This is a genomic window from Microbacterium sp. bgisy203 (genome assembly GCF_057706945.1).
Map to the genome: position 1 here is coordinate 1 of NZ_JBYIPF010000011.1, position 57,237 is coordinate 57,237.

Here is a 57,237-nt window from a genome sequence, read left to right on the forward strand (position 1 = left end):
CCAGCCGATCCGAGACTCGTCCAGGTGTCAACGTGGGTATCCGGCTGGGTGAGCGCGAAGGCGAAGGTCGGCGTCCCATAGGAGTATCCGACCCCATTTACCTGAGCGTCAGGGCGAGCCGCGTCGACTCGGCGGAGCGCAGACGCAAGACTCTCGCCGCCCGCTCGCGCGAGGTCGTTTGCGAAGACCTCCGGGCTACCGACCGCAGGAGCCTTGTACCCGACCCATGCCACGACCGCATGCTCACGGGTCGGATCGGCATTCTCTTGTGCTTGTTGGAGGTAATTCGAGGACCGTGCCCATCTCGGCAGTTCAGCGCTTGAAGAGCCCATGCCAGGCACCGCCCAGGTGACGTTATCGGCAGCATCCAGATCACCGATCGCCACCGCGGCGAGCGGAGGCCGATCGTCCGTCACGAGACCAGGAATCGCGACTCGCCGCCGCGAGGCCGTCCACGTTGAGGACTGAGGAGAGACCGCTCATACATGGGGTGGCGCACGATCCGCGCATGTATCCTAGTCGACGTACTCCTCGCCGATGATCTGGCTAAGGTCGCCCGGGACGCAGAGTGACGTGCCCGCGATCTGGTAGGTCCCTGGTCCGGTGGAGAAGCTGATGCCGTGCAGGTCGCCGCCGGTGGCGTATACGACTGGGTCTGGAGTCTGGTCGATGCGTACCGTCATGCCGAGTCCTTCCCAGTACTCGGCAACCGTCTGCGCGTTGGTGAGATGGTCGGCATCGGGTATCGGAGAGCTCTGTCGATAGCTCCAATCCACCTCGTCAGATTCACACGGGCCGACAGACGGCTCGCTCGACGATTTCCACCCGTCGTTTCCAAGGAGCGCGGCGGTGTCTTCGGTGATCCGTACGAGCGCGTCACGCGCTTCATCGGGTGTCATCTGCTCTCCCTGTGATGCGCAGCCCGTGAGTGCTACTGCCGCCACCACACCGAAGAAGAGGGCGAGTGTGGATTCCGCGTTAGTGCGCACGTTCTCTTCTCTCGATGTACTCACGATTTGGGGATCCCGGATAGTCGTCGGGACCGGGCGTGAGCTCATCCAGCTGGCCCGTGTCGCCAACGCGTCACGGCGTTGTCGGGTTGTCTCCGCTCACTCTGAGCCTTAGTCGACGTACTCTTCGTTGATGATCTTGTCCGCGTCACCGGGAACGCATATCGATGTGCCGGCGATGTTGTAGGTGTTCGGTCCTGCCCCGAAGCTTATGGCGGCAACGGGGCCACCCGAACCGAACACGACCGGGGATTTCTCGGTGTTGACCTGAACGGTGAGGCCCAGGCTCTCCCAGTAGTCCGCGACGATCTTTACGTCATCGAGTGGGACCGAGTCCGGCACGGGCGCGTACTCGGTGTAACCCCAATTCACCCCGTCTCGACACGATCCAACGGATGCGCCACCACGGCGCTTCCAGCCGGAAACGCCGAGCTGTGTCGCCGTGTCTTGAGTGATCTGAATCAGCGACGCACGTGCCTCGTCAGGCGTCATCTTCTCCTCCTGCGTGCAACCCGTCAGTGTGATCATGGCAAGGAACGCCGCCAGGAGGCTGAGGGATCTCTCGGGTCTCGCCACCTTGCAACACCGCCAGACGCATCTGTTCGAATTCGGTCGGCTCGTGTGTGATCGTCGCTGTGACGCGGCGGCATGCGGCGAGCGAAGCTTCTCCCCGGGGTTGCTTATCGCCATTGGTCTACGTCTCCCGAGACGCATCGTGTGGTCCCGGTCACGTCGTAGAGGCCGGGTCCCGTCGCAAGACTCAGCAAGCTGACCGGGCCTCTCGTTGCGTAAACCGAAGGCGGGGTCGGTGACGCCCGTAGGCGCCCGGCGCGGTCTGGAAACTGATGGCCATTACGGGACCGCATGAACCGAACCCGACCGAGGACTTCTCCGTGTTGATCCGAACAGTAATGCCGCGGCTTTCCCGATGATTCAGCCATGTCGGCGAGCATAACCAGAAGCGCATGCGTTGCGCGTCCGCCGAAAGGGGGACAACGAGCGGCATGACTCCGATGGGCGTACGCCTTCGACAGGACTGTGGGCGATCGCGGACGTAAGGATGCTCGGCGCCGTCGAATTTTCTCCGGCGAGGGAAAGGGCGGATGCCGCGGCACGCGCGTACTCTCGGTGCCGTGGAAGAGCCGAACCCCTGGAGTGAGCCGGAGCCCATCACCGAGGCCATCTGCATCCTCGGCTACGACTGAACCCTGCCCACCGCGATCCACGCGCACCTTGTCCGCGTGACCCCGCGGCGGAGGAGGCTCCGAGTAGGCTGAACCCTCGTGTCCTCTGCTGCGTCGCCCCGCTCCTCAGGAGGCAGCTCGGAAGGCAGTTCCGGAGGCGGTGCGGGTGGCGCCTCCGTCCCCGCGTGGGCGGCCCTCAGCGGTGCAGTGCTCGTTGGCATCCTCACCGCCCTGCAGGCGCGGATCAACGGGCAGCTCGGCCTGCGCCTGGGCGACGGTTTCGTCGCGGCCGCGATCTCGTTCGGATCGGGCCTCGTCGTCCTCGTCGTACTGACGATCCTGCTGCCCTCGGGACGGAGTGGATACCGCGCTCTCTTACGCGGCGTGCGAACGGGCACGATCCCGTTCTGGATGCTGTTGGGCGGCGCTGCCGGCGCGCTGACCGTCGCGACCCAAGGCCTCGCCGTCGCGGTCATCGGGGTCTCGCTCTTCACGGTCGGCGTCGTCGCGGGACAGACCTTGTCCGCCCTCCTCCTCGATCGCGTCGGGTTCGGCCCCGCCGGCGTGGTCGCGGTCACCATGCCGCGCGTCGTCGGGGGAGCGCTCGCGCTCGTCGCCGTCGCGATCTCGCTGCAGGGCGGCATCCTCGAGCGCGTGCCGTGGTGGATGCTCGTCCTCCCTGTCCTCGCCGGCATCGGCATCGCCTGGCAGCAGGCGACCAACGGGCGGCTCCGCCAGCGTGTGGGCACGCCGCTGACGGCGACCTTCGTGAACTTTCTCGGTGGGACGCTGATCCTCGTGACGGTCGCCGTGGTCCACGTCGCGATCGTCGGTCCGCCGAACGCGCTCCCCACCGAGGTCTGGCTGTACCTCGGCGGTGTGATCGGGGTGACCTACATTTTCTTGTCGGCCGCGCTGGTCGTGCACACTGGCGTGCTGCTGCTCGGACTCGGCGCGGTCGCGGGGCAGCTCGCGACGGCGTTCCTGCTCGACCTGTTCTGGCCTGCGGACGCGGGTCCCGGGTGGCAGACGGAACTGCTCATGGTGCTGGTGGCGGGTGCCGGTGTCGTCGTCGCGGCCGCGCCGTGGAAGAGGCGCAGTCAGCGCTGAGGTGGTGTCAGCCCTCGTCCTGCGCCTGCGCGGTCTGCGCATCGGCCTTCGCCCGCGCCTTCAGAGCCTTTGCGGCGGCCTTCGAAGCCTTCCGCGCGGCCTTCTTCGCCTTGCGTTCCGCCTTATCGGCCTTCGCAGCCCAGTCGGTCGGCTTCTTGTCGCCCTTCGCGCTCTTCTTCTTCTGTTTCTTGGCCGACGTCGCGGCCGGCTTCTGGCGCCAGTGGGCGAATTCATCCGGGGATGCCGTGATGCCCGGCATCCTGCTCACGTGCGACGGCGCGTCGACGGCCTTGCGGCGCGACGGGCGGTCGCGTTCGGGCTTTCCGCCCACGTAGAGCCAGCCGAGGAGCTCCTCGTTCGCGGCGAGTCCGTGGGCGCGCGCGACCGGCTCGGTGCGGGTGTAATGGCCGGTGCGCCAGATGACGCCCCATCCGGCCTCGTCGAGCAGCAGGCTGAGCGTGTGCGCGACACCCGAGGCGACCGCCTCCTGCTCCCAGCGCGGCACCTTCTCGCTGGGTTTGTAGCTCGCGACGATCGCGACCAGCAGCGGCGCGCGCAGCGGCTTCGTCGAGGGTTTGTCGTCGCCCTGCGCCTCGGCGATCGCGGCGCCGAGCACGCGCCGGTCATCGCCGCGCAGCTCGATGATGCGCCACGGGCGCAGCGACGAGTGATCGGCCACGCGTCCGGCGTCCGAGACCAGCGTCAGCAGCTCGGCGCGGGTCGGCGCGGCGTCGGTCACCTTCGACCACGACCGCCGCGCCCTCACCGCATCGAGCGCGGGGTGCGAGGCGTCGGCGCTCACGACTCGGGCGTGAACGACAGGGACAGTGAATTCATGCAGTAGCGGTCGCCGGTGGGCGTGCCGAAGCCGTCGGGGAAGACGTGCCCGAGGTGCGAGCCGCAGTTCGCGCAGCGCACCTCCGTGCGCACCATCCCGTGGCTGCGGTCCTCGATGAGCTCGACGGCCTCGGGGCGCACCGACTCGTAGAAGCTCGGCCACCCGCAGTGCGAGTCGAACTTCGTGCCGCTCGTGAAGAGCTCGGCGCCGCACGCCGCGCACGTGTAGAAGCCGGCACGACTCTCGTCGAGCAGTTCGCCCGTCCACGCCCGCTCGGTTCCCGCCTGCCGCAACACCGCGTACTGCTCGGGGCTGAGCTCCTGTCGCCACTGCTCGTCGGTCTTGTTCACCTGGTACGTCACGTCGCGTCCTCCCGTTCGCGGAAACTCTTCGCTCTATTCAACCGGAACGGGGGCGTCGGTGTTCCGGGTTCCTCATCACGCACCCGCGAGAATGGACGCATGGATACCGAAGCCCGCGCGGTCGCCGAACGTTTCGACCGCTTCGCGCGGGAGGAGGCTCCGGGACGCTCGGAGGTCTACGCCGCCTGGGCGCGTCTCGTCGCGGACGATCCGGAACTTCAGGCCGTGTTCGCGCGGATCCCCGCCCGTCACCGCCAGCCGCCGCTCGTGTTCGCGGTGACGCGTCTGCTCGGCCTGGGATCGGACGATGATGGGGCAGCGCAGGATGCCGCGCACTGGCGCGACGGGGTCCTCGCGCGAGCCGACACGGTCGTCGCCGAGTGCGCGCAGCGTTCGCTGCAGACCAACGAGCCGCAGCGCTGCGCCGCGCTCCTGCCGGCGCTGAGCCGCATCTCGGGCCCGATCGCGCTCCTCGAGATCGGCGCGAGCGCCGGCCTGTGTCTGTACCCCGACCGTTACTCGTACCGCTACCGCGCCCCCGGCGGTGTGGTGGCGCTCGATCCGCCCGACGGCGTGTCCGAGGTCGTCCTCGAATGCGCGGTGCGCGGTGACCGGATGCCGGAGGTCGCCCTTCCCGAGATCGTGTGGCGGGCGGGCATCGACCTCGCCCCACTCGACCCGCGCTCGCGGGACACCGACGCGTGGCTGACGGGGCTCGTCTGGCCGGGGGAGGAGGGCCGTGAGGAGCGCGTGCGCGCGGCGCTCGGCATCGCGGCATCCGACCCGCCCTTGCTCGTGGCAGGCGACGGCGCCGACCTCCTCGCGGACCTCGCCGCCCAGGCGCCGGCGGGGGCGACCCTGGTCGTGCAGACGCAGGGGGTCCTCGCGCACATCCCGTGGGCGGGCCGACACGCGCTGATCGACGCGGCGCGGCGCGCCGGGCGCTGGATCACGCTCGACGCGCCGACCCTCCACGAGGGGTGGTTCACCCCGGTCGATGTCGACGGGTGGCCGGGAGGGTTCGCCCTCGGCCTCGACGGTGAGGTGCTCGCCGCAGCCGACCCGCTCGGCGCGTGGATCGCCGTGCGTTGAAATGCGCGGCGTCGAGTGGCGGTCCCCGGCATCCCTCTCTTCCGCGCCTAGCCTGGACGCGTGCCTCTTTCCGACCGTGACCGTGCGCTCCTCGACTTCGAGGCGCGTTGGAACGGCCACGGCGCGGCCAAGGAGGAGGCGATCACGCGCGAGCTCGACCTCACCGTCCCGCGGTACTACCAGCTGCTGCAGAGGGCCGTCGATCAGCCGGATGCCGCCGCCTACGATGCCCTGCTCGTGCACCGCCTCCGCCGCCTGCACGACGCGAACGTACGCGCTCGCGCCGCGCGCGGCGCGGTTCGCACAGGAGCGGCCGGGTAGCATTCTCTGGTGCCCACCTCCTCGGTTCATCGGACCCCCCCGACGAAGGACCGCTTCGACGACCTGCCCGCCGACGACGGACGCGTCGGCGCGCACCGCGCCGAGAACCCGCGCATCCGCGGCGGCGTCGTGCTGCTGTGGTCGGCGATCGCGACGATGGTGATCGTGGGCGCCGGCATCTTCGGAAGCATGGTGAGCACGGGGAGCATCACGTTCTTCCCGACGCCCGAGCCGACCGTGCCCGCCGCCCAGCCGACGGCCGAGCCGGTGCTCGATACGACCTACAAGGTGACGGTCCTCAACGCGACAGGCCAGCGCGGTCTCGCCGGGCAGATGCGTGACACCCTGGTCGCCGCGGGGTGGAGCGCCGACGACGTGAACGCCGGTGAGGCATCCGAAGAGTTCGACACGACGACGGTCTTCTACACCTCGCCCGACGATGAAGGCCCCGCGCGCGGACTCGCGGAGGCCATCGGCGGTGCTCCGGTCGAGCTCAGCGAGGCGTACCAAGGCGTCTGGGGCGACGACTCGCCGCAGCTGGTCGTCGTCATCGGCGCCGATCGCGCGACCTCCGGATAGCCCGGCGAATGCACGGTGTTTCGCGCGTGTGAACTCTTCGATGCGCGCGTGTCAAAAGTCGTCGGAACGGGGATTTCGCCTCTTCCGCGCTGGTTAGCATGGCGACGTCCCACCGCAACATCAGGAGATTCGCATGGCAGGAACGACGCAGGGCACCGTCAAGTGGTTCAACGCCGAGAAGGGCTTCGGGTTCATCACCGTCGCCGACGGCCAGGACGTCTTCGTGCACTACTCCAACATCGACATGCCCGGCTTCCGGGTGCTGGAAGAGGGGCAGACGGTCGAGTTCACGGTCGGCGCCGGCCAGAAGGGCCCGCAGGCCGAATCGGTTCACGTCGTCGCGTGAGGTCGGCCTGATCGGCGACGATCGCCCCTGAGAGCTCGCCCTCCCGCCGCGCTCGTCGCGCGGCTTGCACTCGCCATGCCCGAGTGCCAGAATGAGTTAGCACTCCGTCATGCTGAGTGCTAAAGACTCATCCTCACGTCCGGGAGGGACGACACACTTATGTCAAAGATCATCGCTTTCGACGAGGAGGCCCGCCGCGGCCTCGAGCGCGGCCTGAACATCCTGGCCGACGCCGTCAAGGTGACCCTCGGCCCCCGCGGCCGCAACGTCGTGCTCGAGAAGAAGTGGGGCGCCCCCACGATCACGAACGACGGTGTCTCCATCGCCAAGGAGATCGAGCTCGAGGAGCCCTTCGAGAAGATCGGCGCCGAGCTCGTCAAGGAGGTCGCCAAGAAGACCGACGACGTCGCCGGTGACGGCACCACGACGGCCACCGTCCTCGCCCAGGCGCTCGTTCGCGAGGGTCTGCGCAACGTCGCGGCCGGCTCCGACCCCATCTCGCTGAAGAAGGGCATCGAGAAGGCCGTCAAGGCCATCTCCGACGAGCTCCTCTCCTCGGCCAAGGAGGTCGAGTCGAAGGAGGAGATCGCCGCCACGGCATCCATCTCCGCCGCCGACACCGAGATCGGCGAGCTCATCGCCGAGGCGATCGACAAGGTCGGCAAGGAGGGCGTGGTCACCGTCGAGGAGTCCAACACCTTCGGCACCGAGCTCGAGCTCACCGAGGGCATGCGCTTCGACAAGGGCTACCTGAACCCCTACTTCGTGACGGACCCGGAGCGCCAGGAGGCCGTCTTCGAGGACCCGTACATCCTCATCGCGAACCAGAAGATCTCGAACATCAAGGACCTTCTGCCGATCGTCGACAAGGTGATCCAGGACGGCAAGGAGCTCGTCATCATCGCCGAGGACGTCGAGGGCGAGGCTCTCGCGACCCTCGTGCTGAACAAGATCCGCGGCATCTTCAAGTCGGTCGCCGTCAAGGCTCCCGGCTTCGGCGACCGTCGCAAGGCTCAGCTCCAGGACATCGCCATCCTCACCGGCGGCCAGGTCATCACCGAAGAGGTCGGCCTCAAGCTCGAGAACGCGACGCTCGACCTCCTCGGCCGTGCGCGCAAGGTCATCGTCACCAAGGACGAGACCACGATCGTCGAGGGTGCGGGCGACCACGCGCAGATCGAGGGTCGCGTGACCCAGATCAAGCGCGAGATCGAGAACACCGACAGCGACTACGACCGCGAGAAGCTCCAGGAGCGTCTCGCCAAGCTCGCCGGCGGCGTCGCCGTCATCAAGGCGGGCGCGGCCACCGAGGTCGAGCTGAAGGAGCGTAAGCACCGCATCGAGGACGCCGTCCGCAACGCCAAGGCGGCCGTCGAGGAGGGCATCGTCCCCGGTGGTGGCGTCGCGCTCATCCAGGCCGGCAAGGCCGTCTTCGGCACGCTCGACCTGTCGGGCGACGAGGCGACCGGTGCGAACATCGTCAAGGTCGCCATCGAGGCTCCGCTCAAGCAGATCGCCCTCAACGCCGGTCTCGAGCCGGGCGTCGTGGCCAACAAGGTCGCCGAGCTCCCCGCGGGCCAGGGCCTGAACGCGGCCACGGGCGAGTACGTCGACATGTTCCAGGCGGGCATCATCGACCCGGCGAAGGTCACCCGTTCGGCGCTGCAGAACGCCGCGTCGATCGCGGGCCTGTTCCTCACCACCGAGGCCGTCGTCGCCGACAAGCCCGAGAAGGCCCCGCTGCCGGCCGGCGACCCGACCGGTGGCATGGACTTCTGACGCGAGTCGGAACCACGGATCGGTGTGATCCACGCAGAAAGGGCCCCTCTTCGGAGGGGCCCTTTCCCGTACCCGGGGAACAGGGGACATCGTGGAGACAGGTGATCTCGCGGAGACAGGACGCGAACGTGCTCAGGCATCCTGTGCTGGTGAGATCTCCTGTCTCCGTGACGTGGATGAGGTCGGCGGGATCAGCGGAACAGCCCGGCGGCGGTCGCCTCCGTCTGCAGGTACTGGTTGCCCGCGTTCGAGAGGGCGAGGCCGATCTCGCCGAGCGCCGACTCGAGGTCGCGCTGGGTCAGGCGCCACCGGTCGACGACCGACTGGAAGGCGATGGCGGCCGAGCCGGTCCACGAGCTCTGCAGCTGCGTGAGCTGACCGAGCATCGCGGCGGTCTCGCTCTGCAGCCGATCGGCCGTGTTGCGGATGGCACCGGTGGCGGTGAGGACGGCGTCGGAATCGACGGAGAACTGGGCCATGAGGGGCTCCTTTCGTTCGGATGCCGCCACGCTAGGCGCCGCGGACGGGCGGCGGGCGCCCGCACGCGCGATCGGTGGACAACTCCGCGAAACACCCGCCTGTGGAGGAGTCGATGACCGGATCAGAGCTCGTCGGGTCGCAGGCGCCGCAGCGGCTGCGTCTCGATGAGGAGGTGCTCTCGGGCATCTCGCCGGAGCGCCAGGGGGAACGCGACGCGGAACGTGGCGCCGCCGCCCGGGGTCTCGGTCACCTCGATCGAGCCGTGCAGCGCTTCGACGACCGACGCGACGATGGACAGACCCAACCCCGACCCACCCGTCTCGCGCGTCCGTGACGTATCGGCGCGCCAGAACCGCTGGAAGATCTTGTCGCGGATCTGCTCCGGGATGCCGTCGCCGTGGTCGATCACGGAGATCCAGCCCATCTCGGCGGCTTCGTCGACGCCTGTGGCGAGCTCGATCGGCGACCCGGCGGGCGTGTAGCGGCGGGCGTTGCCGAGGAGGTTCGCGACGACCTGGCGGATGCGGTTCTCATCTCCTAGCACGATCGGCTCGGGCTGCGGCGGGCCCGTCGGCGCCTTCGACCCTTGCGGCGGAGCGGCGACCTCGACCACCGCGGTCGTCGGCGCCGCATCGGGGCGGGGCCGACGACGGAGCAGGCGTGTCGCCCCGGCGAACCCACCGCGACGCACGGCCGCCGTGGTCGGAACCTCCGTGTCGCCGGCGTCGAGCGGCCGCGGCTCCGGCGCGGTGCTCTCGAGCGCCGTCACGGTGCGTTCGGGGTCGGTGGCTCGGGCATCCAGCGCGGCGTCGCGCGCGATCGGACGGAGGTCGACGTCGATGACGACGATGTCACGGCGCTCATCGAGGCGAGCGAGGGCGAGGAGGTCCTCGACGAGACCGCCCATGCGCACGGCCTCCTTCTCGATCCGCTCCATCGACTGCGCGGTCTGCTCCGGGCCTGCGATCGCACCCATGCGGTAGAGCTCCGCGTACCCGCGGACGGTCACGAGAGGGGTGCGCAGCTCGTGGCTCGCGTCGCCGATGAACCGGCGCATCTGTTGGACGGTCGCATCACGCTGCGCGAGGGCCTGGTCGATGCGGTCGAGCATGATGTTGATCGCCGTCTTCAGGCGCCCCACCTCGGTGCGCGGCGACATGTCCGTCATGCGCTGGCTGAAGTCGCCCGCGGCGATCGACATCGCGGTGTCTTCGACCTGGCCGAGGCTTCGGAAGGCGAGGGTGACGAGCCATCGGGTCGCGAGCGCGCCGCCGAGGATCGTGAGGAGGGCGAGCACCGTGTAGATGCCGACGAACGTCGCGACCGTCTGATTCACGGGCGTGAGCGGCAGAGCGAGCAGCTGCACGTTGGAGGTGCGCGTCCCGGGGATGTCGAGGATGTCGACGGCGGCGTGGAAGGTCGTCTTGCCGTCGGCGGAGTGCAGCTCGAAGATGTCGGTTCCCTGCATGATCGTCTTCTCGAGCGGGTAGGCGTCGGGGAAGACGGGCGCATCGCCCGCCGCCGAGCCGCCCGTCTGCAGCAGCGTGCCGTCGGCGGCGTAGACGGCGATCGAGAACGACGTGAGCGGCGGCGTCGAGGGGCGCGAGAACTGCGCGACGCCGTCGACGACCTCGACGGTGAGCAGGCTCGACGCCTGGTTCAAGGTCACGGCCTGCGCGATCGACACGTCGCGGTCGGTGATCTGCGCGTTCCGCAGGAACACAGCGCTGCCGATGCCGACCGCGACGAGACCGGCCGCGAGGACGGCGACCGTGACCCCGGTGACCTTCGCGCGCAGGCTGACCGATCGCCACCAGGCGGTGACGCGATCGCCTTTCTTGGCGTGTGCGGCGAGGACCGCGGCCACGGCGGACCTCCGTTCCGGAAGGGATCAGGCCGTCTTGCCGGCTTTCAGCATGTACCCGAAGCCGCGCTTGGTCTGGATGAGCGGCTCGGACGAGTACGGGTCGATCTTGCGGCGCAGGTACGAGATGTAGCTCTCCACGATGCCGGCGTCGCCATTGAAGTCGTACTCCCACACGTGGTCGAGGATCTGCGCCTTCGACAGCACCCGGTTCGGGTTCAGCATGAGGTAGCGCAGGAGTTTGAACTCGGTGGGGGAGAGGTCGATCGACACGTCGCCGACGGTGACGTCGTGCGTGTCCTGATCCATCGTCAGCTCGCCCGCCTTGATGGTCGACTCCTCGTCGGCCTGCATCGTGCGGCGGAGGATCGCCTGCAGGCGGGCCACGATCTCGTCGAGCGAGAAGGGCTTCGTGACGTAGTCGTCGCCGCCGGCGTTCAGGCCCTCGATCTTGTCCTCGGTCTCGTCCTTCGCGGTGAGGAAGAGGATCGGGGCGGTGTACCCGGCGCCGCGGAGGCGCTTGGTCACGCTGAACCCGTTCATGTCGGGGAGCATGACGTCCAGGATGATGAGGTCGGGCTCTTCCTCGAGGACGGCGGAGATCGTCTGGGCGCCGTTCGCGACGGCGCGCACCTGGTACCCCGCGAAACGGAGGCTCGTGACCAGCAGGTCACGGATGTTCGGTTCGTCGTCGACGACGAGGATGCGCGGTGCGGTCATATCCCCATACTGGCACCGGTTTCCTTCCATCCGCTGGATATCGGTGCAGGCCGTCGTGGCTGCGATCGGCGAAGATGGATGCCATGATGCCCCCCGCCTCCGCCCCGCCGTCCCCCGCTCCGGCGCCCCGCCCCGCCGACACGCTCCCCGCGGACGCCGTCGTGGGCGGGCTCGCATTCCACCGGCTGCTGTTCGCCCGGCAGCGCCGCGGGTGGTGGACACCGCTCGCCGTCGCGGGTATCGGTGTCGTGCTCTACGGCATCCTCATGGTCGTCACCGTCATCGTGATCATCGCCGTCGCCTCGTCCGACCCGACCGTGCTCGATCGCCTGCTCGCGCTCTCGGAGAACCCGACGATCGACGTCCGCGACCCGTTCGTGCTCGCGCTGACACTCGGCACGATCGTGATGATGCTGCCTTGCTACGTGATCGCCTCGCGCATCGTCAACGGCAAGCGCCTGGGCCTCATCTCGTCGGCGGCGGGTCGCCTGCGCTGGGGGTGGATGATGCGGTGCGTGCTCGTCGCGCTCGCGCTCTATGGGGTGTTCGTGGCGATCTCGTTCCTCCTCCCTTCGGAAAGCGGTGCGGATGCCGCCGTTTCCGCCCCTCCGACATCGGTGTGGGTGACCTCGCTCGTGCTGATCCTCGTGCTCGTGCCGGTGCAGTCGGCGACGGAGGAGTACGTGTTCCGCGGGTACCTCATGCAGTCGATCGGGCGGTGGCTGCGGCATCCCGCGTGGGCGATCCTGCTGCCGGTGCCGCTGTTCGTCCTCGGGCACCTGTACGACGTGCTCGGCCAGATCAACGTGGGGGTCTTCGCGATCGCTGCGGGATGGCTGTCGTGGCGCACCGGCGGGCTCGAAGCGGCGATCGCGTTGCACGTCGTGAACAACCTGACCGGTTTCCTCGTCTCCCTCGTCGCAGGCACCGACCCCGCGGCGAGCGAGACGGGTCTGTTCAGCTTCGTGACCTCGCTGCTGCTGATGGGAGGGTTCGTCGCGATCGTCGAGTGGATGATCCGACGGAAGCCCCTGCCGCGGACGCTCGTGCTGACGCCTCCGGCGCCTCCGGCACCGCCCGTCGGTGCGGTCTGGACCCCACCGGTCTGGCCCGAGCCCGACCCCGCGACGCGCGCGTAGCCGCACCTGCGATTCAGGCGGCTGCGATCCCCTCAGCGTCGAGGATCGTGTAGCTGTAGCCCTGCTCGGCGAGGAAGCGCTGACGGTTCTGTGCGAAGTCCTGATCCACCGTGTCGCGCGCGATGAGCGTGTAGAAGCTCGCGGTGTGCCCGCTCTTCTTGGGGCGCAGGAGTCGCCCGAGACGCTGCGCCTCCTCCTGCCGCGACCCGAACGAGCCGGACACCTGGATCGCGACGGAGGCTTCGGGGAGGTCGATCGAGAAGTTCGCGACCTTCGAGACGACGAGGACGGGGATGCGCCCCTCGCGGAACGCGCCGTACAGCTCCTCGCGCTCATCGACGGGGGTCGCGCCGGTGATCTGCGGGGCGTCCAGCGCCTCGGAGAGCACGTCGATCTGGTCGAGGTACTGGCCGATCACGAGGATCTGCTCACCCGTGTGCCGAGCCACGAGGTCTTTCACGACGCCGATCTTCGCGTGCGCCGTCGCGGCGAGCCGGTAGCGGTCGTCGTCGGCGGCGGCCGCGTACTCCATGCGGTCGCCTTCGGGAAGGTCGACCCGCACCTCGTAGCAGACGGCGGGGGAGATGAAGCCCTGCGCCTCGATCTCCTTCCAGGGCGCGTCGAAGCGCTTGGGGCCGATGAGGCTGAAGACATCGCCCTCGCGTCCGTCTTCGCGCACGAGCGTGGCGGTGAGGCCGAGGCGGCGGCGCGCCTGGAGGTCGGCAGTGAGCTTGAAGACGGGGGCGGGGAGGAGGTGCACCTCGTCGTAGACGATGAGACCCCAGTCGAGCGCGTCGAGGAGGGCGAGGTGGGCGTACTCGGCCTTCCGCTTCGCCGTGAGGATCTGGTAGGTCGCGATCGTGACCGGCTTGACCTCTTTGACCTGTCCGGAGTACTCGCCGATCTCCTCGGGGGTGAGGGACGTGCGCTTGAGGAGCTCGTCGCGCCACTGCCGCGCGCTCACGGTGTTCGTCACGAGGATCAGCGTCGTCGTCTTCGTGTCGGCCATCGCGGCCGCTCCCACGAGCGTCTTCCCGGCGCCGCAGGGGAGCACGACGACGCCCGACCCGCCCTCGCTGAAGATGTCCACGGCCTTCCGCTGGTACGGGCGGAGGGTCCAGCCGTCCTCGGCGAGGTCGATCTCGTGGGGTGTGCCGGGCGTGTAGCCCGCGTGGTCCTCGGCGGGCCAGCCGACCTTCAGGAGCTCCTGCTTGATGTGGCCGCGCGCCCAGGCATCCACCGTGAACACCCCGGGTGCGGGATGGCCGGTCAGCAGCGGCTGGATGCGCTTGTTCTTCGCGACCTCGGCGAGGACTGCGGTGTCGGTTGCGCGCAGGACGAGCGTGCCCTCGTCGTCGCGCTCGATGACGAGGCGCCCGTAGCGGTTCACGGTCTCGCGGATGTCGAGAGAGACGGATGCCGGAACGGGAAAGCGCGACCAGCGGTCGAGGGTCTCGAGCATGTCGTCGGCGGTATGTCCCGCCGCCCGGGCGTTCCAGAGCCCCAGACGCGTGATGCGGTACGTGTGGATGTGCTCGGGGGCGCGCTCGAGTTCGGCGAAGATCGCGAGCTCGTGTCGGGCGCTCTCGGCGTCGGGGTGCGCGACTTCGAGCAGCACGGTCCGGTCGCTTTGCACGATGAGGGGTCCGTCAGCCATAGCGTTCGATTCTACCGGCGGTCGGGCGGCGCGGGCGCGGCGCGCCGGGACCGCGAGCGCGCGAGACCGCGCGGATCGCGGGAAAGCGCGGGGGAGAGTTCGGGACGCTCAGGCCCGCGCGACGCGCGTGATCGACGACACCGGAAGCGTCCGCTCGACGTCGACGTTCCGGTCCAGTCCGCGCAGGCGCCCACCGCCGAGACCCGTCGCCTCGATCGTGAACTCCCGCTCGGTGCCGTCGGGCAGGCGCACCGCGACGACGAGGGTCGCGCGGGCGCGTACGGCCTGCTCGAGCTCCCGGCCGAGCCACGCGGCATCCGCATCGCCCGACTGCGCGGCGCGCAGGCGTGCGAGCAGATCGGCGTACACGTCGATGGGGTCGGGCGCGGGTTCGGGAGGCGTGCCGAGGCGGTGCCGGTCGAGCGTGCGGTGCTCGCCGTCGGCGTCGACCGCGATGACGGGGTAGCGAGCGTCGGCGATCATCCAGAACGCGGTGTCGGGGCTCGAGCGGGTGATCAGCGCCTCTCCGTCGGGGATGAGGCCGAGCGGCCGGAGCGCCTGGTCGACGGCGATCGTCCGCAGGAGCGCGGGGTCATCGCTCGTGACCCGGGTGCGCGCCTCCCCGTCCGGCCCGACGCGCAGCGCGCCGTGCCGACTCGCCGAGCGGTCGATCTCGTACGCGAGCGGCTGCGGCAGCCCCGTGAGGGAGAGTTCGGTCAGGAACGCGCGGAGCGACTCGGCGCTCTCGCCGGCGGTGAGCGCGTCGGCAAGCGTCTCAGCGGTGAATCGATACGAGGATGCCTGGGCGCGCGACTCGCGCCGCGCCATCGACCGCAGGCGCACGTCGAGGTGAGGTGCGAGCGATCCCGGCGCGATCGCGGTGAGGTCGTTCTGCAGGAACACCTTGTCGACCTCGGGCGGGAGGAGCGCGATCAGCGCGTCGAGGTCGAGGTCGCCGCCGCTCGCCGACGGCGCCGACCACGCGGTCGGGGTGCCCGCGGGGCCGGTGATCGCCCACCGGCGCAGGAGCGCCGCGAGCGCGTCGGCCTGGGCGGGCCAGGACGGGTCGTAGGGGTAGGCGCCGGTCCATTCCGTCGGAGGCATCCATCCGCCCGCGCGGCCGCGCACGCCCGAGGGGAGGGCGTCGAGCAGGCGCGTCGCCACCTCGGCCCAGCGTGAGAGCGTACCGGTGCGCAGCCATTCGACGCCGGCAGGCGTCACGAGGAGCGTGCGCCCGTCCGCCGACAGCAGGCCTGCCCGTTCGGCGATGTCGACGATCTCATCGGCCGCGTCGGCGTCGGGGACGGCACCCGCCTCGATGAGGCGGCGCCTGTCGGCGGCGCCGAGGCTCCCCGCGCCGATGCGCGACAGCGGTGCGGCGAGGGTCTCGTGGAGGACGTCGGCGAGGGCGCTGACCGCTGCGAACGCGCGTTCCGCCGCGGCCGCATCCGGGTCGGCGGGCGGGCGCTCGGGCGATGCGGGCGGGACGACGCGGGGAGTCTGCGCGAGGGCGTCGGCCACGGCATCCCACACCGCACCGGCGTCGTCGACGAGCGCGAGCTCGTGCAGGCGCTCGCGCTCGGGACCCGCGGGGAGGGCGCCGGTGCCGACCGCCGCCTCGAGCGCGGCGACCTCGTCGGCCGTCAGGGTCGTGAGAGCACGTCCTATCGAGGCCGCGTCGAGCAGCTGCTCGGCCGCGTCGAAGGCGTCGGCCCACGACGCGGAGGGTGAGACGCGGCGGGCGGCGAACAGGCGCGCGAGGGCCGCATCGTCCCGCGTCGCGAGATCGTTCGCGAGGGTGCGGGCGTCGGTGGCGGCCACGGTCAGCGGCCCTTGCCGACCCGCGCCTTCCGGATGAAGGTCATGATGAGCACCGCCAGCAGGAGCAGGAACGCGACGATCGGTGCGATGTAGACGATCGTCCCGACGGCGGGCCAGACGCCCGAGCCGAAGTCGGCGCCCGCCTGCGTGCCGATGATGATCGCGAAGAAGCACACGATCGACAGCGCGAGCAGCCCCAGCGACATGAACGCGAGGATGCGGTCGATCCGCCGGACCGGGAGGTCTTCGGACGGAGCCGGTGTGCGGGGCGAGGAGGGCGACATCGGCACCAGCCTACTGCGTCGAGTCGCCCGCCGTCGCCGCCTCGGGCGGGGGTGGTGCCGTAGTCTGGTGCGGGGGCGATCCGTCCCCGGTCACGACAGCGCCCGCGCACCGCGGGCACGATCAGCGAGGTTCCAGATGCCCACCGGCAAGGTCAGGTTCTACGACGACGAGAAGGGGTTCGGCTTCATCACCACCGATGACGGCCAGGACGTCTTCCTGCACGCCTCGGCCCTCCCCGCGGGGACGGTCGTGAAGACCGGCACGCGACTGGAGTTCGGCGTCGCCGATGGCAAGCGCGGACTTCAGGCGCTCTCGGTGCGCGTGCTCGATGCGCCCGTCACCCTCGCCAAGCGCAACCGTCCCAAGCCCGACGACATGGCCGTCATCATCGAAGACGTCGTGAAGCTCCTCGACAAGGTCGGGGGCGACCTCCGCCGCGGGCACTACCCGAGCGGCGCCCAGGGCGCGAAGGTCGCGGCGATCCTGCGCAAGGTGGCCGATGACCTCGACGCCTGACGTACCCGACGCCGACGCACGCCTCGTCGCCGCGCACGACCTCGCGCTGGCTGCGCTGCACGAGATCACCCCGGCATTCACCGTCGGCACCGCCTCGGGCTACACGGTCGAGGATGACGGGGTCGTGTCCCTGCGGTTCTCCAACACGATGGAGGGCTACCCGGGCTGGTTCTGGACCGTCTCGGTCGCCGTCGTCGATGACGCCGAGCCGACGGTGCTCGAGGCCGAGCTGCTGCCCGGCCAGGGCGCGCTGCTCGCGCCGGAATGGATCCCGTGGGCCGTGCGCCTCGCGGAGTACCAGGCCGCGCAGGCGGCGCTCGCCGCCGAGGCGGGCGACGGTGATGACCTCGACGACCTGGGCGGTCGTGACGCAGCGGACGGCGAGGATGCCGAGGACGACGTCGACGACGCGGACCTCGACGATCTCGAGGATCTCGACGCGGCCGATTTCGATGACGACGGCTCGCCGATCCTGCACGCCGGGGACGTCGACGGCGTCGACATCGACGAACTCGACGAGTCCGGCGACGACGACGAGGATGAGGACGAGTCTGAGGCTGACGAGGACGACGAATCCGAGGCTGACGAGGACGACGACGAGTCTGAGGACGATCCGGCCGAACGCTGACCGGCACCCACCGCGCCTGCGCCCGACCGGACCGTGTCGTGGTCAGCCGGTGACGGTGAACCGCACCGCCTGAAGCACCTCGTCGCGCGACGACGGGCCGATCAGCAGGTCGAAGTCACCCGGCTCCACGACGCGCTCGCCTCGTGCGTCGACGATCGAGCAGTCGCGGACGGGAACCATGATCTCGACGATGCGCTCCTCGCCGGGGGCGAGTTCGACGTGGGCGTAGGCCTTGAGCTCCTTGTCGGCCCAGCTGGCGGAGGTCACAGCATCGCGGACGTACGCCTGCACGACCTCGTGCGCTCGCCGGCTTCCGGTGTTGCGCACGGCGACCCGAGCACGCACGGTGTCGGCCGCCGTGAGGAGGGGAACCTCGATCTCGGGTTCGCCGTAGACGACGGTCGAGTACGACAGTCCCTCGCCGAACGCGTGCGGCGGACGCTGCGTCAGGTCGGCGTACCGGTCACCGTGCTGACCACGGATCTGGTTGTAGTACGTGGGCTGCTGACCCGCGTGGAGGGTGAACGAGATCGGGAGACGGCCCCGAGGCTCGATCTGCCCGAGCAGCAGCTCTGCGATCGCTCGTCCCCCCTGCATGCCGGGGTTCGCGACCCACACCAGTGACGCGTCGGCGACCGCGGGCGGCAGGACGAGCGGCTTCGAGGCGAGTAGGACCACGACGAGGGGCGTGCCGGTCGCGGCGAGCGCCTCGAGCAGCGCGCGCTGCCCGCCGATGAGTTCGAGGGTCGCGGTCGACCGTCCCTCGCCGACGAGCTCGATGCGGTCGCCGACGACGGCGACGACGACATCGGCATCCCGCGCCGCAGCGACCGCATCGGCGATCTGCGCGTCGTCGGGCTCGGCGGGAACGACGATCTTCGGCCGAGGCTGTCCGTCGGGGAAGAGCGCACCCGCGGGGTCGTCGACGAGGTGGAGGATGTCGGCGCCCGCGCGGTGGGTGACCGTCCAGTCGGCGGCTGCGAGCTCGCGGAGCCCGTCGAGCACGGTCGTGATCTGCGCGCGCGGTTGTCCGTCGGGCAGCCAGTCGACCTGTCCCGACGATCCCGCCCAGTCTCCGAGCTGCGTCTGCGCGTCGTCGGCGAGGGGGCCGACGACGGCGATCCGCCGCGGCGCCGACGCGGGCGCGAGAGGCAGGGTCCCGTCGTTGCGCAGCAGCACGAGGGAGCGCCTCGTGATCTCGAGGTTGAGGGCCGTGTGCTCCGGCGCGGCGACGACCTGCGAGATGCGAGCCATGTCCGGCATCCGCGGGTTCTCGAACAGACCCAGCTCGAACTTGAGCGTCAGGATTCGGGCGACGGCACGGTCGATGTCGGCTTCGTCGAGCATGCCGTCCTCGACCGCTTTCAGCGCGCCCTCGTAGAAGCCGGGCGTCGTCATGACGACGTCGTTGCCGGCCCGCACCGCGGCTGCCGCCGCGTGGGCGTAGTCGGGCTGCACCCGCTGTTCCCACACCATCCGACCGACGTTGTCCCAGTCGGTCACGAGCGCGCCGGTGTAGCCCCACTCGCCCCGCAGGACGTCGCTCAGGAGCCAGTCGTTGACGGTGATCGGGACGCCGTCGGTCGTCTGATAGCCGAGCATGAAGGTCGCGCACCCGGCGCGGGCGACGCGCTCGAACGGCGGCAGGAACCAGGACCTCAGCTTGCGGCGCGAGATGTCGGCCTCCGTGGCATCCCGCCCGCCCTGCGTCTCCGAATAGCCGGCGAAGTGCTTCGCGGTTGCGAGGATCGCCGTCTCGTCGGCCAGACCCTCGCCCTGATAGCCGCGTACCATCGCGGCGGCGAGCTCGCCGATGAGGAACGGGTCTTCCCCGAACGTCTCGTCCACGCGTCCCCAGCGGAGGTCCCGCGCGATGCAGAGCACGGGCGAGAAGGTCCAGTGGATGCCGGTGGCCGCCACTTCGATCGCGGTCGCGCGCGCGACCCGTTCGACGAGCTCCGGATCCCACGAGGCGGCCATGCCGAGCTGGGTGGGATAGATCGTCGCGCCCTCCCAGAACGAGTGCCCGTGGATGCAGTCCTCGCCGACGATCAGCGGGATGCGCAACCGCGTCCGGGCGGTGAGCTCGGCGGCGCGCAGCACCTTTTCGGGAGAGGTGTGCAGGATGGAACCGGCGTGACGTTCGAACACGATCTCGGTGAGGTCCTCGCGCGCGTCGGACTGCATCATCTGGCCGACCTTCTCGGGCAGCGTCATGCGTCCGAGCAGGTCGGCGACGCGCTGGGCGACGGGGAGCGTCGCGTCGAGATAGGGCTCGGTGCCCTTTGACGTGGTGCTCTGTGCGGCGGTGGTGGCCTGTGTGGTGGTGGCCTGTGCGGTGGTGGTGGGCTGTGCGGTGGTGGTCACGAAACGGATTCCTTGTCGGGGCGGGGAGAGACGGCGGAGCGGGCACGGACCGCGGTGACGGTCGACGTGGTGCTGAGCCCCTTCTTTCGGAGTGCGCGGGCCCGCTCGCCGGCGGAGCGCAGGCGCGGGTTGACGTACTCGTCGATGCCGAAGTTGATGAGGGAGAGGGCGACGCCGATCGCGGCGATGCACAGCCCCGGGGGCAGGTACCACCACCACTGGTTCTGCTGGAACGCGCCCTGCGCGGAGGCCCAGTTCAGGATGGTCCCCCAGTTGTAGGTGTTGACTGGGATGACGCCGATGTACGACAGGGTCGTGAGCCCGAGGATCGCCGCGGTGACGGTGCCCACGAAGCTTGCCGCGATGAGCGCCATGAGGTTCGGGAGCATCTCCACCGTGATGATGCGGCGGAGCGGTTCGCCGTTCGCCTTCGCAGCCTGGACGAAGTCGCGATTGCGCAGCGACATCGTCTGGGCGCGCAGCACGCGTGCGCCCCACGCCCACCCGACCAGCCCCAGGACGGCGGCGATCGCCCACAGCGGCGGGTCCTCGAAGATCGAGGCGACGATGATGATGAGCGGGATGCCGGGGATGACGAGGAACACGTTCGTCAGGGCCGAGAGGGACTCGCTCTTCCAGCCGCTCAGGTACCCCGAGATGACGCCGACGGTGATGGCGATGACCGTTGCGATCGCGGCGGCCAGGAAGCCGACCACGATGACGCCGCGGGTCCCGTGGATGACCTGGCTCAGAACGTCTTCGCCGATGTGGGTCGTGCCGAGCCAGTGCTCGGGCGAGGGCGGCTGGAATCGCGCCGCGTTGTTCACCTCGGTGGGGGAGTAGGGCGCGAGCACATCGGCGAAGATCGCGACGAAGACGAACACGGCGAGGATGACGAGTCCTGTGATCGACTTGCCGTTGCGGAACATCGCGAACGCCTCGCCCATGCGGGCACCGAAGCTCTTCGTGGTCGCCGGCGGGGGAGTCGTGTCCGCCTCGGTGACGGTCGCGGTCGGGGGCACGGTCATGGCTCAGACCTCCGTCTGACGGGTACGCGGGTCGAGGAACGCGTAGGCGATGTCGGCGAGGATGTTCGCGACGAGCACCGACACGGTGATGACGAGGAAGACGCCCTGCATGAGCGCGTAGTCCTTCGCATTGGTGGCATCGAGCAGCAGCTTCCCGACTCCGGGGTAGCTGAAGACCATCTCCATGACGATCGTGCCGCCGACGATGAAACCGATCGACAGGGCGAAGTTCTGGATCTGAGGGAGGACGGCGTTGCGGGCCGCGTACGCCCACAGCACGCGACGCTCCGGCATGCCCTTGGCCTGCGCCACCATGATGTAGTCCTCGTCGAGCACGGTCAGCATCATGTTGCGCATGCCGAGCATCCATCCGCCGAGTGAGGCGATCACGATGGTGACGGCGGGGAGCGTGCCGTGCAGGATGACCGAGCCGATGAACTCCCAAGACCACTCGGGAGACATGCCCACGCCGTACGCCTTGCCGATCGGGAACCACCTCAGGTTGACCGCGAACGCGGCGATCGCGAGCATGCCGAGCCAGAAGTAGGGGATCGTGCTGAGGAAGGTCGTGATCGGGATGAACACGTCGGCACGGCTGCCGCGGCGCCACCCGATGAGCGCGCCGCCGACCGTTCCGATCGCGAACGACAGGATCGTTGCGATCCCGACCAGTCCGATCGTCCACGGCAGCGCCTGCGCGATCACCTCGGTGACCGGCCGGAGTCCGCGCAGGAGCGAGACGCCGAGGTCGCCGCGCACCAGGTGTGCCCAGTAGTCGACGTACTGTTGCCAGAGCGAGGCATCGGTGTCGAGCCCCAGCATCGCGCGCAGGGCGTCGGCCGCCTCGGGGCTCACGTTCTTGTTGCGGGAGAGGTAGGCGGTGACGGCATCGCCCTTCATCATCCGGGGGAGGAAGAAGTTGATGGTGATGGCCGCCCACAGGGTGAACAGGTAGAACAGCGCCCGGCTGCCGAGGAACCGCCAGGGAACGCGCGTGCGTCCCTTCGCCGCTCTCGTCGCTGTCGTGCCGACCTCGAGCGCGTCGGCGGCGTCGGGATTCTCGGCGCTTTCGAGGAGGGGTGTCTCCATGGTGCTCATCGGGTGCCTCCGGAGTCGTGGGTCGCCGCGGCGGCGAAGTGCTTCTCGGGGTCGGGGGATGCGGCGCGAAGCTCGCGTGTGTAGGCGTGCTGCGGGTTCAGGATGACGTCGTCGGCAGGCCCCTGCTCGACGATGCGGCCCTGGTTCAGGACGATGATCTCGTCGCTGAAGTGGCGCGCCGTGGCGAGGTCGTGTGTGATGTAGAGCACCCCGAGCCCCTCTTCGCGCTGCAGATCGGCGAGGAGGTTGAGGACGCCGAGACGGATGGAGACGTCGAGCATCGAGACCGGCTCGTCGGCGACGAGCAGTCGCGGGCGCGATGCGAGGGCGCGGGCGATCGCGACGCGCTGGCGCTGGCCGCCCGACAGCTCGTGGGGACGGCGGTCGGTCACGGCATCCGGGCTCAGCCGCACCCGCTCCAGCAATCGGCGCACCTCTGTCTCGACCTCCTTCGACGGGACCACGTCGTCGAGGCGCAGCGGCCGCTCGATGTGGTAGCGGATCGAGTGATACGGGTTGAGCGAGGCGAACGGGTCCTGAAACACCATGCGCAGCTGCTGACGGTAGCGGCGGAGGCTGCGGCCGCGCCGGGGGATGGGGGACCCGTCGAGGAGGATCTCGCCGCTCGTGGGGCGTTCGAGCTGCGTCAGGATCTTCGCGATCGTCGACTTGCCGCTGCCGGACTGCCCGACGAGCCCGATCGTCTGCCCGGAGCGCAGGGTGAACGAGACGTCGTCGAGCGCCTTCATCTGGCCCGCTCCGCGGACGTTGTAGGTCTTGGTGATGTGGGAGAACTCCAGCACGGTCATCGCGCCACCACTCCTCTCTCGCCGGTGAGGCGCGGGAACGAAGAGAGCAGCGTCTTCGTGTAGTCGTTCTGCGGATCCGTCCAGATGTGCTCGGCGGTGTCGAGCTCGACGATTTCGCCTTCGCGCATGATGGCGATGCGGTCGCTGATCTCGAGGAGCAGGGGCAGATCGTGGGTGATGAAGATCACCGAGAAGCCGAACTCATGGCGCAGCTGGGAGATCTGACGGAGGATCTCCCGCTGCACGAGAACGTCGAGCGCCGTGGTCGGCTCATCCATGACCATGAGCTGGGGCCGCAGCGCGAGTGCCATGGCGATCATGACGCGCTGGCGCATTCCGCCGGAGAGTTCGTGCGGGTAGGATCGGGCGCGCTCCGCACCGACCTTGACGATCTCGAGAAGCTCGGCGATCTCGGTGCGACGCTGCTTGGACGTCATCTCCGGGCGGTGCACGATGAAGACGTCTTCGAGCTGGTCGCCGATGGGAGCGACCGGGTTGAGCGCGTTCATCGCCCCTTGGAACACCATCGAGATCTTGTCCCAGCGGAAGCGCCGCATCTGCTCGACGTCGAGCCCGTTGATGTCGACGTTCTCTCCCGAGGCGTCGTGGAAGACGACCGAGCCGCTTTCGATGACGGCGGGGGCCTTGAGCAGGCGCTGGATGCCGTAGGCGAGGGTGGTCTTCCCGCAGCCGGATTCCCCGGCGAGACCGAGGATCTCGCCGCGGCGCAGTTCGAGGGTGACGTTCTTGACGGCTTCGACAGGGGGATCGACGTCGTATACGACGGAGAAGTCTCTGATCGACAGGAGGTGTTCAGGCATGTGGGTGCGTGCTTTCGTGATGATCGCCGTGCTGCGGGGGCGGGCGGCCGCCCGCCCCCGCAGTCCGATCAGTTGGCCGGCTTCAGCTTCGTGAGAACCTGGACGATCCCCGGCTGGGTCGGGTCACCCGAGGTGTACTGGTCGTCCTCCGACGGCCAGCCCACGTAGTTGCGCGTGTTGAACTCGCCCAGCAGCGGGTGCGCGCCGAGCGGGATGGCCGGGACGTTCTCGACGAACGCCTTCTCCATCACGGCGAGGGCGCCCTGGCGCTCATCGTCCGACGAGGCGTTCGCGTAGGTGTTCAGCGCTTCTGTCACCGCCGGGTCGTCGAACCGACCGAAGTTGAACTGCGCCTTGCCGTCGACGATCCACTTCGGGTCCATCGTGGAGGTGTACAGGCCGTACGCGTTGCCGGTGTCCTCCAGCCAGTGGATGATCATGTCGAACGTGCCCTCTTGGCGGGCGGCGTCCCAGCCGCCCCAGTCGGGCTGGTCGATCTTGACTTCGATGCCGAGGCCCTTGTCGAGCTCTTCGGCCAGCAGCGACTGCTCGGTGTTCCAGTCGCTCCAGCCGGCGGGAACCGACACGGAGAATGTCACGACCTCGCCGTCGGGGTCGACGAGCTTGTCCGAGCCGTTCCACGTGTAGCCCGCGTCGGTGAGGATCTGCTTCGCCTTGTCGATGTCGACCTTGTACTCCTTGCCCTGGTAGTCGGGCAGGATCTCCTTGTCGAGGATCTCGCCGAGACCCGTCGGGCTCCAGATCGCCTGGCTCGCGCCTTCGCGGGCGATGTCCACATACGCCTGGCGGTCGATCGTCCACGCGAGCGCCTCGCGCAGCGCGACGTTGTTGAACGGCTTCTTCTGCAGGTTCATGAAAAGCGTCGCTGCACCCGCGGTCGGCGACACCAGGAACTGGTTGTGCTCGTCGGCGGCGAGGAAGCTCTTATCGATCTGCGGGATGAACGCCTGCGCCCAGTCGGCCTCGCCCGAGACGAGGGCGGTCGTCAGTGCGGCGTTGTCACCGTAGGAGACGTAGTGCAGCTCGGGGACGGCGAGGTCGCCGCCCCAGTAGTCGTCGTTGGCGGTGAGAGTGACCGACTCGGTCGACCAGTTGCTCAGGACGTACGGGCCCGTGCCCACCGCGGTGCCCTCGGCCGTGAGGGGGTCGGTGTTCGGATCGGAGATGTCCTTCCAGATGTGCTCGGGCACGATCGGGAAGTGCAGCACGCGGGCCTGCGCGGTGTACTTCGAGCTGTCGAACTCGATCGTGACGGTGTCGCCGTCGACGGTCACGTCCTTCAGGCCGAACGCGTTCGTGTCGTTGAGCTTGCCGTCGAGCACCTGGTTGAACGAGAACGCGATGTCCTCGGCGGTGAAGTCCTCGCCGTCGCTCCACGTCACGCCGTCGCGGGCGACCGCGGTCAGCTGGGTGTAGTCGTCGTTCCACTCCACCGACTTGGCCAGCCACGGCGTCGTGCCGAGATCGCCCGTCGGATTGACGAGTGCGAGCGACTCGAAGATGACCTTCGCGTAGCCGTACTTCGAGGCGGACGAGTCGCCGAGATAGGGATTGTTCGACTCCGTGGTGATCGCGCCGTCGGGCTTGGCGATCGTGAGCGCTGCGCCCGAGCCGGACGCACCGCCCTCGGAACTGCCGCTGCCTGCGCATCCGGTCAGGGCGAGGGCCGCGACCAGACCGACGGCAGCGAGGGAGGTTCTGAGCCTCATTGCTTCTCCTTCGTTGTGGACTCTCATAGCCGCCGGACGAAAGAGGACATCGTCACCTCGGCGCTGAGTGTGATTGCGGATTTAACTTACAATCAAGTAAGCAAGTAGGCAAGTGGTCGCACAGACGAGCCGATCGGGGTCGATAGACTCGCACCCGCCGCGACGAGAGGAGGGCGACGATGACCGCGACGCGACGTCAGCCGCGCTCACGCCCCGAGACGCTCGTCCGCCGTCGAGAGATCCTCGACGCGGCGGTGGACATCTTCGGCGCCAAGGGCTTTGCAGGAGGGACGCTGCAGGAGATCGCCGATCAGGTCGGCATGACCCACGCCGGCATCCTGCACCACTTCGGCTCGAAGGAGCAGCTCCTCCTCGCTGTTCTCGCCCATCGCGACGCGACCGACGTCGCGCACCTCGACGGTCAGCACATTCCCGACGGGATGCCGCTGTTCCGCCACCTCGTGCAGACGGCGTTCCAGAACGCCGACCAGGGTGGAATAGTGCAGGCGTACGCCGTGCTCTCCGCAGAGTCGGTGACCGACGACCACCCCGGCCGCCCGTACTTCGAGGAGCGCTACGCCACGCTGCGCGCCGAAGTCGCCGAGGCGTTCGCGGTGGTCTGCGCCGAGCGCGGGATCGACGATCCACAGCAGGTGGCGGATGCCTCGGCGGCGATCCTCGCCGTCATGGACGGCCTCCAGGTGCAGTGGCTCCTCGATCGCCGGTCTATCGATCTCGGTCGCGCATCGCAGTTCGCGATCGAAGCCATCGTCTCAGCGGTGCTCTCTCCGCAGTCGTCGCCGCTGGACGCGGACGGCTGAGGAGCATCCGGCGGCAGTCAGCCCCGCTGGCCCTCGACCGTGTACTCGATGCACTTGACGAGCTGACGCACGTCGTCGGGCTCGATCGACACGAACGTCGCGATGCGCAGCTGGTTGCGCCCCAGCTTGCGGTACGGCTCGATGTCGACGATGTCGTTCGAGCGGAGGCTCGAGGCGATGGCTGCGGCATCCACGCCCTCGTCGAAATCGATCGTGACGACCACGGGCGAGCGGTCTGCGGGGTCGGCGACGAACGGCGTCGCGTAGGGCACCGACTCGGCCCAGTCGTAGAGGACCGACGAGGACTCCGCGGTGCGCGAGGATGCCCAGCCCAGCCCGCCGTTCTCGTTGATCCACTCGAGCTGCTTGTCGAGGAGGAAGAGCGTCGCGACGGCGGGGGTGTTGAGCGTCTGGTTGAGGCGCGAGTTGTCGAGCGCGTTCTTCAGGCTCAGGAACTCGGGGATGTACCGGCCCGATGCGGCGACGCGCTCGATGCGCTCGATCGCGGCGGGGGAGACGGCGGCGAACCACAGGCCGCCGTCGGAGCCGAGGTTCTTCTGCGGGGCGAAGTAGTAGACGTCCGCCTCGGTGATGCGGACGTTGATGCCGCCGGCGGCGCTCGTCGCGTCGATGACGGTGAGCGCGCCCTCGTCGCCGCGCACGCGGGTGACGGGGGCGGCGACGCCGGTCGAGGTCTCGTTGTGCGGCCACGCGTAGACGTCGACGCCCGCGACGGCCTCGGCGACCGTGCTCGTGCCCGGCTCCGCCTTGCGGACGTCGGGGGCCTCGAGCCAGGGGGCGGCGGCCGCGGCGGCGAACTTGCCGCCGAATTCGCCGAAGACGAGGTTCTGCGCGCGCTTCTCGATGAGGCCGAACGCCGCGGCATCCCAGAACGCGGTCGAGCCGCCGTTGCCGACGATGATCTCGTACCCGTCGGGAAGGCGAAGGAGATCGGAGAGGCCCATGCGCACCTGGCCGACGAGGCTCTTGATCGGGGCCTGGCGGTGCGAGGTGCCCATGAGGACCGAACCGGGCCCGGCGAGGGCGGCGAGCTGGGCGGCGCGGACCTTCGAGGGTCCGCAGCCGAAGCGTCCGTCGGTGGGCAGGATCTCGCGGGGCAGCGTGACGTGGGCCATGGGTCCGATTGTAGGGGTGCGGGCGGGGGCGTTCCGCCGCCGGGCCGTCACAAACGGATAGGCTGGAGGTCCACCCCCGCACCGCGCTCCGACGCACCACCGAGGCATCCATGACCGACCTGATCGACACCACCGAGATGTACCTGCGCACGATCCTCGAACTCGAGGAGGAGGGCATCGTGCCCCTGCGCGCCCGCATCTCCGAGCGCCTCGGCCACTCCGGCCCCACGGTGTCGCAGACGGTCGGGCGCATGGAGCGCGACGGTCTCGTCGTCGTCACCGACGACCGTTCGCTCGCCCTCACCGACGACGGGCGTCAGAAGGCCGTCGACGTCATGCGCAAGCACCGCCTCGCCGAGCGCCTGCTCTCGGATGTCATCGGTCTCGACTGGGCGTACGTCCACGACGAGGCGTGCCGGTGGGAGCACGTCATGAGCGAACTCGTCGAGCGTCGCCTGCTCGAGCTTCTCGGCCACCCGACCGAGTCGCCGTACGGAAACCCGATCCCCGGTCTCGACCAGCTCGGCGATGTCCCCGCGCGCACGTTCGACGAGGGCGTCGTGGGTCTCGTCCGTCTCCTCAACGAGGTCGGCACACCGGTGACCGGCACCGTCCGTCGTCTCGCCGAGCCCGTGCAGGTCGACCCGGAGCTGCTCGCCCAACTGCGCGATGCGGGCGTCGTCCCCGGCGCGAGCGGCGATTTCCGCTTCAGCGAGGGGTACGTGCTCGTGCAGATGGACGGCCAGGACGAGGGCATCGAACTGCCCATCGAGGTCGCCTCGCACCTGTTCCTGGTGGATGCCGCACCGCAGGTCTGACCCGTTCGCGGTCGCTCGATTCGGCGACATCCCCGGGGCGAGATTCTGGGCATCCCGTGGAAAAGACCTGGGCGCGCCGGTCTCTGCGTGACATATTCGTTACCTTCGGGTAGCCTGCAAAGGTCCAACTGGCGAGAAGCCCGCCAAGGATCTCCGCACGAATTGCCTCATGGGTTCGTCGTTCGCGCGGTGACACCCGTACATCTGTGCCCGACACCGAGTGCCGACGAACCAACGATCCCCCGCCCCCGCGGGGGGCATGCGGAGGCGCCGGAGGACCATTGGCTGACACGTTCGACTCGTCGCGGGAGAACCCCGAATCCGAAGCGACGAACACCTCTTCCCAGCGACGCGCCCGAAAGTCCGTGAGCGCGCGACCGGCGCCCGGAGCCGCCCCCGCCCTTTCGCGAGCGGCTGCGCGCCGTGCGGCAGGCAAGCCGCACCCCGCCCGCAGCATCCTGACCCTCGCCGCCGTGGCCGGTCTCGTCGCGACCGTCGCCGTCCCCGCTGCGCTCAGCGCGACGGGCGGCGCCGCTCCCGCCGAGGCCGCGGTGACGACGCTGCAGCAGGTGGCCGCCGACAACGCGCAGTCACTCGTCGTGGCGTCGGAAGAGACGCCGGCCGCGCTCGACCGCGGCAGCTACAGCGCGACGACGCCCGAAGAGATCCAGACGAAGAAGGATGAGGAGGCCGCGAAGGCCGCCGCCGCCGCGCGCATCGCCGCGGCGAGCAAGGTCGCCTCGTCGTCCTCGTCCTCGTCGTCGTCGTTCACCGGCGCGATCGCCGAGTCGATCGCCCCCGCGGGGTCGGTCGTCCGTCCGCTCGTGTCGTTCAACAACTTCGGCACGCCGTACGCGGGTCACAAGGGCACCGACTACATGGTCGGCGGCGGCACCCCGATCTACGCGATCGCCGACGGCGTCGTCGTCGCGTCGAGCGAGAACGGTCCCGGCTGGGGCGTCTACGTCAAGATCGCCCACAACGTCGGCGGACAGAGCGTCACCTCCCTCTACGCCCACATGACTTACGGCACCCGCCGTGTCGAGGTCGGCCAGACCGTCAGCGCCGGACAGCTCATCGGCCAGGTCGGTCAGACCGGTCGCGCCTACGGCACGCACCTGCACCTCGAGATCTACGTCAACGGCGCGTGGACCAATGCGGAGAGCTGGTTGCAGGCCAACGTGCACTGACTGCGTTAGCCTGATCCCGACGCTCGCAGAAGCCGAGGGGGAGTCGATGGACGTCGCAGGAGCCCGCATCCGCACCATGGATGCCCTCTGCCGGAACGCATCCGGCCGCTACGTCCTTCGGCATCGCGTACACGACTGCCGCGGCGAGAGCCGTGCGATCAAGGCGCTGTCTTTCGACAGCGCCTTTTTTCGTGCCCGTGCGCCCCGTCGTCTCCTGCGATCGCACACCGAGAGGCCACTGAAGCCGTCAGTGCCGTTCGAGAGGACAGAGACCGCATGCGCACACTGGTACTGAACGCCGGCTACGAGCCGCTCGCCGTCGTCTCCTTCAAGCGGGCACTCGTGCTCGTCATGAACGAGAAGGCGACCGTCATCGAGCGGATCGACGACAATCCCGTCTGGAGCCTCCACGGCGCCACCGATCGCCCCGCCGTGATCGTCCTCACCCGCTACGTGCGGGTGCCGGGCGCGCGGCGCGTGCCGGTCACGCGCCGCGGGGTGCTGCGTCGCGACGCGCACCGCTGCGGGTACTGCGGCAAGGCGGCGACGACGATCGACCACATCCTGCCGCGGTCGCGCGGCGGGGCCGATTCGTGGGAGAACCTCGTGGCGTGCTGCCTGCGGTGCAACAACGTGAAGGGCGACCGTACGCCGCAGGAGATGAGGTGGGAGCTGCGCTGGGTGCCGCAGCCGCCGCGCGGCGCGCAGTGGACCGTGCGCGGCACGGAGCGCTCCGACCCGGCCTGGGAGCCGTACCTCTCGCTCGCCGCGTGACCCTCGCGGCCTGACGCCCACAGCCCGACGCCCACAGCCCAACGCCCACAGCCCGAGGCTCCCGGGCCTCCCGCGGACGATGTCGGAGGCCGAGCGTATCTTCGACCTCACCGGATTGAAGAACTAGAACAGAAGTTCTAGCCTGGTGAGATGAGGTCGATCATGGGTGAGGCGCGGAGCGCGGCGGGCACCACCGTCGACACGGTGGCCGCTCTGCGTGCGCAGCTCGACCGCCTGCAGGGGCGGCGGCTCGACGTGCCCGTGCTCCCGGTGCCGCAGGCCCTGGCATCCCTTCTGCCCGGGGGTGGGCTCCGCCCCGGCTCGTCGTACTCTCTCGGGCGGTCGACCTCGCTCCTCTTCTCGCTGCTCGCCCGCCCCTCGCAGGACGGCGCGTGGTGCGCGGCGGTGGGCATGCCGCATCTCGGGGCCGAGGCGGCGCGCGCGGCGGGGGTCGACCTGTCGCGCCTCGTGCTGGTGCCCGATCCGGGCGAGCGCTGGCTCGCGGTGACCGCCGCCGTCGCCGATGTGCTGCCGGTGGTCGCGGTGCGTCCGCCCGCACGCGCGAAGGATGCCGACATTTCCCGGCTCGCCGCCCGCATGCGCGAGCGCGAGGCGGTTCTGCTCGTGCAGGGGCCGTGGCCGCAGACGGAGGCGATGATCGATGTGGGCGACCCGTCGTGGTCGGGCCTCGGCGACGGCTACGGCATCCTCGAAGGACGTGAGCTCACCGTCACCGTCACGAGCCGCCGCTTCCCCGTGCCGCGGACGGGGCGTGTGCTGCTGCCGGATGCCGCGGGCGGCGTCGCCGGCGCCGCGGGCGGGATGCCGGGACGTGCGTCGGCGGCGCCGGTTCGAACCGGGCTGAGGGCCGTCGGATGAACGCCGTCTCCTCCACCTCCGTTTCCGCCCCGTCGGCCATCGCGCCGCGACACCTCGTGGTGTGGGTGCCGGACTGGCCGATCGTCGCGCTCGGGCGCGACGGCGACGACCCGCTCGATCCGGAGCTGCCGATCGCCGTGTTCGACAAGGGCATGGTCGTCGCCTCATCGCCCGCGGCCCGCGCCGAGGGGGTGCGGCGGGGGCAGCGGCGTCGTGACGCACAGGCGCGCTGCCCGCACCTCGAGGTCGTGCTGCACGATCCGGTGCGCGATCATCGCGCGTTCGCGCCGCTGATCGCGGCGGTCGAAGAGGCGGCACCCGGGGTGCAGCTGGTCGCGCCGGGGATGTGCGCCCTGCGCGCCAAGGGGCCGGCGCGGTTCTACGGGGGCGAGGCGGCCGCGGCGACCGTCCTCGCCGGGGCGATCGCCGGGCTCGGGGTCGACGACGTGCGCGTCGGCGTCGGCGACGGCACGTTCACCGCCGAGCAGGCGGCGCGCCGCGGCACGCGGGCGAGCGACCCGGTGCGGATCGTGCCGGCGGGGCGGGCGGCATCTTTCCTCGCGCCGCTGCCGGTCGGTGTCCTCGACGACGAGACGGTGGGGCTCTTCGCCCGCCTCGGGGTGCAGACGCTCGGCGAGGTCGCCGCGCTCGGCGCCGAACGCCTCGCCGAACGGTTCGGCGCCCGGGGCGCGCGCCTGCACGCCCTCGCGGCGGGGGAGGACCCGCGCCCCGTGTCGGTGCGGACGCCCCCGCCCGAACTGCACCGCGAGATCGCGTTCGAGCCGCCCGTCGCCCTCGCCGACCAGATCGCGTTCGGCATGCGTGTGCCCGCCGAGGAGTTCGTCGCGCGCCTCGCCGCCCACGACCTCGTCTGCACGGGACTCCGCGTCGTCCTCACGGGCGAGCGCGGCGACCGCAGCGACCGGGTGTGGCTGCACCCCGGGGCGTTCGACGCGGCAGCGGTCGTCGATCGCGTGCGCTGGCAGCTCGCCGAGCAGGGGGTGGGGCGCGGGGGGCTCCGCAGCGCCGTCACGAGCGTCCGGATCGAACCCGACGGGGTGGATGCCGCCGCGCACCACACCGCGCGCCTGTTCGGCGCCGGGCCTGACGAGCGCGTGCACCACGCCCTGTCACGCGTGCAGGCGATGCTCGGGCATCAGGGAGTGCTCACTCCCGAGATCGGCGGAGGGCGCTGGCTCGCCGAAAGACAGCACCTCGTTCCGTGGGGAGACGTCGACGTGGCCCTGGCAGGTTCCGCAGCGGCCACCGCCGACCGCCCCTGGCCGGGGAGCCTCCCCGGGCCTTTGCCTGCGACCGTGTTCGCCGAAGCCGTGCCGGTCGCGGTGCTCGACGAGGAAGGCGACATGGTCGCCGTCGGCACGCGCGGCGAGCTGACGGCCGAGCCGGTGCGCTTCAGCGTCGGGGGGCGGGAGCGCGGCATCCGGCAGTGGGCGGGGCCGTGGCCCGTGATCGAGCGGGGGTGGGATCCCGCACGCTCCCGCACCGCGCACCGTTTCCAGATCGTCGACGCGGCGCAGAGCGCGTGGCTGCTCGTCTGCGAAGAGGGGACGTGGCACGCCGAGGGGGTGTACGACTGATGGGCTTCAACAACCCCGGGGTGACCTGGTCGGAGATGGAGCGCGTGCTCAGCGGGCGCTCCGCCGAACCCGACGGCGGCGACGGGCCGGCCTTCTCGCGCAAGCGCGGGAAGTACGAGAAGCCCCCGATCGAGCGGCCCGACGATGCGGTGCCGTACGCCGAGCTGCACGCGCACTCGTCGTTCTCGTTCCTCGACGGAGCCTCCTCTCCCGCCGAGCTCGCCGAAGAAGCCGAACGGCTCGGGCTTCACGCCCTCGCGATCTGCGACCACGACGGGTTCTACGGCATTGCCCGTTTCGCCGAAGCGGCCGAGCAGCTGACCGTGAAGACGGTGTTCGGGGCGGAGCTCTCGCTCTCGGTCGACGGGTACTCGCGCGCGCCGGCGCGCAGCGGCCCACCCGACCCTGAGGCGCAGCACCTGCTCGTCCTCGCCCGCGGTGAGGAGGGCTACCACCGTCTCGCCGCGGCCCTCACTCACGCGCAACTCGCCGGCGGGGAGAAGGGCCGCCCCCGCTACGACCTCGCCGACCTCGCCGCGCGGGCGGAGGGGCACTGGGCGATCCTCACCGGGTGCCGGAAGGGCGCCGTCCGGCGGGCGCTCGCCGGCGCCGGCGGCCGGGCGGCCCCGGATGCCGCCGCGGCGGCGCGCGAGCTCGACCTGCTCGTCGACCTCTTCGGTGCGGATGCCGTGAACGTCGAGCTCATCGACCACGGCTCTCCCACCGACACGCGCGACAACGACATCCTCGCCGCGCTCGCCGCCGACCGCGGTCTGCCGATCCTCGCGACGAACAACGTGCACTACGCCGTGCCCGAGCGGGTGCACCTGGCCGCGGCGGTCGCCGCAGTCCGCGCCAATCGGGGCCTCGACGAGCTCGACGGGTGGCTCCCCGCGCACGCGAGCGCGCACCTGCGGTCGGGGGCGGAGATGGCGCTGCGGTTCCGCCGCTACCCGGGAGCGATCTCGCGCACCGTCGCCCTGGCCGACGAGCTCGCCTTCCCGCTCCGGCGCGCGAAGCCCGCCCTCCCGAAGCTCCCGGTCCCCGAGGGTCACACGCCGATGACGTGGCTGCGGAAGCTCGTATGGGACGCCGTGCCCCGCAAGTATCCCGACGCCACCGAGGCCGACCGCGCCCGCATCGACCGCGAGCTCGCCGTCATCGAGCAGAAGGACTTCCCGGGGTACTTCCTCATCGTCCACGGCATCGTCGCCGAGGCGCGGCACCGCGGCATCCTGTGCCAGGGGCGCGGCTCGGCGGCCAACAGCGCCGTCTGCTACCTGCTCGACATCACGGCGGTCGACTCGATCTTCTACCAGCTGCCGTTCGAGCGGTTCCTCTCCGCGATGCGCGAGGAGGAGCCCGACATCGACGTCGACTTCGACTCCGACCGGCGCGAGGAGATCATCCAGTGGGTCTTCGACACGTACGGACGCGAGCGCGCCGCGCAGGTGGCGAACGTCATCCAGTACCGCCCCAAGAACGCGGTGCGCGACATGGCGAAGGCGCTCGGTCATTCGCCGGGGCAGCAAGATGCCTGGTCGAAGCAGGTCGAGCGGTGGGACGGCCCGGTCGCCGGTGCCCATGACATCCCCGACCGGGTGCTGGAGTACTCCGCGGCGCTCATGAAGGCGCCGCGGCACCTCGGCATCCATTCGGGCGGGATGGTCCTCACCGAGCGGCCGGTGGGCGAGGTCGTGCCCATCGAGCACGCGCGGATGACGGGGCGCACCGTCATCCAGTGGGACAAGGACGACGCCGCCTGGATGGGGCTCGTGAAGTTCGACCTGCTGGGGCTCGGCATGCTCGCGGCCCTCCAGTACTGCTTCGACCTCATCCGCGGGGCGACCGGGGAGGAGTGGTCGCTCGACGCGATCCCGAAGGAAGAGGCGGCGGTCTACGACATGCTGTGCCGGGCCGATTCGATCGGGGTGTTCCAGGTCGAGTCCCGCGCGCAGATGGGGCTGCTGCCGCGCCTGCAGCCGCGACGGTTTTACGACCTCGTGATCGAGATCGCCCTCATCCGGCCCGGTCCCATCCAGGGCGGCGCGGTGCACCCGTACGTGCGCCGGAAGGTGCAGGGCGAGGAGGTGACGTACGCGCACGACAAGCTGAAGCCGGTGCTCGAGCGGACCCTCGGCATCCCGATCTTCCAAGAGCAGCTCATGCAGATGGGCATGGCGGTCGGTGACCTCACGGGGGAGGATGCCGATGTGCTCCGCCGGGCGATGGGATCCAAGCGCGGCATCGAGCGCATCGAATCGGTCAAGGCGAAGCTCTACGCCGGCATGAAGCGGAACGGCCTGGTGGGAGAGGTCGCCGACGACATCTACGCGAAGATCCAGGCGTTCGCGAACTTCGGCTTCGCCGAGAGCCACTCGCTCTCGTTCGCCCTCCTCGTCTACGCGTCGTCGTGGCTGAAGCTGCACTACCCGGCGGCGTTCCTCGCGGCTCTTCTGCGCGCGCAGCCCATGGGGTTCTACTCGCCCGCGACCCTCACCGCCGACGCGCGGCGTCACGGGGTGACGGTGCTCCGCCCCGACATCCACGCCTCCGGGGCGGACGCGGGGCTCGAGGCGATCTCGGACGGAGAGAGGACACCTACCGGACGCGACGCCTGCACCCACCGACACCAGCCGCCCGTCGGCCCGTTCGACCGCGACGCGCCCGACGCGTCGGCCGCGCACCGGCGCGACGGGGCGTTCGCCGTGCGTCTGGGACTCGCCGCGGTCACCGGCGTCGGGCAGCCGCTCGCGCAGCGGATCGTCGCGGCGCGCGCGGCGGAGGGGCCGTTCCGCGACCTGCGCGATCTCGTGCGGCGGACGGGCGCGACCGAGGCGCAGGTCGAGGCGCTCGCGACGGCGGGGGCGTTCGAGAGCATGGGCATCGGACGGCGGGCGGGTCTGTGGCTCGCGGGAGACGCGGCGAAGGACCGCCCCGAGTTCCTCGCCGGCACGCTCATCTCGGTGCAGCCGCCGCTGTTCCCCGACCCGTCGAGCTACGACGTGCTCGCAGCGGACCTCTGGGCGACGGGCATCTCGACCGACGACCACCCGCTCGTCCACTACCGGTCGCAGCTCGACGCGCGGGGCGTCCTCACCTCGCGGGGGCTGCGGGAGCACGAGGTCGGGCGGCGCGTCGAGGTCGCGGGGCTCGTCACGCACCGGCAGCGCCCGGCGACGGCATCTGGCATCACGTTCATCAACCTCGAAGACGAGCACGGGCTCGTCAACGTGATCTGCTCGAAGGGCGCGTGGGACAGGTACCGACGGGTGCTGCGCGATGCGCCCGCGCTCATCGCGCGCGGCATCCTCGAACGCTCGCCCGAAGGGGTGACGAACCTCGTGGCCGACGCGTTCGAGGATCTCAGAGTGGGCGTGACGCACCGCTCCCGCGACTTCCGCTGAGGAAGCCGCGGGAGCGGAACCGGACGAGGGAGCTACCGGGTCGCCACGGGCGTCGCCCCGGCATCCGTCCGATGAGACGTGTCGCCGTGCGCGTTCGTCGCGTCGTCGAGTGCGAGGTTCGCGTCGCGGACCGCGATGTACTGCGGGAGGTCGGTGTACAGCTCCTGCGTCAGCGGGTTGAGGCGGCGAGTGATGATGCGGTGACCTTGGTAGACGAGCACCGCGAGGTTCGCCGCGAGAGAGATCGCGGAGACGGTGAACAGCGCCGCCGGGTCGTGGGATGCCTGCACGGAGAACGCGGAGCTCGTCACGAATGCCGGGACGGCCATCGTGAACATCATCCAGAGGGCGAGCGTCGCGGCACGGTGCTGCAGCCACGCACCCTTCTTGATGAAGAACGCCGGGATCGTGCAGGAGATGAGCAGAGCCGCGCCCGCGTAGAAGGAGTGGTCGCCGACGCAGTTGTAGACGTAGGCGAAGTTCCACAGGTCGTACGCGATGATCCAGAACCAGAGCATGTCGGGCCACACCATGTCGCGCGAGCTGTCGCGGGAGATGATGATGCCCATCCACCCGCAGATGGTGATGAGGTTGATGATGCCGGCGACGCCGTTCATGTAGTTCCAGGGTCCGGAGACCATGAAGACCCCGTCGATCATGCCGTCGGCGCCCATCGCGCCGACCTGGAAGTCGCGGATGCAGGCCTCGAGGATGTTGAGACCGAGGATCGCGGGCGGGAACAGCAGCGCCCACTTGTTCGCCGCGAGACGCGGGATGTAGCGGATCGCCATGAACCCGAGGACACCGGCGAGGGCCGAGTAGACCTTGACCCAGTGGAACCATGTGCCCGTCGAGGAACCGGCTCCCGCCGTCGTCGGCCACACGAAGATCGTCAGGATGATCGGCAGGGCGACGAAGAAGCCGAGACCCACCCACTTCCAGCGACGGGTGACCTCGTTCAGTAGGATCAAGCCACCCAGGACGGCGAACCAGGCGATCCAGGAGTACCAGGGGATGGACTCGTACAGGAACATGATCTCGATGCCTCCATGGTGCGGGGGATCGGGCTCCTTCGCCGATGCTTGCTGTCGTCCCGCACCTTCTGATCCCCACGGTAGGAAGCGGCGGGTGCGGTGACCATAGACAATTCCCCGGAAGTGTCGGGTCGACCCGCCCGCGTCGCCCCCGCGAAGTTCGCGCTCGCCGGGGCTCTCAAGAACGCGCTCCGCACCGAGCCGCTCTCACGGGTGACGGTGTCGGGCCTCGCGGATGCCGCGGGGGTGCACCGGCAGACCTTCTACGCCCACTTCCATGACGTCTACGACCTCGCCGCATGGGTGTTCACCGCCGACATCGCCGACCGTGTGCTGCAGGATGCCGGGCACGAGACGTGGACCGAGGGGCTCACGGCGTTCCTCCGCTACCTGCGCGACAACCGGGACGAGGCGGTCTCGGTGATCGATTCGCTCAGCCACCGGGAGCTGCAGCTGTTCCTCTTCCACTCGCTGCGGAGGATGATGCGTGCGGTCACCGACGACGTCGAAGGGGACCTCCGCGTCCGACCCGAGGATCGCGCCTTCATCGTCGACCACTACACCCTCGCCGTGCTGGGCCACGTGATCCAGTGGATCGCCACGGGCATGACCGACGACCCGCAGGAACTCGTCGACCGGCTGCGGTTCTTCATGCACGGGCAGGTGCGCGAGAGCCTCGAGCGTGCGGCGACGGCGGCGCGGAACGCCCGCTGACACGACGGCGCCCCGGCCGGTCGGGGGAGTGACCGGGCCGGGGCGCCGCTGTGCTCATCGTCGCTGCGCGGTGTTCATCGCCGCTGCGCGGTGCTTACCGTTGCTGTGCGAGGGCGAAGCCGACGGAACCGTCCTCGGAGAGCTGGGCGTCGAGCACCCGGTCGTCGAGCTGCGCGTTCGCGAGGGCATCGACGTACACGCGCGCTCCGGCATCCTCGACGACGGCGTCGCCCTCCTGCGGGCCGTCGGTGAGGCTGACGGCGTACCCCTGGTCGGGGTTCTCGGCCTTCGCGATGCGCAGGCCGGCGGTGTCGGCGGGGATCTGCTGGGTGAGCTGCGCGATGGCGGCGGTGGCGTTCTCGGTGAGTGTGAGCATGATGCTCTCCTTCCGTGGATGGCGTCCGGGTCTTGCTCCGCGGGGTTGCGGACCGGCCACGATTCCGAGAATCCGGGCCTTGCGCAACCTCTGACACACCATGCCTCGACTCTCCCACCGGATACGGAGGTTTCTTTCCCGGTGCAACCCCTACCTCTACCGCGTCCCGCGGGCGTAGCGTCGGAACATGGCAGATGTTGCGGACTTCTTCGTCGAGACCCTCAAGCGTGCCGGAGTGACCCGGGTGTGGGGCCTTCCCGGCGACTCCCTGAATGCGTTCACCGACGCGCTGCGGCGCGACAGCGGCAAGGACGGCGGCATCCGCTGGATGCACATGCGGCACGAAGAGGCCGCCGCGTTCGCGGCCGGGGCCGATGCCGAGCTGAACGGCGAACTCGCCGTCGTCGCGGGCTCTTGCGGCCCGGGCAATCTGCACTTCATCAACGGACTGTTCGATGCGAACCGCACGCGCGTGCCCGTGCTCGCGATCGCCTCCCACATTCCGTCGGCCGAGATCGGCAGCAGCTACTTCCAGGAGACCCACCCGCAGGAGCTCTTCCGCGAGTGCAGCGTGTACTCGGAGCTCGTGAGCGACCCGTCGCAGCTGCCCTGGGTGCTGGAGATCGCGATGCGCACCGCCGTCGAGAAGCGCGGCGTCGCGGTCGTCGTCGTGCCGGGCGACGTGTTCTTCGCCGATGCGCCCTCGCGACGGGCGACGGCGCCCATCGTCGCGACGTCGTCGGTCGTCGTGCCCGACGACGCGGGTCTCGCCGCGGCGGCGGACGTCCTCAACGGCGCGAAGAAAGTGACGATCCTCGCCGGTGCCGGCGTCGCGGGAGCGCACGACGAGGTCGTCGCGCTCGCCGCGAAGCTGCAGGCGCCGATCGTGCACGCCCTCCGCGGCAAGGAGCACATCGAGTGGGAGAACCCGTATGACGTCGGGATGACGGGGCTTCTCGGCTTCGCGTCGGGGTACCGGGCGATGGAGAAGTGCGACGCGCTGCTCATGCTCGGCACCGACTTCCCGTACCGACAGTTCTTCCCCGAGAACGCGAAGATCGTGCAGGTCGACATCCGCGGCGAACAGCTCGGGCGGCGCACCCCGATCGATGTCGGACTCGTCGGCGGCGTGCGTGAGACGGCGGCGGCGCTCCTCCCGCGGATCGATGACGGACGCAGCGACTCCTTCGTGACGGATGCCGTGGAGCACTACCGCAAGACCCGGAAAGGCCTCGACGAGCTCGCGGTCGACGACGGCAAGGCGCCCATCCATCCGCAGTACGTCGCGGCGCTGCTCGACGAGCTCGCGAGCGAGGATGCCGTGTTCACCGCCGACGTGGGAAGCCCCGTCATCTGGGCGGCGCGCTACCTCACGATGAACGGGCGCAGACGCCTGCTCGGGTCGTTCCTACACGGTTCGATGGCGAACGCCATGCCGCAGGCGCTCGGCGCGCAGGCGGCCGACCGTTCGCGTCAGGTGATCGCCCTCGCCGGCGACGGCGGCCTGGCGATGCTCATGGGCGATCTGCTGTCGATCCGGCAGAACGACCTGCCGGTGAAGATCGTGGTGTTCAACAACGCATCGCTCAACTTCGTCGAACTGGAGATGAAGGCGGCCGGCATCGTGAACTTCGGCACGGGGCTCGAGAACCCGTCGTTCGCGGCGGTCGCCGAGTCGGTCGGCATCACCGGCATCCGCGTCGAGCAGCCGGGCGACCTGCGCGCCGCGCTCGAGCGCGCGCTCGCCACCGACGGGCCCGTGCTCGTCGACGTCGTCACGGCCCGCGAGGAGCTGTCTATGCCCCCCACGATCACGGCGGCGCAGATGAAGGGCTTCACCGTCTGGGCGCTGAAGACCGTGCTGTCGGGTCGCGGCGACGAGTTGCTCGATCTTGCCGACACGAACGTCTGGCGGCGCCTCACCCACCGGTGATTCACTAGGACCAGCTGTTCGTCTGGGGCGGGGGCGATGACATGGTCCGGAATCTGGTGGTCTGTTTCGACGGGACGTCGGCGCAGCCGCGCGCGGGTGTCAACACGAACGTCGTGCGGCTGTATGGGATGCTCGATCTCGCCGACCCCGCGAAACAGGTGGCGTACTACGACCCGGGCGTGGGCACGTTCGCCGCAGCCGGCGCGTGGACACCGCTCGCGCGCTGGTGGTCGCGCGTGATGGGTATGGCGTTCGGCTCGGGACTGAAAGAGAACCTCGGCGAGGCGTACACGTGGCTCATGCGCACGTGGTCGGTGGGCGACCAGGTGTACGTCTTCGGGTTCAGCCGCGGCGCGTACAACGCGCGCGCACTCGTGGGCATGCTGCGGACGCTCGGATTGATGCGCCCGGGATCGGAGAACCTCGTCCCGTACGCGGTCGCCGCGTACTCCGGAGGCCTCGACGACATGCACAAGATGGCCGAGATCTTCGCGCAGCGGGTCGACGGTGACCGCACGACCGTGCCGATCCGGTACCTGGGCCTCTGGGACACGGTGAAGGCGGCCGGCATCCTGCGCCGCAGCATCACCTGGCCGTACACGCGCATCCTTCCCAACGCGCAGCGCATCCGGCACGCCGTCTCGCTCGACGAGCGGCGACGCCCGTTCCGTGAGTACCTCATCGACGATCCGAACGACAAGACCCGCGAGGAGGTGTGGTTCGCCGGCATCCACTCCGATGTGGGCGGCACGTACGCCGACGATGACGAGCTGTCGACGATCGCGCTGAAATGGATCGTGGATGCCGCGGTGGCCGAAGGCCTGCTGGTGCGTGCGCGCAAGCGCTCGGCCGAGTGCGCGGTCACTCCGGCATCGGCGTCGGGGCGCGCACATCGCAACGGCATGATCTGGGGGCTGCTCGACTGGCGCCGCCGGCCGGTCGCCGACGGCACGCGCGTGCACGCGAGCGTTGCGGCGCGCGCAGCCGCCGACCCCCGCTACGACGCGGTGCGCGGGCGGAAGGTGACGTACGTCGACGACGGGTGGGCAGGCTCAGCCTGAATCGCCGGGGAAGTGGACCTCGGTCCAGAGACCGTCGGGCCCGACGGTCACGATGTCGCTCGGTTCCGGGGCGGAGGCATCCACGATCGTCGCCGCGTCGGCGCGGAGGGCGTCGAGCAGCGTCGTCTTCGGGATGTCCTTCCACTGCGCGACGCGGCCATAGGGGAGCATCGCGATCGTTCCGGCGTGGCCGAGCACGTCTTCGACGAATGCGCGCGGGGTCGCGTTGTGCGACCCGTGGTGGCCGATCTTGTAGAACGCGGGCGCCGTGAGCAGCTCACGCGACTCGGGGTCGCCGAGCACGTGCTCCTATGCGCCCTGCTGGGCGTCGCCGACGAAGAGCAGGCGCGTTCCGGCGACGTCGAGGACGAAGAACACGGAGGTGTTGTTCACCGACTGCTCGAGCACGGATGCCGCAGCGAGCACGTCGTCGGCGTCGGAGATGTTCTGGTCGAGCTTCAGCGACGCGCCGGCATGGATGAGTTCGGGTTCGAGCACCGACTCGGCGTCCTCGCGCGCGATGACGAACCGCTCGTCGAACAGCGGCGGGGGAGCGCCGGGCGGCTCCGGCGGCGCGTCGGGATCGGAGGGGAGCGCGCCGGCGAGGGTGAGCCAGCGTGATGCGGCCGGCGGGTTCATGCGTTTCAGGGTCGCGGGATCGCGCGAGGGTCCGAGGACATGCACGACGGCCCCGGGGATGCCGGTCGGGATCGTGTTCTGGTCCGCGTCGGTGCTCGGCAGGTACCGCACCGTCGGGGTGTTGCGGAAGGAGCGGCCGTTGCCGAGGAGGCGGTCTGAGGCATTCTTGTTCGTCATCGAGTTGACGGCGAGGACGCCGGCGAGCTCGAGCTTGTCGGACTGCGCGGACGTGTTGACGCCGAGGCGGAGGTTCGCGACGACGCGCTGCAGGTTGGCCGCGGCGGAGGTGAGGCCGTGGCGGAGGGTGTTCGCGTCGGGGTCGGAGCGGTCTTCGACGAACGGCACCCACACTTCGCCGACCTCGACGGCCTCCCACTGCGGCGACGCGAACCCGATGATGTGGTCTTTGTGGTGATGGGTCGCGACGATGACATCGAGTGCGGGCGGCTCTCCGGCGGGGGCGACCGCGGTGAGGTCGGCGATGACGGCGGCGACCACGTCATCGATCGGGCGGGCGCGCCCGTGCGGGTGGACGCCGCAGTCGACGAGCATGCGCCAGGAGCGCTCGCCGTGCGTCACGGTGACGAGGAAGCAGTCGCCGAAGCCGACGTTGTACATGCGGACGGTGGCGGTGGGGGCGCTCATCACGTCGCCGCCTCGGCGTGGAGGCGGGCGAGGTCGAGCCGCAGGGCGGCGTCGCCGTCGACCCACGAGGCGAGCGGGTCGCGGTCTTCGACGTCGCCGAACCAGGAGCGAATCGCATCGAGGCGTCTTCGGCCGCGTTGGTCGTAGGCTGCGGCGAGTGCGCGGACCGGGTCGGGCTGTGCCTGGAGCAGGGGGGAGTCGGTGATCGGGAGCGGCTTCGTGACGAGGTAGCGCACCTCGCCGTCGACGCGCGCGATCACGGTCGCGCTCGCGCGGATCGCGGCGCGCTTCTCGCGCGGGATCTGCGTGCCCTTCGCCGTGAGGGTCTGGTCTTCGAGGTCGTCGCGGCGCTGGGCGTACTGCAGCACGACGATCGGACGGGGCTGGTCGTCGGCGCCGCGCTGGTACACGATGCGTGCGCCGACGAGTTCGATCTTATGCGCGGCATCCAACCCCAGCTCGTACGCGTGGAGCACCCCCCACTCCTGGAAGCGGGCGAGGTAGGCGCGACCGCGCGTCGCACTCTTCGTGCGCGGCGGTGCGTCATCGGGCGGTGTGTCATTGGTCGGTGGGTCATCGGTCGGTGCGTCGTGCGGCTGATCGAAGGATGCCGTGCCCTTGACGTCGAGGTCGAGGGTCGCCTCGAGGATGAGCGGGGCGAGATCGACGTTCGCGGCGTCGCCGGTGAGGCGCAGCGGCGATCGCGGACGCTCCCACAGGAGTGCGTCGTCGGCGAGGGAGGAGACGCCGGGCGGGTAGATGCCGCGGCGGCGGAACGACTCGATGAGCGTTGCGCGCAGGTGCATCGCGTCGTCGGGGTAGAGGCCCTGGTCGGCGGTGACGATGGCGCGGACGACGTCGCCGAAGGTGACGTCCACGACGGGGAGGTACTGCAGGCCGCGGATGACCATGCCGAGGATTCGGTCGGCGTTGCTGACGGCCTCGGATGTGACGCGGTCGACGAGGTCGGGTGGGAGGGCTCCTTCGGGGAGGACGCCGGTGCCGTTCGAGGCGAGGCGGCGGAGGTCGCCGATGCGGCCACGGTAGGTGTCGAGGAACGCGTCGAAGACGGCGGCGACGAAGCATGCGCCCCGCTCGTGGGGTTCGGTGGCGTGCAGGAACGCGTCAGGGGTGCGCTCCGATCCGATCGCCGAGCGCAGGGCGGCGCCGCGGCCGGTGGAGACGCCGAACTCGGATGCCAGGTCGAGCAGGGCCGAGCCGGTCTCGAGGTCGCCGCGGGATGTGGCGACGGCTTCGGCGACGACCTCGCGGAACGTGAAGTGGTGGAAGAGGGCGACGAGGTCGGCGAATGTCTCGTGGAAGGCGAGGACGTCGGGGTGGGTGGGTTCGGAGAAGTACTCACGGATGCGCTGGATGATCGCGTGCGTCACTTCGTGGGCGACGACGTCGACCGAGAGGCAGGTGAACATCATCTGGCCGGGGAGGTTCGCGCCGGGGTCGCGCTCGTCCGCGCGGTAGTAACCGAACAGGACCGCGCGCAGTCGCTTGTCGAAGTAGGCGTTGCGACCCTCGAAGGCGTGCGGGACGATGCGGAGCTTGTCGTCTCCCTGCCAGCGGAAGCGGAAGCCGCTGAACTTCTCGAAGCGTTCGAGCACGCTCATCGCGACGGCATAGACGACCTGCTGGTGGGTGCGGGGGTCGGCTTCGGAGGGGCGGAGGCCTTGCTGGACGAGGACGGTCGGCGCGTTGAGGTCGACGGGCGTGTACCAGACGCCGTGCGGGGCGTCGTAGTCGACGACCTGGACGAGGCGGCCGCAGGGGCCGGGGGCGAGGTCGCGTTCGAGGGGGACGTCGATCGTGAGGAAGCGCCCGGACAGGCGCGTCGACATCGGGTCGAACGCGAAGGAGCGCAGTAGCCGCCGATCCGGCCACGGCACTGTGAGACTTCTCGATCCGGTCGCCGACATACGTCCCCCGATGTGGATGCCGCTCTCGGAGGGCGCTGTTCCCCGCAGCGCGACCTCCGATATACCGCTCAGGATAGAACGCTGGGCGGGCCGGCGACAGGGGAAATGCGAGGTTCTCCGGTGAGTACCTCCCCGGACGTTGAGCGGGGAGCGCAGGCATCTGCCCGCGGTCGTTGAGCGGGGAGTGCAGCGCCGAGTCGAAGCGCGGCGAGCGGCTCAGAACGGCGGCGGGTCGACGTACGCGACGAATCCCGACGGGCTGGTCCATCGGAGCGTCCCGGTATCGGGATCTCGTTGAGATCTCCAGAGCGTCTCATCCTCGACCCGATGGTGTGGGGGACACAGCGGCCCGATGTTCTCCGCCGAGGTGCTGCCTCCGTCGGTCCATCGTTTTCGGTGGTCCATGTCGCAGTCGCTCGACGGACGCAAGCAGCCCGGAAAGACGCACGTCGGGTAGCGGACGCGCAGGAACCTCTTGAGGTCTGCCGGGAGGCGGTAGCTACGCCGCTCGACGTCGAGAACGGTGCCCGTGAACGGGTCCGTGAGGACGCGGGTGATGCAGTCGACGCCGCCCGCCATTTCTCGCGCCGTGTCGAGGTCGATCGGACCGTAGCCCGCGAGGGTGGCGGGCTCGTCGGCGCGGCCGACGAGGGCGAGCGCCGGGATAGTGACGTGCACCGTCGCGCCGATGCGCGAGCCGGGGCCTTCGGGTTGGCGTGTCAGGAGGTCGACGAACGCATCGGCGCGTAGCTGCGCCTTCGTCCGCGTCTCGTCGTCGGCGGAGGCGAGGTCGCGCGCGGCCTCGTCGAGGTGCGCATCGATCGCGAGCGCCTGCGCCGCGGGAATCAGCGCCGTGAGGTACGCCATGCCATCGACGGCGGGGTCGACGTCGACGCGTCGGTCCGCGGCGGCGCGGGTGTGACGCTCGGTGGCCGACTCACGGTGGGCGCGCTCGCGCGCTGCGCGGGCACGCTGACGGAATCGGCCTGGGGTGAGGGTGGTGGCCGCGAGGTGGATCGCCGAGTCGAAGGCGGCCCAGGCATCCGGATCGTCGTCCGGCAGGGTCGTGGCGAGGGAGTAGGCGATGGCGACGTTCGCCTCCGACACGGCGCCGGTGACGCTGCGCTCCCAGAGCAGCGGCGTGCGTGTCGACAGGGTGGCGGCGCGGTGGGCGCGGCCCCGGACCTGGTTGTCGCTCAGTCGTACCCGGGCGCCGACGTCGGCAGCGGCGGCGCGCACGGCGAGGTCCCGCCGGTCGTCGCGCACCTGTGCGGTGCTGCGCCCCCTCGGGTCGCGCCACGCTCGGTCGAGGGTAGGGTCGGGTCCCACCCAGGCATCCGGCTCTGCGGCAGCCCGCTCGAGCGCCTCGTGGAACAGCACGTCCTGCGCGACGGCGAGGGCGCGGGCACTGCGGACCGTACGGTCGAGTTCGGTCCACTCGTCCTCGTCGGGCGGAAGGACGAACGGGTCTTCGTCGACATCGAAGATCGGGTCGTGGTCGGCGTCGAAGCGCGCGGCATCCTCATCGAGCGTGCGGACGTACGCGTCACGCAGCTCGGGATCGCACAGCAGTGGATCCCGGTGCGGGTCGCGTGCCGTGAAGAAGCTCATATCTGAACGCTACGCGGGGGTTCCGACATTGCCGACGAACGTCTCGTCGAGCGGGGCGCTGTCGCGGCGGCGGCTAAACTCGGAGGGCTGGCCTCTGTAGCTCAGTGGAAGAGCGGGCGCGTCCTAAGCGAACGGTCGGGGGTTCGAATCCCTCCAGGGGCACATCTCTTTTTTGCACCTGACCAGATATTTCTTCTGTGGTCAGACCTCTCGAATCGCGTTTTTGCCCACTTTTTGCCCACATTTCCAAACGCTATGGGCCTGAATCGAGACCGATTCGAAGGCCTTCGCCAGGCTTCATTTGGGGGCGCAGAACGCCGAAAACGAGCGTTTCGAGCGTCCTGAGTACAGTCGAGAAACTGAGCAATGTGCTCTACGGCCGCTTCGGTCGCGCGTACCGAGTGTGCGGACCGGTAGGCAGCGCGATGAGGGGCATGGCGTCGTTGAGGCGTGATGCGACGGCATCCAGATCATCGTCGAAGAGGTCGGCGTAGGTGTCGAGAGTCATCGCCGCCGAGGCGTGCCCGAGCATCCGCTGCACGGCCTTCACGTTCGCGCCCGAGCTGATCGCGAGCGATGCGGCGGTGTGGCGGAGGTCGTGCGGGGTGAGTCGCGGGATAGACGGATCGATAGCCTGCGCGCGCTTCACCGCGTTCGCGAACCAGCCCTGGCTGCCCGAGTTGCGCATGTGGTTGACGCCGTCGCCGAAGAGCAGCCCCTCAGGTCCTTTGCCGGCGCAGGCCTGCTCGATCATCGGAGCGAGGCGATCGGGGTAGGGAACCGAGCGCTTCTCATGCGTCTTCGGCGTGCCAACGTGGATCTCGTAGCCGATCATCACCGCGTTCTCCTCGATGACGAAGCGCTTGCGCAGCCGGTTCACACTTCGCACCCGCAATCCGGTCGCCTCGCCCCAGCGAAGGCCGGTGTAGGCCAGCGTCAGCACCATCGTCGGGTGTGCCGAGCAGGCCGCCAACGTTGCCACCTGGTCGTGCGAGAGGTAAACGCGCCGCTTGCCGGGACCCTTCCGCGGGAGATTGCGGATGTGCCTCGCGGGATTGCTCGCGAGCCGACGGTCGTCGATGGCGACGTCGAGGATGCCGGCGAGCACCCCGAGGGCACGTTTCACGACGGTGCTCGACTTCTGCGTCGCGAGCTCGGATACCCAGTCCTGGACCTCCGAGCGCCGGATGGACCAGATCTCCCGGTGCGCCCACACCGGAGCCACGTGGTTCTTCCACGCCCGCTCGAGAGTCATGTAGTACGACGGCTTCGACATCGGCGGCTGCTTCGAACGCAGCCAGCTGTCGGCGAACATCATGACCGGCACCCGCGACGCAACGGGATCGATGTACTCGCCCTTCGACTTCGACACCGTGACCATCGAGAGGTAGAGCTTCGCCTCGCGCATCGTCGTGAAGCCGCGCTTCTCCGCCAAGGAGCGATCCGGTTTGCGATAGCGCACGCGGTAGCGGCGGCCCTTCACTGTTTCGTACGGCGAGATGCTGCCCATCTCGACCTCCGCTCGTGTCGACTTGGTGGCCAGTATTGGGCCAGTGTCGGACACTCACGCGATGGCGTCAACATCGCTCAAGGGGAATCCGCGGCGATCCTGGAGAATATCGCGCGTGTCGGTACCGCGGGTGCGTTCGGCTCCCGCCGACGTCGAGATTTCACTGCGCCGACGATCGCTGGGCCGGCCAAATGTCGGCGGTAGGTGAGGAGCAGGCGATGACCTGCGCGAGGTTGATCACCGACTTGCAAACATTTCGAACCTCTTAGCGAGTCGATCTCGGTCGGGATACGCCGCTCGACTAGAGGGGAGCACAATGCGCTTGCCGTGCATGTCCTGGAGGCCGTGCCGAAGCATTGGACCGTCGATCTCGTCGAGCAGCTCTTGATCGATGCGGACCTCGTAGTCGGGGGTAATTCCCATGAGCGACCGATCGTAGGCGGCGTGGTGAATCTTGCACATCGCCAGCCCGTTGCTTACGTGGGCGACGCCCTCGGAGTCTGCGTCCGGCGCGATGTGAGCTGCATCGAGGAGCTCGGAGTGCTTAAGTTCGCAGACTGTGCACGAACTTGCATACGCGTGAAGCACTTGCGCACGGAAGATCGGCTGATGAAGTCGCGTGCGAACGATGCCATCCGCGTATCGCCGTTGCTCCTCCGAATAATGAAGCGGGTCGCCCAGGAAGCTGAGGCCCTGGTCGAGTGGAAACCTCACGACTCTTGCGATCGGATCGTTGTGCGAGATCACGACTGGGTAGAACGGGACGAAGAATCCGGGACGGACCCCCTTGAAGTAGACGATCGGATCTCGGTTCTCGACCGCTCGCGCAAGCTTGACGTTGTCGCCACCTTTGCTCGATTGGTAGTGGTAGGTGACCCAACCGTCAGCGTTCTCACTATCCTCGTAGGGGTTTCGCCGACCTGCTGACGTCATGATCGTGAGTGTGGAGGAGAAGCTGGCAGGGTTGCGAATCCCGCGGCCAGTGTCGAGGAGTTTGATCGGCTCGCCGTTGAATCTGTACGACTCGAGGAGTTTGCGCGACAGCTCGTATCCGCCGTTCTCGCTGTAGCGAGCATCGAGCCAGCGGAATACGTCTTGACGGATAGCGGCTTCCTCCGCGCTGCTTCTCAGTGCCATCGGTGATCCAATAGATGTCTAGAGTGCGAGGTAGTAGTTCTTGATGACCTGAGCCATTAGGAACCGCCGTTCCCTGAGGAAAGCCTGGTACGACTCGGCGGTAGTTGTGCGCAGACTCTCGGGGATCGCGTTGGCCTGCAAGTTTGCCTCGAGCTCGCGCTCGGTCGTGATCTCCCCGAGCCGCAGGACACTATCGTCGATCTGTGCATCGATCTGTGACATGTAGTCACCTGGCGCCCTGTCCTTTATCGTGATGTTGATCGGCGTCTCTGTGAGAGCGAAGTTCGCGATCTGGTTGTAGACGCTGCGGTCGTTCTCTCCGTGCTTGACTAGGTAGTTCTTCGGGACGACGTGGTGAATGTCGCCGACTTCCTCGATCATGCTCGCCACGGTCACGTTCTTGGAGAGGAACCCTCGGGATCCGGCTTGGATCTGTGCGGCAAGGAACGCGAGGAAGTACGGGCTCCGAACGCTCGAAGTCTCCATGTCCATCGGGAGCGCGACCGTCCAGAAGTTCTCCGAAAGCTGCGAAGCCTCGATGTCCTCGAGAGCCTGAAGCGCGCCAACCTCGTTGATACGTCGGATATCCGCTTCGAACGCGGTCTCGAAGCTGCCCGTGTAGCGACCGGTCAGCACCGACATAACAAACCAGCGTCGCGTGACAAACTTGATCTCACCCTCGTTGAGCTTCTTCTCCGTGCGCAGCTTGAGGTAGAGCGCATAAGCGAAGTTCAGCGCATTCTTCGAGCTGATCAATCGCGGCGAGATGAACCCGGCGGACTTGATCGTCAGGGTGAACTGCTGGAAGTTGTGCTGATTGACGATCTCGAGCAGCACGTGCTCGAGCCGGTCGAAGGACTCTACGGCCAGCTCCTCGCTGAAGGTACGAGTCTCGAAATCCCGGCCCGAAAGCACGCTTACAAGCGCGGCCACCTTGCCGCGAGAAAACTCTTTGATTCCTGCAACACGTATCACGTCCGTGTAGCTGGGGTCGTAGAGATCGGAGGTGTCGTTTCGCAACCAAGAGATCGATGGAAGATAGCCGGACGCCGCGAAGCTCGCGTCATTCGTGGCGATGTCGCTGAAGACGTGCGGCGCGACGGCGAGGTGACAGAAGTAGTCGATCAGCTTCCGTAGGTTGCTGCCGAGTTGACCGTGGCTCGAAATCTTGCTCATCGCGAAGTCAGCACTACTGAGTGGGACACCTTTGGAGTTGATCCGGATGAAGATCTCTGTGACAGTCTCTATATCGAGGTCCTCAGCCAGGTTGATGATTCCGACCTGCGCCTGCTTGATCGCGGAGAGCCGCTGCAGTGCTTGCTCGACGTGGTGCCCGTCGACTGTCGGGTTCGCATCCATGTAGGACTTGGTCGCCGCGTAGTTCGACGGAGCGTTGACGAACTCGGCGACGTCCGGGATCCAGCTGCTGTCTTTTTCAATGACCGGAGTGAGCGTAGCGAACTGTTCGGTTGTCGGATTGAAGGCAACCTTGATGCGCTTCTTCTTGTACCTCTTGTCAATCACGTGCTGACCGACGAGTGCAGCGGTCATTGCCGTGATTCGTTGTTGTCCGTCGATGAGAATCTGACGGAAGGATGACTTGGAGCCGTCCTTCAAACCGACATCCGCGCTCTGCCACGTGATGAGGTATCCGATGGGGAACCCGTTGTACAGGGAGTCGAGAAGGTCCCGCACCTTCGTCGAGTCCCACACGAATGGGCGCTGCATCTCTGGGATTGCGACCTGGCCAGACTTGACCCATGTGAGCAAGGTCTCGACCGAGTGTTGCTGAACGGTGTACTTCGACAAGCTTCTTTCCTCCAGAATGGTCAGGCGAACCGATGACAGCATTGAACGGGCAGAGATGCCACCTCAGCGGCACGGTCACCGATTGTTTGCTCGCTCGTCCCCATAACGCGGCGCCATCGACTCCATCTGGTCCATGACGAGCTTGATCGCCTCGGGTTGCTTGTCTGGTGGGTACTTGTACTTCACGAGCAGCCGCTTGATCGACGAGCGCAGCTTGGCGCGGACGTCGTCGCGCACGGTCCAGTCGGTGCGGACATCGCGGCGCATCACGGCAACGAGCTCCCGGGCGATCTGCGCGAGCACGTCCTCACCCTGCACGTCGACCGCCGACTCGTTGGTAGCGACGGCGTCGTAGAAGGCGAGTTCGTCACTCGAAAGCGGCGGGGAGAACTGCGTGCCGCGGGATGCCTCGGCGGCGACCTCCTTCGCCAGCTCCACTAGCTCCGCGATCACCTCGGCCGAGGTCAGCTGCTGGTTCGTGTACCGGTTCATGATCTCGGCAATCCGCTCCGAGAACGCCCGCTGACGCACGAGGTTGCCACGGGTCGCGCTCGCGCCGGCATCCGTCAGTGATTTGCGGAGCGCCTCGATCGCGAGGTGCGCATTCGGCGCCGCCTGCGCTTTCGCGAGGAACTCCGGTCCGAGGTCGTCGAGGGCGAGCCGCGGAAGACCGGCCGCGTCGTAGATGTCGAGGACCTCGCCGGGGGCGATGGAGTCGGCGACCAGCGATCCGAGCAGCCGCGAGATCTCTTCGGGGATCGGTTCGTCGCGTGACTGCCTTTCGGCGGCATCGAACTTCGCCATCCACACGCGGACCTCTTCGTAGAAGGCGATCTCGTCGTGCAGACGGGCGAGTCCGTCGCGACCCGACGCAAGGGCCCATGCCCGCGCCAATTGGCCGGTGGCGGTCCGATACTTCACCGAGAGGCGGTCGTTGCCGAGGTCCGGATCGTTCAGCGGGTTCGTCGCGTCTCGCAGGAAGTTGGTGGCGGTGGTCGCCGCTGTTCGCCATGCACGTGAGCCGCCGCGCGCGACGATCGCCCGCCAATCGCAGCCGGCAAGCATGTCGCGGATTTGGGCGACGAGCTCCATCGCGATCGCGACCGCTTCGTCGACGTTTCGTCCGACGGGCTTGTTCTCCTGATCCGATGTCGTGTACTCCGCGAGGGCATTCGCGAGATTGTCGGCGAGCGGCGCGTACGCGACGAGCAGCCCGTCCTCCTTGCCTCGGAAGGTGCGGTTGACGCGCGCGAGGGTCTGCATCAGCAGCGCGCCCTTGAGCGGCCGGTCGAGGTAGAGGGTGTGCAGCGGCGGGGCATCGAAGCCGGTCAACATCATGTCCTTGACGATGACCAGTTCGAGCTCGTTGTCGGCATCCTTCAGCCGCGCTTTGATCGCCTTGTTCTCAGAGTCCCGGCGGACGTGATCGCTCACGGGCGGCTGGTCGGATGCCGACCCCGAGTAGACGACCTTGATCTTTCCGGCGTCCAGCGCATCGGAGTGCCAGTCGGGCCTCAGTCGGACGATCTCTGCATAGAGTCGCGCGCAGATTTCGCGCGTGCCGCCGACGATGAGCGCCTTGCCGGGAGACTCGAGGAACGGCTTCATCCGCTCTCGCCGTTCCTCCCAGTGCTGCACGAGGTCCGCTGCGAGTGTCTCGATGCGCTCCGGCGCCCCGTAGACGGCGTTGACGACGGCGACGGACGCCTCGAGGCGAGCCCGCTCGGTGTCATCGAGCCCCAGGGTGTACTCATCGGCGGCGCGGTCGATGTCGTCTTCGCTCGCGCCGTCGGCGAACGAGACCTTGATGAGCCGCGGCTCGAAGTAGACCGGCACCGTCGCGCCGTCGTCGACGGCCCGGGTGAGGTCGTAGATGTCGATGTAGTCGCCGAACACCGCACGCGTGTTGCGTTCGGCGAACGAGATCGGCGTGCCGGTGAACGCGATGAGTGTCGCGTTGGGCAGCGCGTCGCGCAGGTGCCTCGCGTAGCCGTCGAGGTCGTCGTAGTGACTGCGGTGCGCCTCGTCGACCACGACGATCACGTTGCGGCGGTCGGTCAGGAGCGGGTGCTGCGTACCTGACGCCTTCTCCGTGTCGGTGAGACCGAACTTCTGCAGCGTTGTGAAGTAGATGCCGCCCGTGACACGGTTGCGCAGCTCGTCGCGTAGTTGCGCGCGTTCACGCACCTGGACGGGCTTCTCGGCGAGGAGGAGGCTCTGGTCGAACGTCTGGAACAGCTGCCCGTCGAGTTCGGTGCGGTCGGTGACGACGATGACGGTGGGGTTCTTGAGCTTCGGATGCCGCGACACGAGATTCGTGTACAGCTCCATCTCCATGGACTTGCCCGACCCCTGCGTGTGCCAGACCACGCCGGCTTTGCCGTTCGTCTCGACCGCCTGCACCGTCGAGCCGACCGCCTTCGCCACGGCGAAGTACTGGTGCGGCTTCGCGATGCGCTTCGTGAGCCCGTCGGCGTTCTCGTCGAACGCGGTGAAGTTGCGGACGAGCTGCAGGAACCGCTCCTGATTGAACAGGCCGTTGAGCGCGTCGTCGATCGGCTCGACGGAGACGCCGTCCTCGACCCGCGGCTGCGCGAGCGGCAGGCCATCGTCGTCGACGTTCCACGGCGCGAAGTGGTTGAGCGGCGTGAAGGGCGTGCCGTACTTCGCGCCGATGCCATCGGTCGCGAGCGTGAGCACACAGAACCGGAATGCCGTCGGGAACTCGCGCAGGTAGGTCTGCAGTTGCTTGTGCGCGTCGGCGACTCCGGCGGATGCTGAGCCAGCACGCTTGAGCTCGACGACGACCAGCGGCATCCCGTTCACGAACAGCACAATGTCGAAGCGGCGGTGCAGGTCACCGCGCCGGAGCGTCAGCTGGTTGACGGCGAGCCAGTCATTGTCGGATGGGTCCGTGCCGAGCAGTCGGAGCCGCGGGTTCTGCTCGATGCCGTCGACGTCGATGTAGCTCAGCGGATATCCGCTGACGAGGTATTGGTGGATGCGGTGGTTCTCGGTGATCGCATCCTGCGACTTCGGAGCCGCGATCTCCGCGACCGCCTGCTGCAGATACTCGCCCGGGATGCCCGGGTTCAGTCGCCGAAGCGCGTCGAGTAGGCGGGGCCGGATCAGCAGGTCATCCCACGTATCCCGTTCGCCCGTGCCGGGCGCGACGTGGTCGCCGTGAACCGGGCGCCAACCGAGAGGCTCGGCGAGTGTTTCCAGGGCGTCGTTCTCCCAGTCAGCCTCGGACAGTGCTGTCATGGTGTGCCGCCTCCCTCAACGCTCTCGCCGAACGCGTCTTCGCTCGACACTGCAGCCCACACTTCAGTGGCGACCCAGCGCTCGCGGCCCCCGCGCCCCCACCTGCCGGCGGATCGCACCCAACCGCGCTCCTCCGCCCGTCGAAGCGCGGCTGAGCCTGCGGGCCTGCTGACCCCGGCATGCCGCATGACCGTCGCGACCGTGACGACCGGGTTGCGGAAGATCAGGTCGATCACCGAGCTGAGTGCCGATCGATCGCCGATGGCCTCGCGCCGATACCGCTCCCGTATCTCCACGAGCGCTTGGATACGGGCGGCTGCCTGGTTCGCTTGCTGTTCGACGCCCTCGCAGAAGAACTGCACCCACTCCTCGATCTCGCCACGCTCGCGAACTGCCTGCAAGCGGTCGTAGTAGGCGTCACGATTTCTCTCGAAGTAGCCAGAGATCGGCAGGATCGGGGCACTGAGGACGCCGTCTGCGACGAGCATGAAGCCGATCAGCAGCCGACCTATTCGGCCATTGCCATCGAGGAACGGATGGATGGTCTCGAACTGATAGTGCATGAGCGCAGCGCGCAGGACGGGGGGCATCGTCGAAGGCTCGTTGACGAATCTTTCCCAGTCCGCCAAGAGGTCGCCGATCCTGTCTTGATGTGGAGGGATGAATCGCGCCGTTTCGGGGCGCGCATTGGGCGAACCGATCCAGACGGGCGACCTGCGTAGTTCCCCAGGGAACTTCTCCTCACCACGCACGTTCGCCAACAGCGTGGCATGCAACGCGCAGAAGAACCGCTGCGTCAGGGGCCATTTCTCGAGAAGTGCCCTGCCCTGGGCAGCCGCATCCAGGTAGTTGTTCACCTCGCGCAGGTTCTCATCCTCGATCGGCTCGTCCGAGCTCTCCGCGCTGAGAACGTCGCTGAGTGACGCCTGCGTTCCTTCGATACGAGAACTCGAGACAGCTTCCTGCGCCATCGAGGGACCCAGCAACAGTTCAGGATCGTTGATGAGCATCGCCAGCCCCGAGAGTCGCCCGAGCGCGATGTCGGCCCGCGACACGGCCGCCATCGACTCCGGCGAAAGTTGAAGGGCTCGAGGGATCGCGGCGGGGAGGAAGTAGGGATGCGTCCATGCGCCGGTCGGGTTCGTTGTGAGCTCGCCAAATCGCGTGCTCACGTAAAGCTCGGTTCGCACCAGGTCATCCCTTTCGAAGCGCTCGCGAAGAAGTAAGAGAAATCGTGACTACCTTACTTCTTCGTGCTGTTTTGGAAAGACGATGGTGGCCAGCCACCCTTCTCCGACGATGGGGATGCCGTAGTCGCGGGCCTTCTTCGCCTTGCCCGACAACGAGTCGGGATCTGCTGCGACGACGAGTTTGACCTTCTTGGTTACTGACGGATGCGGCACGAACCCGCGCTCGCGCAAGTCCGCCTCCCACTCGCTCCGTTCGCGCAGCATCTCTCCCGTAAGCACTACGAGATCCCCGGGCGACAGCTCGAACGCCGACGCGGCCTGACCCGTGCCCGCGACCGGAGCGACGTCATCCACCGCAGCGGCGACAGCCTCGTCGTCGTGCCCCAGAAGCGCACCGACGTCACGGAGCGTGGCGCGCTCGTCCTCGGTCAGGATGCCGTCCGCCCAGGCCCGGCGTTCGAGCTCGACGAAGTAGTCGCGGTGGATCTCATCAACGGCGTCACGGGTCAGCCCGAGCTCGGCCGCGACTTCGGCGAGCTGGGCCCCTTCGCTCACCGAGATCAAGCCATCGATCAGGCAACGGTCGAGCAGAGCGACGTATCGGGCTCCGGCGCCCTCCACGCGCGCTCGTTGGGCATCCGACGAGATCCGCTCGAGAAAGCTCACTGGCGCCGCGCCGGCATCACTTCGAACCTTCACCGCGACGCCGGTCCGGCGTCCGGTGGGATAGCTGTAGGCGCGGCCGGACTCGGCGGCCTGCTGCCAGTAGTCCAGCCACTCAGGCCGCGTGCTGCTCTCAGCGTGGAAAGCCGCCAGCAGTCGCGCGGCGGCGAACGAGTCGGCGCCCGCGCTGTGCGCGTGTCCGATATCGATGCCGTAAGTGGTGCAGGCGTGCGACAGGGAACAGGACCCGCCGAGCCCGAACCTCGAGCCGAGAGTCATCGTGCAGACATGCGGCGTTCCGCCGCCGAGCCAATAGCCGGCGCGCTCGAACTCTGCCTGCAGGAAGCGCAGGTCGAACGAGGCGTTGTGCGCCGCGAAGACACGGCCCTGCAGCAGCTCGGCGAACTCGGCCGCGACGTCGCTGAACGTGGGTGCGTCGAGCACGTCCGCCGCATGAATCCCGTGGATACGCTGCGGCCCGAGATCACGCTCGGGGTTGATCAGCGTCTCCCACCGCAACGAGATCGTGCCGTCATCCTCGACGTGGGTCACGCCGATCTCGACGACCCGGTGGTGGTACGACGGCAGGATGCCGGTGGTCTCGAAGTCGACGACAGCGAATGACATCTGGCTGGGTCCTCTCGGTCGGCTACTTGGTGAGCTTCTGCTCGGCCATCTTGCGGACGACGTCGAGGAAGCCCGGGACAAAGTCGGACCAGGAGCTGCTCACTTTCTCGACGTCGAGCTTCCCGGTGTGGACTTGCTCGCATAGGCGCATCCACCCCTCACCGGTGGCGGCGGTGAGTGCGCCGGCGACGCCGGCGTTCATGACGCTGCCAGCGCCTGGGATCAGCTTGAGCATGCTGCTCGCGAGGGCGCGCCCGGCGAGCTGCGCTCCAACTTGGGCGAGAGCACCGGCGGACATCATGGTCTTGATCTCGAGGTCGTAGATCGTGGCGATGCGCGCCATCATTCCGAGCTGGATCGGCGCCAGGATCGCGGCATCGGCGATCGGAACCGGGACAGCGGCGGCACCTGCTGCCGCAGTCGTTGCAGCGGCGATGACGGGACGGGCGAGTTCTCGCTTCCAGGGGAGGTTGAGTCGTTGTGCGATGCGAAACGCGTCCTTCTCGTTGTCCGGCGAAAGGGCGAGGGTTTCCGCGACGAGCTCACCGAGACCATGCCCTTTGCCCTTCCCGTGCTTGTCCTGCGTCGAGGTGAGAATCACGCTGCGGTAGGGGATGTCGATCGGCAGGCCGGTCTGCGGGTCGACGGGCTCGTTGAGCCACTCGACGAACTTCTCCACACCCTTGGCCACCCCGTGCTGACCCGTGATGGGGTTCTTGATCCAGTCGACTTTGGTCAGCACCAGGATGACCGGAAGACCTTGCGTGTCGAGCTCGCGGATCATCGCGATGTCGGCCGGTGTCAGGCGGTCATCGTTGGCCTTCACGCAGTACCAGACGACCGAGATCTGCTGGAGCTGCGGGCTCTTCGAGATTGTGTCGAGGTGAGC

Annotated in this window: 50 protein-coding genes (1 of these 50 only partly in view); 19 read left to right on the forward strand and 31 right to left on the reverse strand. The window is 68.7% G+C overall.

Going from position 1 to position 57,237, the window contains the following annotated elements; all coding sequences use genetic code 11:
• The 3 genes from AC3ENQ_RS13090 to AC3ENQ_RS13100 form a co-directional block, all read right to left on the reverse strand.
• The coding region (locus AC3ENQ_RS13090) for an alpha/beta hydrolase (protein ID WP_431805183.1) at window positions 1-416 on the reverse strand (416 nt) is incomplete at its 3' end.
• A gap of 99 nt (window positions 417-515) precedes the next feature.
• Window positions 516-989, reverse strand: a complete 474-nt coding sequence (locus AC3ENQ_RS13095) for a hypothetical protein (protein WP_431805184.1) — start codon at window positions 987-989, stop codon at window positions 516-518.
• Between the two features lie 132 nt (window positions 990-1,121).
• Entirely contained in the window at window positions 1,122-1,502 is a 381-nt protein-coding gene (locus AC3ENQ_RS13100) for a hypothetical protein (RefSeq protein ID WP_431805185.1), read from the reverse strand.
• An 899-nt stretch (window positions 1,503-2,401) separates the two neighbouring features.
• Here AC3ENQ_RS13100 and AC3ENQ_RS13105 point away from each other — a divergent pair.
• Window positions 2,402-3,304, forward strand: coding sequence for a DMT family transporter (locus tag AC3ENQ_RS13105; protein ID WP_431805186.1), 903 nt, complete (start codon window positions 2,402-2,404; stop codon window positions 3,302-3,304).
• A 7-nt stretch (window positions 3,305-3,311) separates the two neighbouring features.
• Here AC3ENQ_RS13105 and AC3ENQ_RS13110 read toward each other — a convergent pair whose 3' ends face one another.
• Together AC3ENQ_RS13110 and msrB are read right to left on the reverse strand one after the other, a co-directional pair.
• Window positions 3,312-4,106, reverse strand: a complete 795-nt coding sequence (locus AC3ENQ_RS13110) for a nitroreductase family protein (RefSeq protein WP_431805187.1) — start codon at window positions 4,104-4,106, stop codon at window positions 3,312-3,314.
• On the reverse strand, window positions 4,103-4,504 hold the full coding sequence (gene msrB / locus AC3ENQ_RS13115) for a peptide-methionine (R)-S-oxide reductase MsrB (RefSeq protein ID WP_431805188.1): 402 nt from the start codon (window positions 4,502-4,504) through the stop codon (window positions 4,103-4,105). Before msrB ends, AC3ENQ_RS13110 begins: the two co-directional genes overlap by 4 nt.
• A 99-nt stretch (window positions 4,505-4,603) precedes the next feature.
• Here msrB and AC3ENQ_RS13120 point away from each other — a divergent pair, with 99 nt between their 5' ends.
• The 5 genes from AC3ENQ_RS13120 to groL all read left to right on the forward strand — a co-directional run bounded on the left by AC3ENQ_RS13120 (window position 4,604) and on the right by groL (window position 8,621).
• The gene (locus AC3ENQ_RS13120; RefSeq protein WP_431805189.1) at window positions 4,604-5,596 is read left to right on the forward strand and encodes a DUF2332 domain-containing protein; all 993 of its coding nucleotides are present in this window, start codon (window positions 4,604-4,606) and stop codon (window positions 5,594-5,596) included.
• A 60-nt stretch (window positions 5,597-5,656) separates the two neighbouring features.
• Window positions 5,657-5,917, forward strand: a complete 261-nt coding sequence (locus tag AC3ENQ_RS13125) for a DUF3263 domain-containing protein (RefSeq protein WP_431805190.1) — start codon at window positions 5,657-5,659, stop codon at window positions 5,915-5,917.
• 9 nt (window positions 5,918-5,926) lie between these two features.
• Window positions 5,927-6,496: a LytR C-terminal domain-containing protein gene (locus AC3ENQ_RS13130; protein WP_431805191.1), complete on the forward strand. Its 570-nt coding sequence runs from the start codon at window positions 5,927-5,929 to the stop codon at window positions 6,494-6,496.
• 133 nt (window positions 6,497-6,629) lie between these two features.
• Window positions 6,630-6,842: a cold-shock protein gene (locus AC3ENQ_RS13135; protein ID WP_431805192.1), complete on the forward strand. Its 213-nt coding sequence runs from the start codon at window positions 6,630-6,632 to the stop codon at window positions 6,840-6,842.
• A 159-nt stretch (window positions 6,843-7,001) separates the two neighbouring features.
• Complete coding sequence (gene groL / locus AC3ENQ_RS13140; protein ID WP_431805193.1) at window positions 7,002-8,621, forward strand: chaperonin GroEL; 1,620 nt, start codon at window positions 7,002-7,004, stop codon at window positions 8,619-8,621.
• A gap of 191 nt (window positions 8,622-8,812) precedes the next feature.
• Here groL and AC3ENQ_RS13145 read toward each other — a convergent pair whose 3' ends face one another.
• The 3 genes from AC3ENQ_RS13145 to AC3ENQ_RS13155 form a co-directional block, all read right to left on the reverse strand.
• Complete coding sequence (locus AC3ENQ_RS13145; RefSeq protein WP_431805194.1) at window positions 8,813-9,100, reverse strand: WXG100 family type VII secretion target; 288 nt, start codon at window positions 9,098-9,100, stop codon at window positions 8,813-8,815.
• Window positions 9,101-9,222: 122 nt separating this feature from the next.
• Window positions 9,223-10,968: a sensor histidine kinase gene (locus AC3ENQ_RS13150; protein ID WP_431805195.1), complete on the reverse strand. Its 1,746-nt coding sequence runs from the start codon at window positions 10,966-10,968 to the stop codon at window positions 9,223-9,225.
• Between the two features lie 24 nt (window positions 10,969-10,992).
• Window positions 10,993-11,685, reverse strand: a complete 693-nt coding sequence (locus tag AC3ENQ_RS13155) for a response regulator transcription factor (RefSeq protein ID WP_431805196.1) — start codon at window positions 11,683-11,685, stop codon at window positions 10,993-10,995.
• 83 nt (window positions 11,686-11,768) lie between these two features.
• Between AC3ENQ_RS13155 and AC3ENQ_RS13160 the strand changes: the two genes are divergently transcribed.
• Entirely contained in the window at window positions 11,769-12,824 is a 1,056-nt protein-coding gene (locus AC3ENQ_RS13160; RefSeq protein WP_431805197.1) for a CPBP family intramembrane glutamic endopeptidase, read from the forward strand.
• A gap of 13 nt (window positions 12,825-12,837) precedes the next feature.
• Here the strand turns inward: AC3ENQ_RS13160 and AC3ENQ_RS13165 are convergent, their stop codons facing one another.
• The 3 genes from AC3ENQ_RS13165 to AC3ENQ_RS13175 all read right to left on the reverse strand — a co-directional run bounded on the left by AC3ENQ_RS13165 (window position 12,838) and on the right by AC3ENQ_RS13175 (window position 16,586).
• A complete protein-coding gene (locus AC3ENQ_RS13165) occupies window positions 12,838-14,481 on the reverse strand; it encodes a DNA repair helicase XPB (RefSeq protein ID WP_431805198.1) in 1,644 nt (547 codons plus the stop codon).
• A gap of 108 nt (window positions 14,482-14,589) precedes the next feature.
• A complete protein-coding gene (locus AC3ENQ_RS13170) occupies window positions 14,590-16,302 on the reverse strand; it encodes a helicase-associated domain-containing protein (RefSeq protein WP_431805199.1) in 1,713 nt (570 codons plus the stop codon).
• A gap of 2 nt (window positions 16,303-16,304) precedes the next feature.
• Complete coding sequence (locus AC3ENQ_RS13175; protein WP_431805200.1) at window positions 16,305-16,586, reverse strand: multidrug ABC transporter ATPase; 282 nt, start codon at window positions 16,584-16,586, stop codon at window positions 16,305-16,307.
• Window positions 16,587-16,722: 136 nt separating this feature from the next.
• On the opposite strand from AC3ENQ_RS13175, the gene AC3ENQ_RS13180 reads away from it, so the two are divergent.
• Both AC3ENQ_RS13180 and AC3ENQ_RS13185 read left to right on the forward strand, forming a co-directional pair.
• The gene (locus AC3ENQ_RS13180) at window positions 16,723-17,103 is read left to right on the forward strand and encodes a cold-shock protein (RefSeq protein ID WP_431805201.1); all 381 of its coding nucleotides are present in this window, start codon (window positions 16,723-16,725) and stop codon (window positions 17,101-17,103) included.
• Window positions 17,087-17,731, forward strand: a complete 645-nt coding sequence (locus AC3ENQ_RS13185) for a DUF3027 domain-containing protein (protein WP_431805202.1) — start codon at window positions 17,087-17,089, stop codon at window positions 17,729-17,731. The genes AC3ENQ_RS13180 and AC3ENQ_RS13185 overlap by 17 nt, the downstream gene beginning before the upstream one ends.
• Before the next feature lie 42 nt (window positions 17,732-17,773).
• Here AC3ENQ_RS13185 and AC3ENQ_RS13190 read toward each other — a convergent pair whose 3' ends face one another.
• The 6 genes from AC3ENQ_RS13190 to AC3ENQ_RS13215 all read right to left on the reverse strand — a co-directional run bounded on the left by AC3ENQ_RS13190 (window position 17,774) and on the right by AC3ENQ_RS13215 (window position 25,584).
• The gene (locus AC3ENQ_RS13190) at window positions 17,774-20,098 is read right to left on the reverse strand and encodes an exo-beta-d-1,3/1,6-glucosidase (RefSeq protein ID WP_488185863.1); all 2,325 of its coding nucleotides are present in this window, start codon (window positions 20,096-20,098) and stop codon (window positions 17,774-17,776) included.
• Window positions 20,095-21,126, reverse strand: coding sequence for an ABC transporter permease (locus AC3ENQ_RS13195; RefSeq protein WP_431805203.1), 1,032 nt, complete (start codon window positions 21,124-21,126; stop codon window positions 20,095-20,097). Before AC3ENQ_RS13195 ends, AC3ENQ_RS13190 begins: the two co-directional genes overlap by 4 nt.
• 3 nt (window positions 21,127-21,129) lie before the next feature.
• Window positions 21,130-22,224 (reverse strand): ABC transporter permease, encoded by a 1,095-nt coding sequence (locus tag AC3ENQ_RS13200; RefSeq protein ID WP_431805204.1) that lies wholly within the window; start codon window positions 22,222-22,224, stop codon window positions 21,130-21,132.
• Window positions 22,221-23,033: an ABC transporter ATP-binding protein gene (locus AC3ENQ_RS13205; RefSeq protein ID WP_431805205.1), complete on the reverse strand. Its 813-nt coding sequence runs from the start codon at window positions 23,031-23,033 to the stop codon at window positions 22,221-22,223. Before AC3ENQ_RS13205 ends, AC3ENQ_RS13200 begins: the two co-directional genes overlap by 4 nt.
• Entirely contained in the window at window positions 23,030-23,854 is an 825-nt protein-coding gene (locus AC3ENQ_RS13210) for an ABC transporter ATP-binding protein (RefSeq protein ID WP_431805206.1), read from the reverse strand. The genes AC3ENQ_RS13205 and AC3ENQ_RS13210 overlap by 4 nt, the downstream gene beginning before the upstream one ends.
• A gap of 68 nt (window positions 23,855-23,922) precedes the next feature.
• Window positions 23,923-25,584, reverse strand: a complete 1,662-nt coding sequence (locus tag AC3ENQ_RS13215) for an ABC transporter substrate-binding protein (protein WP_431805207.1) — start codon at window positions 25,582-25,584, stop codon at window positions 23,923-23,925.
• 179 nt (window positions 25,585-25,763) lie between these two features.
• Between AC3ENQ_RS13215 and AC3ENQ_RS13220 the strand changes: the two genes are divergently transcribed.
• Complete coding sequence (locus AC3ENQ_RS13220; RefSeq protein ID WP_431805208.1) at window positions 25,764-26,405, forward strand: TetR/AcrR family transcriptional regulator; 642 nt, start codon at window positions 25,764-25,766, stop codon at window positions 26,403-26,405.
• A 17-nt stretch (window positions 26,406-26,422) separates the two neighbouring features.
• Here the strand turns inward: AC3ENQ_RS13220 and serC are convergent, their stop codons facing one another.
• Entirely contained in the window at window positions 26,423-27,541 is a 1,119-nt protein-coding gene (serC, locus tag AC3ENQ_RS13225; RefSeq protein ID WP_431805209.1) for a phosphoserine transaminase, read from the reverse strand.
• A 110-nt stretch (window positions 27,542-27,651) separates the two neighbouring features.
• Between serC and AC3ENQ_RS13230 the strand changes: the two genes are divergently transcribed.
• The 6 genes from AC3ENQ_RS13230 (at window position 27,652) to AC3ENQ_RS13255 (ending at window position 36,207) form a co-directional block, all read left to right on the forward strand.
• Window positions 27,652-28,359 (forward strand): iron-dependent transcriptional repressor DtxR, encoded by a 708-nt coding sequence (locus tag AC3ENQ_RS13230; protein WP_431805210.1) that lies wholly within the window; start codon window positions 27,652-27,654, stop codon window positions 28,357-28,359.
• A 365-nt stretch (window positions 28,360-28,724) separates the two neighbouring features.
• Window positions 28,725-29,549 (forward strand): M23 family metallopeptidase, encoded by an 825-nt coding sequence (locus AC3ENQ_RS13235; protein WP_431805211.1) that lies wholly within the window; start codon window positions 28,725-28,727, stop codon window positions 29,547-29,549.
• Between the two features lie 276 nt (window positions 29,550-29,825).
• Complete coding sequence (locus tag AC3ENQ_RS13240) at window positions 29,826-30,323, forward strand: HNH endonuclease (protein ID WP_431805212.1); 498 nt, start codon at window positions 29,826-29,828, stop codon at window positions 30,321-30,323.
• 150 nt (window positions 30,324-30,473) lie between these two features.
• On the forward strand, window positions 30,474-31,202 hold the full coding sequence (locus tag AC3ENQ_RS13245) for a hypothetical protein (RefSeq protein ID WP_431805213.1): 729 nt from the start codon (window positions 30,474-30,476) through the stop codon (window positions 31,200-31,202).
• The gene (locus AC3ENQ_RS13250; protein WP_431805214.1) at window positions 31,199-32,800 is read left to right on the forward strand and encodes a DNA polymerase Y family protein; all 1,602 of its coding nucleotides are present in this window, start codon (window positions 31,199-31,201) and stop codon (window positions 32,798-32,800) included. Before AC3ENQ_RS13245 ends, AC3ENQ_RS13250 begins: the two co-directional genes overlap by 4 nt.
• Window positions 32,800-36,207 carry an error-prone DNA polymerase gene (locus AC3ENQ_RS13255; RefSeq protein WP_431805251.1) on the forward strand — a complete coding sequence of 1,136 codons (3,408 nt, stop codon included), beginning with the start codon at window positions 32,800-32,802 and terminating at the stop codon, window positions 36,205-36,207. Before AC3ENQ_RS13250 ends, AC3ENQ_RS13255 begins: the two co-directional genes overlap by 1 nt.
• 32 nt (window positions 36,208-36,239) lie before the next feature.
• On the opposite strand, the gene AC3ENQ_RS13260 is transcribed toward AC3ENQ_RS13255, so the two are convergent.
• The gene (locus tag AC3ENQ_RS13260; RefSeq protein ID WP_431805215.1) at window positions 36,240-37,241 is read right to left on the reverse strand and encodes a DUF5692 family protein; all 1,002 of its coding nucleotides are present in this window, start codon (window positions 37,239-37,241) and stop codon (window positions 36,240-36,242) included.
• A gap of 123 nt (window positions 37,242-37,364) precedes the next feature.
• Between AC3ENQ_RS13260 and AC3ENQ_RS13265 the strand changes: the two genes are divergently transcribed.
• Entirely contained in the window at window positions 37,365-37,955 is a 591-nt protein-coding gene (locus tag AC3ENQ_RS13265; protein WP_431805216.1) for a TetR-like C-terminal domain-containing protein, read from the forward strand.
• A 94-nt stretch (window positions 37,956-38,049) separates the two neighbouring features.
• Here AC3ENQ_RS13265 and AC3ENQ_RS13270 read toward each other — a convergent pair whose 3' ends face one another.
• A complete protein-coding gene (locus tag AC3ENQ_RS13270) occupies window positions 38,050-38,331 on the reverse strand; it encodes a Fe-S cluster assembly protein HesB (protein ID WP_431805217.1) in 282 nt (93 codons plus the stop codon).
• A 187-nt stretch (window positions 38,332-38,518) separates the two neighbouring features.
• Between AC3ENQ_RS13270 and poxB the strand changes: the two genes are divergently transcribed.
• Window positions 38,519-40,264 (forward strand): ubiquinone-dependent pyruvate dehydrogenase, encoded by a 1,746-nt coding sequence (poxB, locus tag AC3ENQ_RS13275; protein WP_431805218.1) that lies wholly within the window; start codon window positions 38,519-38,521, stop codon window positions 40,262-40,264.
• Window positions 40,265-40,305: 41 nt separating this feature from the next.
• Window positions 40,306-41,325, forward strand: coding sequence for a T6SS phospholipase effector Tle1-like catalytic domain-containing protein (locus AC3ENQ_RS13280; RefSeq protein ID WP_431805219.1), 1,020 nt, complete (start codon window positions 40,306-40,308; stop codon window positions 41,323-41,325).
• Here the strand turns inward: AC3ENQ_RS13280 and AC3ENQ_RS13285 are convergent.
• The 11 genes from AC3ENQ_RS13285 to AC3ENQ_RS13335 form a co-directional block, all read right to left on the reverse strand.
• A complete protein-coding gene (locus tag AC3ENQ_RS13285; RefSeq protein ID WP_431805220.1) occupies window positions 41,317-41,628 on the reverse strand; it encodes a hypothetical protein in 312 nt (103 codons plus the stop codon). The genes AC3ENQ_RS13280 and AC3ENQ_RS13285 overlap by 9 nt on opposite strands.
• A gap of 6 nt (window positions 41,629-41,634) precedes the next feature.
• Complete coding sequence (locus tag AC3ENQ_RS13290) at window positions 41,635-42,609, reverse strand: ComEC/Rec2 family competence protein (protein WP_431805221.1); 975 nt, start codon at window positions 42,607-42,609, stop codon at window positions 41,635-41,637.
• Window positions 42,609-44,459: a gluzincin family metallopeptidase gene (locus AC3ENQ_RS13295; protein WP_431805222.1), complete on the reverse strand. Its 1,851-nt coding sequence runs from the start codon at window positions 44,457-44,459 to the stop codon at window positions 42,609-42,611. The genes AC3ENQ_RS13290 and AC3ENQ_RS13295 overlap by 1 nt, the downstream gene beginning before the upstream one ends.
• Window positions 44,460-44,753: 294 nt before the next feature.
• Complete coding sequence (locus AC3ENQ_RS13300) at window positions 44,754-46,148, reverse strand: HNH endonuclease signature motif containing protein (RefSeq protein WP_431805223.1); 1,395 nt, start codon at window positions 46,146-46,148, stop codon at window positions 44,754-44,756.
• A gap of 373 nt (window positions 46,149-46,521) precedes the next feature.
• Complete coding sequence (locus AC3ENQ_RS13305) at window positions 46,522-47,658, reverse strand: tyrosine-type recombinase/integrase (RefSeq protein ID WP_431805224.1); 1,137 nt, start codon at window positions 47,656-47,658, stop codon at window positions 46,522-46,524.
• Window positions 47,659-47,895: 237 nt separating this feature from the next.
• Window positions 47,896-48,795: an HNH endonuclease gene (locus tag AC3ENQ_RS13310; protein ID WP_431805225.1), complete on the reverse strand. Its 900-nt coding sequence runs from the start codon at window positions 48,793-48,795 to the stop codon at window positions 47,896-47,898.
• Window positions 48,796-48,813: 18 nt separating this feature from the next.
• Complete coding sequence (locus AC3ENQ_RS13315) at window positions 48,814-50,604, reverse strand: GmrSD restriction endonuclease domain-containing protein (RefSeq protein WP_431805226.1); 1,791 nt, start codon at window positions 50,602-50,604, stop codon at window positions 48,814-48,816.
• A gap of 75 nt (window positions 50,605-50,679) precedes the next feature.
• Window positions 50,680-53,868, reverse strand: a complete 3,189-nt coding sequence (locus tag AC3ENQ_RS13320; RefSeq protein WP_431805227.1) for a type I restriction endonuclease subunit R — start codon at window positions 53,866-53,868, stop codon at window positions 50,680-50,682.
• On the reverse strand, window positions 53,865-55,058 hold the full coding sequence (locus AC3ENQ_RS13325; protein WP_431805228.1) for a Fic family protein: 1,194 nt from the start codon (window positions 55,056-55,058) through the stop codon (window positions 53,865-53,867). Before AC3ENQ_RS13325 ends, AC3ENQ_RS13320 begins: the two co-directional genes overlap by 4 nt.
• Window positions 55,059-55,106: 48 nt before the next feature.
• Window positions 55,107-56,348: an exonuclease domain-containing protein gene (locus AC3ENQ_RS13330; protein WP_431805252.1), complete on the reverse strand. Its 1,242-nt coding sequence runs from the start codon at window positions 56,346-56,348 to the stop codon at window positions 55,107-55,109.
• Between the two features lie 22 nt (window positions 56,349-56,370).
• Window positions 56,371-57,237, reverse strand: the 3' portion of a protein-coding gene (locus AC3ENQ_RS13335; protein WP_431805229.1) for a GTPase. 297 nt of this gene lie beyond the right edge of the window; only the last 867 of its 1,164 coding nucleotides appear in the window; its start codon lies beyond the right edge, outside the window — the gene reads right to left on this strand; it ends in the stop codon at window positions 56,371-56,373.

Coding starts and splice junctions, on each gene's coding strand:
- AC3ENQ_RS13240 (WP_431805212.1), top strand. CDS start 29,826: ATGCGCACACTGGTACTGAACGCCGGCTACGAGCCGCTCGCCGTCGTC.
- AC3ENQ_RS13145 (WP_431805194.1), bottom strand. CDS start 9,100: ATGGCCCAGTTCTCCGTCGATTCCGACGCCGTCCTCACCGCCACCGGT.
- AC3ENQ_RS13250 (WP_431805214.1), top strand. CDS start 31,199: ATGAACGCCGTCTCCTCCACCTCCGTTTCCGCCCCGTCGGCCATCGCG.
- AC3ENQ_RS13245 (WP_431805213.1), top strand. CDS start 30,474: ATGAGGTCGATCATGGGTGAGGCGCGGAGCGCGGCGGGCACCACCGTC.
- AC3ENQ_RS13310 (WP_431805225.1), bottom strand. CDS start 48,795: ATGGCACTGAGAAGCAGCGCGGAGGAAGCCGCTATCCGTCAAGACGTA.
- AC3ENQ_RS13185 (WP_431805202.1), top strand. CDS start 17,087: ATGACCTCGACGCCTGACGTACCCGACGCCGACGCACGCCTCGTCGCC.
- AC3ENQ_RS13255 (WP_431805251.1), top strand. CDS start 32,800: ATGGGCTTCAACAACCCCGGGGTGACCTGGTCGGAGATGGAGCGCGTG.
- AC3ENQ_RS13175 (WP_431805200.1), bottom strand. CDS start 16,586: ATGTCGCCCTCCTCGCCCCGCACACCGGCTCCGTCCGAAGACCTCCCG.
- AC3ENQ_RS13200 (WP_431805204.1), bottom strand. CDS start 22,224: ATGAGCACCATGGAGACACCCCTCCTCGAAAGCGCCGAGAATCCCGAC.
- AC3ENQ_RS13260 (WP_431805215.1), bottom strand. CDS start 37,241: ATGTTCCTGTACGAGTCCATCCCCTGGTACTCCTGGATCGCCTGGTTC.
- AC3ENQ_RS13160 (WP_431805197.1), top strand. CDS start 11,769: ATGATGCCCCCCGCCTCCGCCCCGCCGTCCCCCGCTCCGGCGCCCCGC.
- AC3ENQ_RS13230 (WP_431805210.1), top strand. CDS start 27,652: ATGACCGACCTGATCGACACCACCGAGATGTACCTGCGCACGATCCTC.
- serC (WP_431805209.1), bottom strand. CDS start 27,541: ATGGCCCACGTCACGCTGCCCCGCGAGATCCTGCCCACCGACGGACGC.
- AC3ENQ_RS13290 (WP_431805221.1), bottom strand. CDS start 42,609: ATGAGCGCCCCCACCGCCACCGTCCGCATGTACAACGTCGGCTTCGGC.
- AC3ENQ_RS13270 (WP_431805217.1), bottom strand. CDS start 38,331: ATGCTCACACTCACCGAGAACGCCACCGCCGCCATCGCGCAGCTCACC.
- AC3ENQ_RS13280 (WP_431805219.1), top strand. CDS start 40,306: ATGGTCCGGAATCTGGTGGTCTGTTTCGACGGGACGTCGGCGCAGCCG.
- AC3ENQ_RS13300 (WP_431805223.1), bottom strand. CDS start 46,148: ATGAGCTTCTTCACGGCACGCGACCCGCACCGGGATCCACTGCTGTGC.
- AC3ENQ_RS13205 (WP_431805205.1), bottom strand. CDS start 23,033: ATGACCGTGCTGGAGTTCTCCCACATCACCAAGACCTACAACGTCCGC.
- groL (WP_431805193.1), top strand. CDS start 7,002: ATGTCAAAGATCATCGCTTTCGACGAGGAGGCCCGCCGCGGCCTCGAG.
- poxB (WP_431805218.1), top strand. CDS start 38,519: ATGGCAGATGTTGCGGACTTCTTCGTCGAGACCCTCAAGCGTGCCGGA.
- AC3ENQ_RS13320 (WP_431805227.1), bottom strand. CDS start 53,868: ATGACAGCACTGTCCGAGGCTGACTGGGAGAACGACGCCCTGGAAACA.
- AC3ENQ_RS13100 (WP_431805185.1), bottom strand. CDS start 1,502: ATGACGCCTGACGAGGCACGTGCGTCGCTGATTCAGATCACTCAAGAC.
- AC3ENQ_RS13155 (WP_431805196.1), bottom strand. CDS start 11,685: ATGACCGCACCGCGCATCCTCGTCGTCGACGACGAACCGAACATCCGT.
- AC3ENQ_RS13215 (WP_431805207.1), bottom strand. CDS start 25,584: ATGAGGCTCAGAACCTCCCTCGCTGCCGTCGGTCTGGTCGCGGCCCTC.
- AC3ENQ_RS13195 (WP_431805203.1), bottom strand. CDS start 21,126: ATGACCGTGCCCCCGACCGCGACCGTCACCGAGGCGGACACGACTCCC.
- AC3ENQ_RS13220 (WP_431805208.1), top strand. CDS start 25,764: ATGACCGCGACGCGACGTCAGCCGCGCTCACGCCCCGAGACGCTCGTC.
- AC3ENQ_RS13330 (WP_431805252.1), bottom strand. CDS start 56,348: ATGTCATTCGCTGTCGTCGACTTCGAGACCACCGGCATCCTGCCGTCG.
- AC3ENQ_RS13295 (WP_431805222.1), bottom strand. CDS start 44,459: ATGTCGACGCGCCTGTCCGGGCGCTTCCTCACGATCGACGTCCCCCTC.
- AC3ENQ_RS13120 (WP_431805189.1), top strand. CDS start 4,604: ATGGATACCGAAGCCCGCGCGGTCGCCGAACGTTTCGACCGCTTCGCG.
- AC3ENQ_RS13180 (WP_431805201.1), top strand. CDS start 16,723: ATGCCCACCGGCAAGGTCAGGTTCTACGACGACGAGAAGGGGTTCGGC.
- AC3ENQ_RS13305 (WP_431805224.1), bottom strand. CDS start 47,658: ATGGGCAGCATCTCGCCGTACGAAACAGTGAAGGGCCGCCGCTACCGC.
- AC3ENQ_RS13165 (WP_431805198.1), bottom strand. CDS start 14,481: ATGGCTGACGGACCCCTCATCGTGCAAAGCGACCGGACCGTGCTGCTC.
- AC3ENQ_RS13135 (WP_431805192.1), top strand. CDS start 6,630: ATGGCAGGAACGACGCAGGGCACCGTCAAGTGGTTCAACGCCGAGAAG.
- AC3ENQ_RS13210 (WP_431805206.1), bottom strand. CDS start 23,854: ATGCCTGAACACCTCCTGTCGATCAGAGACTTCTCCGTCGTATACGAC.